General features: G+C 62.2%; 43 protein-coding genes and 2 pseudogenes. 27 read left to right on the forward strand and 18 right to left on the reverse strand.

The window, feature by feature from the left end; genetic code table 11:
- Together PV768_RS19025 and PV768_RS19030 are read left to right on the forward strand one after the other, a co-directional pair.
- A partial coding sequence (locus tag PV768_RS19025) for an IS3 family transposase (RefSeq protein WP_421093923.1) occupies positions 1-115 on the forward strand: 115 nt, incomplete at its 5' end.
- 767 nt (positions 116-882) lie between these two features.
- On the forward strand, positions 883-2,277 hold the full coding sequence (locus PV768_RS19030) for a sigma-54-dependent transcriptional regulator (RefSeq protein WP_421093889.1): 1,395 nt from the start codon (positions 883-885) through the stop codon (positions 2,275-2,277).
- Here PV768_RS19030 and PV768_RS19035 read toward each other — a convergent pair.
- The 8 genes from PV768_RS19035 to PV768_RS19070 form a co-directional block, all read right to left on the reverse strand.
- Positions 2,235-2,843 carry a hypothetical protein gene (locus PV768_RS19035; RefSeq protein WP_421093890.1) on the reverse strand — a complete coding sequence of 203 codons (609 nt, stop codon included), beginning with the start codon at positions 2,841-2,843 and terminating at the stop codon, positions 2,235-2,237. The genes PV768_RS19030 and PV768_RS19035 overlap by 43 nt on opposite strands.
- A complete protein-coding gene (locus PV768_RS19040; RefSeq protein WP_421093924.1) occupies positions 2,834-3,631 on the reverse strand; it encodes an amidohydrolase family protein in 798 nt (265 codons plus the stop codon). The genes PV768_RS19035 and PV768_RS19040 overlap by 10 nt, the downstream gene beginning before the upstream one ends.
- On the reverse strand, positions 3,631-4,698 hold the full coding sequence (locus PV768_RS19045; protein ID WP_421093891.1) for a hypothetical protein: 1,068 nt from the start codon (positions 4,696-4,698) through the stop codon (positions 3,631-3,633). The genes PV768_RS19040 and PV768_RS19045 overlap by 1 nt, the downstream gene beginning before the upstream one ends.
- 9 nt (positions 4,699-4,707) lie before the next feature.
- Positions 4,708-5,655 (reverse strand): hypothetical protein, encoded by a 948-nt coding sequence (locus PV768_RS19050; protein WP_421093892.1) that lies wholly within the window; start codon positions 5,653-5,655, stop codon positions 4,708-4,710.
- Positions 5,656-6,254: 599 nt separating this feature from the next.
- A complete protein-coding gene (locus tag PV768_RS19055; RefSeq protein WP_421093893.1) occupies positions 6,255-7,580 on the reverse strand; it encodes a hypothetical protein in 1,326 nt (441 codons plus the stop codon).
- 35 nt (positions 7,581-7,615) lie between these two features.
- Positions 7,616-8,377, reverse strand: coding sequence for a hypothetical protein (locus PV768_RS19060; protein ID WP_421093894.1), 762 nt, complete (start codon positions 8,375-8,377; stop codon positions 7,616-7,618).
- Positions 8,378-8,414: 37 nt separating this feature from the next.
- Positions 8,415-9,134 carry a hypothetical protein gene (locus PV768_RS19065; protein WP_421093895.1) on the reverse strand — a complete coding sequence of 240 codons (720 nt, stop codon included), beginning with the start codon at positions 9,132-9,134 and terminating at the stop codon, positions 8,415-8,417.
- Between the two features lie 201 nt (positions 9,135-9,335).
- A complete protein-coding gene (locus PV768_RS19070) occupies positions 9,336-10,613 on the reverse strand; it encodes a hypothetical protein (RefSeq protein WP_421093896.1) in 1,278 nt (425 codons plus the stop codon).
- 411 nt (positions 10,614-11,024) lie between these two features.
- On the opposite strand from PV768_RS19070, the gene PV768_RS19075 reads away from it, so the two are divergent.
- The 3 genes from PV768_RS19075 to PV768_RS19085 all read left to right on the forward strand — a co-directional run bounded on the left by PV768_RS19075 (position 11,025) and on the right by PV768_RS19085 (position 13,083).
- On the forward strand, positions 11,025-11,789 hold the full coding sequence (locus PV768_RS19075) for a hypothetical protein (RefSeq protein ID WP_421093897.1): 765 nt from the start codon (positions 11,025-11,027) through the stop codon (positions 11,787-11,789).
- A gap of 25 nt (positions 11,790-11,814) precedes the next feature.
- Positions 11,815-12,432, forward strand: coding sequence for a hypothetical protein (locus PV768_RS19080; RefSeq protein ID WP_421093898.1), 618 nt, complete (start codon positions 11,815-11,817; stop codon positions 12,430-12,432).
- Between the two features lie 78 nt (positions 12,433-12,510).
- Entirely contained in the window at positions 12,511-13,083 is a 573-nt protein-coding gene (locus tag PV768_RS19085) for a hypothetical protein (protein ID WP_421093899.1), read from the forward strand.
- A gap of 259 nt (positions 13,084-13,342) precedes the next feature.
- Here the strand turns inward: PV768_RS19085 and PV768_RS19090 are convergent, their stop codons facing one another.
- From PV768_RS19090 to PV768_RS19100, 3 genes are all read right to left on the reverse strand, one after another.
- Positions 13,343-13,972, reverse strand: a complete 630-nt coding sequence (locus PV768_RS19090) for a hypothetical protein (RefSeq protein WP_421093900.1) — start codon at positions 13,970-13,972, stop codon at positions 13,343-13,345.
- Between the two features lie 63 nt (positions 13,973-14,035).
- A complete protein-coding gene (locus PV768_RS19095; protein WP_421093901.1) occupies positions 14,036-14,611 on the reverse strand; it encodes an iron transporter in 576 nt (191 codons plus the stop codon).
- Between the two features lie 330 nt (positions 14,612-14,941).
- On the reverse strand, positions 14,942-15,961 hold the full coding sequence (locus tag PV768_RS19100) for a hypothetical protein (protein ID WP_421093902.1): 1,020 nt from the start codon (positions 15,959-15,961) through the stop codon (positions 14,942-14,944).
- A gap of 401 nt (positions 15,962-16,362) precedes the next feature.
- Here PV768_RS19100 and paaA point away from each other — a divergent pair, with 401 nt between their 5' ends.
- The 13 genes from paaA (at position 16,363) to galU (ending at position 27,423) form a co-directional block, all read left to right on the forward strand.
- Positions 16,363-17,367 carry a 1,2-phenylacetyl-CoA epoxidase subunit PaaA gene (gene paaA, locus PV768_RS19105; protein WP_421093903.1) on the forward strand — a complete coding sequence of 335 codons (1,005 nt, stop codon included), beginning with the start codon at positions 16,363-16,365 and terminating at the stop codon, positions 17,365-17,367.
- Positions 17,368-17,420: 53 nt separating this feature from the next.
- The gene (paaB, locus tag PV768_RS19110; RefSeq protein WP_421093925.1) at positions 17,421-17,801 is read left to right on the forward strand and encodes a 1,2-phenylacetyl-CoA epoxidase subunit PaaB; all 381 of its coding nucleotides are present in this window, start codon (positions 17,421-17,423) and stop codon (positions 17,799-17,801) included.
- Positions 17,798-18,691, forward strand: a complete 894-nt coding sequence (gene paaC / locus PV768_RS19115) for a 1,2-phenylacetyl-CoA epoxidase subunit PaaC (protein ID WP_421093904.1) — start codon at positions 17,798-17,800, stop codon at positions 18,689-18,691. The genes paaB and paaC overlap by 4 nt, the downstream gene beginning before the upstream one ends.
- An 11-nt stretch (positions 18,692-18,702) precedes the next feature.
- Positions 18,703-19,236, forward strand: coding sequence for a 1,2-phenylacetyl-CoA epoxidase subunit PaaD (paaD, locus tag PV768_RS19120; protein ID WP_421093926.1), 534 nt, complete (start codon positions 18,703-18,705; stop codon positions 19,234-19,236).
- A gap of 9 nt (positions 19,237-19,245) precedes the next feature.
- Positions 19,246-20,487, forward strand: a complete 1,242-nt coding sequence (gene paaE / locus PV768_RS19125; protein ID WP_157241412.1) for a 1,2-phenylacetyl-CoA epoxidase subunit PaaE — start codon at positions 19,246-19,248, stop codon at positions 20,485-20,487.
- 41 nt (positions 20,488-20,528) lie between these two features.
- Positions 20,529-21,308, forward strand: coding sequence for an enoyl-CoA hydratase/isomerase family protein (locus PV768_RS19130; protein WP_421093905.1), 780 nt, complete (start codon positions 20,529-20,531; stop codon positions 21,306-21,308).
- A 268-nt stretch (positions 21,309-21,576) separates the two neighbouring features.
- On the forward strand, positions 21,577-21,741 hold the full coding sequence (locus PV768_RS19135) for a hypothetical protein (RefSeq protein WP_421093906.1): 165 nt from the start codon (positions 21,577-21,579) through the stop codon (positions 21,739-21,741).
- A 200-nt stretch (positions 21,742-21,941) separates the two neighbouring features.
- Positions 21,942-22,508: a hypothetical protein gene (locus tag PV768_RS19140; protein ID WP_421093907.1), complete on the forward strand. Its 567-nt coding sequence runs from the start codon at positions 21,942-21,944 to the stop codon at positions 22,506-22,508.
- Positions 22,505-22,786 (forward strand): PqqD family protein, encoded by a 282-nt coding sequence (locus tag PV768_RS19145; protein WP_421093908.1) that lies wholly within the window; start codon positions 22,505-22,507, stop codon positions 22,784-22,786. Before PV768_RS19140 ends, PV768_RS19145 begins: the two co-directional genes overlap by 4 nt.
- A gap of 4 nt (positions 22,787-22,790) precedes the next feature.
- Entirely contained in the window at positions 22,791-24,008 is a 1,218-nt protein-coding gene (locus tag PV768_RS19150) for an ATP-binding protein (RefSeq protein ID WP_421093909.1), read from the forward strand.
- Between the two features lie 22 nt (positions 24,009-24,030).
- Complete coding sequence (locus PV768_RS19155) at positions 24,031-25,566, forward strand: polysaccharide biosynthesis tyrosine autokinase (RefSeq protein ID WP_421093910.1); 1,536 nt, start codon at positions 24,031-24,033, stop codon at positions 25,564-25,566.
- A 9-nt stretch (positions 25,567-25,575) separates the two neighbouring features.
- Positions 25,576-26,478: a nucleotidyltransferase family protein gene (locus PV768_RS19160; RefSeq protein ID WP_421093911.1), complete on the forward strand. Its 903-nt coding sequence runs from the start codon at positions 25,576-25,578 to the stop codon at positions 26,476-26,478.
- Positions 26,479-26,532: 54 nt separating this feature from the next.
- Positions 26,533-27,423: a UTP--glucose-1-phosphate uridylyltransferase GalU gene (gene galU, locus PV768_RS19165; protein WP_421093912.1), complete on the forward strand. Its 891-nt coding sequence runs from the start codon at positions 26,533-26,535 to the stop codon at positions 27,421-27,423.
- Between the two features lie 30 nt (positions 27,424-27,453).
- Here galU and PV768_RS19170 read toward each other — a convergent pair whose 3' ends face one another.
- The 5 genes from PV768_RS19170 to PV768_RS19190 all read right to left on the reverse strand — a co-directional run bounded on the left by PV768_RS19170 (position 27,454) and on the right by PV768_RS19190 (position 33,592).
- Positions 27,454-27,840 (reverse strand): VanZ family protein, encoded by a 387-nt coding sequence (locus PV768_RS19170; protein WP_421093913.1) that lies wholly within the window; start codon positions 27,838-27,840, stop codon positions 27,454-27,456.
- A gap of 329 nt (positions 27,841-28,169) precedes the next feature.
- Complete coding sequence (locus PV768_RS19175) at positions 28,170-28,763, reverse strand: LPXTG cell wall anchor domain-containing protein (RefSeq protein WP_421093914.1); 594 nt, start codon at positions 28,761-28,763, stop codon at positions 28,170-28,172.
- A 180-nt stretch (positions 28,764-28,943) separates the two neighbouring features.
- Positions 28,944-30,800, reverse strand: coding sequence for a DUF4012 domain-containing protein (locus tag PV768_RS19180; protein ID WP_421093915.1), 1,857 nt, complete (start codon positions 30,798-30,800; stop codon positions 28,944-28,946).
- Positions 30,801-32,114, reverse strand: a complete 1,314-nt coding sequence (locus PV768_RS19185; protein ID WP_421093916.1) for a UDP-glucose dehydrogenase family protein — start codon at positions 32,112-32,114, stop codon at positions 30,801-30,803.
- 41 nt (positions 32,115-32,155) lie between these two features.
- Positions 32,156-33,592: a sugar transferase gene (locus PV768_RS19190; RefSeq protein ID WP_421093917.1), complete on the reverse strand. Its 1,437-nt coding sequence runs from the start codon at positions 33,590-33,592 to the stop codon at positions 32,156-32,158.
- Positions 33,593-33,948: 356 nt separating this feature from the next.
- On the opposite strand from PV768_RS19190, the pseudogene PV768_RS19195 reads away from it, so the two are divergent.
- The 9 genes and pseudogenes from PV768_RS19195 to PV768_RS19235 all read left to right on the forward strand — a co-directional run.
- Positions 33,949-34,515, forward strand: a pseudogene (locus PV768_RS19195) (glycosyltransferase family 4 protein); the annotation flags it as partial.
- Positions 34,516-35,085, forward strand: coding sequence for a glycosyltransferase (locus tag PV768_RS19200; protein WP_421093927.1), 570 nt, complete (start codon positions 34,516-34,518; stop codon positions 35,083-35,085).
- Positions 35,085-36,260 (forward strand): glycosyltransferase family 4 protein, encoded by a 1,176-nt coding sequence (locus PV768_RS19205; protein WP_421093918.1) that lies wholly within the window; start codon positions 35,085-35,087, stop codon positions 36,258-36,260. Before PV768_RS19200 ends, PV768_RS19205 begins: the two co-directional genes overlap by 1 nt.
- A 67-nt stretch (positions 36,261-36,327) precedes the next feature.
- A complete protein-coding gene (locus tag PV768_RS19210; RefSeq protein ID WP_421093919.1) occupies positions 36,328-37,416 on the forward strand; it encodes a glycosyltransferase in 1,089 nt (362 codons plus the stop codon).
- Between the two features lie 326 nt (positions 37,417-37,742).
- Positions 37,743-37,922, forward strand: coding sequence for an acyltransferase (locus PV768_RS19215; protein WP_421093928.1), 180 nt, complete (start codon positions 37,743-37,745; stop codon positions 37,920-37,922).
- Entirely contained in the window at positions 37,922-39,118 is a 1,197-nt protein-coding gene (locus tag PV768_RS19220; RefSeq protein WP_421093920.1) for a hypothetical protein, read from the forward strand. The genes PV768_RS19215 and PV768_RS19220 overlap by 1 nt, the downstream gene beginning before the upstream one ends.
- Positions 39,115-40,455, forward strand: a complete 1,341-nt coding sequence (locus PV768_RS19225) for a hypothetical protein (RefSeq protein WP_421093921.1) — start codon at positions 39,115-39,117, stop codon at positions 40,453-40,455. Before PV768_RS19220 ends, PV768_RS19225 begins: the two co-directional genes overlap by 4 nt.
- 1,053 nt (positions 40,456-41,508) lie before the next feature.
- Positions 41,509-41,952 (forward strand): hypothetical protein, encoded by a 444-nt coding sequence (locus tag PV768_RS19230; RefSeq protein WP_115787482.1) that lies wholly within the window; start codon positions 41,509-41,511, stop codon positions 41,950-41,952.
- Positions 41,953-42,053: 101 nt separating this feature from the next.
- Positions 42,054-42,238 (forward strand): annotated as a pseudogene (locus PV768_RS19235) (IS5/IS1182 family transposase); the annotation flags it as partial.
- Between the two features lie 47 nt (positions 42,239-42,285).
- Here the strand turns inward: PV768_RS19235 and PV768_RS19240 are convergent.
- The gene (locus PV768_RS19240) at positions 42,286-42,408 is read right to left on the reverse strand and encodes a hypothetical protein (RefSeq protein ID WP_421093929.1); all 123 of its coding nucleotides are present in this window, start codon (positions 42,406-42,408) and stop codon (positions 42,286-42,288) included.
- 18 nt (positions 42,409-42,426) lie between these two features.
- Positions 42,427-42,686, reverse strand: a 260-nt coding sequence (locus tag PV768_RS19245; RefSeq protein WP_421093922.1) for an integrase core domain-containing protein, incomplete at its 5' end; no start/stop codon positions are given.

The following is a 42,686-nucleotide window of genomic DNA, read 5'->3' on the forward strand; positions in this document are numbered from 1 at the left end:
CGCCCTGGCAACCGCCGTCGAGGAATACATCCACTGGTACAACACCAAAAGAATCTCAACAAAGCTCAAGGGCCTGAGCCCGGTCCAATACCGTGCCCAGGCCCTCGCAGCTTAGGATCCTATTTGGCCAGTCCAACTTCCGGGGACCAGTTCAGAGGTGAAAGAGCGTTCGGGAAAAAGCCGCAGTAAGTGATCGAGCGTTTGGCGGCCAGCCGCACCTTCCTGCCCAGTTGCTTCGGGGAGACACCCTCCGAAAGCGGGACACGCCGTCGTTCGCGGCGCGTTGCACGGGGGCGGGGAGGGCGCCCGGGCAGGAACGCACGACGACGGCGCGCGGCTGCCGCGTCAGCCGGGCGGAGCGGTGACGTTTCACGCAGGGCCGCCGACTTGGTATTCTCTGAGAGGTCATGCAGCGGCCTCTCAGTGTTTCCCGGGGGTCCCGTCTGTGACCGCGCCGCCGTCCGCATGGCCACGACTGCCCTCCACCCCCCGCCAATAGGCACCTCGCCATCGTGCGCAGGTACGCCGGCGCCATGGGATCCACTGTGCAGAAAACATCGTTTTCGCGCCCCTGCAGGGACCCGCGGACCGGCGGGGATATGGCCTCGGAATCCTATTGGGGGTTGGGCCATATCCTTCGCCCCGCCGTACGAGTTTGGCATTTGATTTGAATAAACCCCGGACCTATGCTTTTTCCAGGCGCCCCGATGTATCCCCCAATAACATCGGGGCGCTTCCATGTCCGCAGGAATACCGGTTTCAGCTGGCTCATTCGCCGAGCTGCAGCGTGGACTGTAACGCCCCCGTAACGCGGCGGATGATCATATGTCTCGCGTCTTTGCATTCGTTCCTGGGGTGCCTCATGTGAAGGGGATCAGTGTTATGCCGTGGCTGATCGATCTCACAGGGCAGCAATTGTGGGCCCGGGAGGCGATCGCCGCGCTCAGCGCAGGAGGTGTGGCCCTGGCGGAATCCGATGCCGCGGGCGGCGGCTCAAGCGCCGGCATCATCTTTTCCGCATCGGATTCCCAGGACCTGAGGGCTGCACTCGGGGCAGCCGAGTATGGCCGGAGCCGGGTGATGGTCATCGGGCCTCCAGGCGGCAAGCTGAAGCCCTGGCCCGTGCTGGACGCCGGCGCAGCGGAATGCATTGCGTGGCAGGGGCAGGTACCGGCGGTATCGGCGTGGATGCAGCGGATCCAGGATGTTGAAGCGGTCCTCGATTCGGTTGCGGTCCGGGAAAAACTGACCGGCAACAGTCCCGCCTTCAGGTCCGCGCTCCGGGACCTCGTGGTGGCGGCGCGGTTCGGGCACGGCCCCATCCTGATACAGGGCGAAACGGGGACCGGCAAGGAGCTGGCGGCCAGGGTGGCCCATGCCGTCAGCCACCAGCGCGGCAACCTGGTGACCGTGGACTGCACCACCATTGTGCCCACCCTGATGGGGAGCGAGCTTTTCGGCCACGAGCGCGGGGCATTCACAGGTGCCGTGAGTGTCCGGACCGGAGCGTGCTCAGGGGCGGACCAGGGGTCCCTGTTCCTGGACGAGGTGGGGGAACTGCCGCTTGACCTGCAGCCCGAACTGCTCCGCGTGGTCCAGGAGGGCACCTATAAACGCGTCGGCGGCGACAAGTGGCTGCACAGCAAATTCAGGCTCATCTGTGCCACCAACCGGGACCTCAAGGGTGAGGTGGCGGCCGGCAGCTTCCGCGCCGACCTGTACCACCGGATCGCCGCCTCGATGGTCACCATGCCGCCGCTGCGGGAACGGGTGGAGGACATCCTGTCCCTCTTTGCCCGGTTCTGCCGGGAGGTCAGTGGTTCACCTGCGGATCCGGACGTGGACAGCTCGGTCCAGGACGTGCTGCTGCGCAGGGCCTACCCGGGCAACCTCCGCGACCTGCGCCAGCTGGCCTTCCGGATTGCCGCCCGCCACGTGGGTCCGGGCGCCATCACTCCGGGCGACCTGCCCCGGGAGGACCGGCCCGTCTCCACGCATCCCGCCCCGGCCGCGGGAACAGCGGCAGGTGGCGATCCCTTCAGGGCCGCGGTGGCCTCAGCCGTGGACCGCGGCCTGGGCCTGCGCGAAATCAAGGAACGCGCGGCGGAGGCGGCGGTGGAGGTGGCAGTGGAGCGGAGCGGCGGAAATGTGCACTCCGCTGCCGCCATGCTGGGCCTCACCGACCGGGCCATCCAGCAGCGGCAGGCCAGGAAAACCGGCCCGGACGGCGCGTGTCAGACCCCCGAGGACAGCTCGTCCGCCACCTCGCGCCAGTAACCGTCGCCCGTTTCCTCCGCCAGTTCACGGAACAGTTCTTCGAGCTCGCGCCACAGGACGTCCGGGCCTTTCCGTCCCAGCCGCTGGGGCCGTTGCCGGGGGCGCTTGTAGGCCTGGGCGAAGGCGTCCCGCACATACGATTCCACGGTGAGGCCGAACAGATCGGCCTTCTTGGGGTGGGGAAACGGGATCATCTTCGGCAGCTCCACTTTCGGGAGCTCGCGGCGGGACAGGATCAGGCGGTCAAGGCCGGGCAGGGAACTGCCCTTCACCAGTTCGCTGCCGTTCACCTGGTGGGCGAACACGCGCACGTGGGTGGGAGGGCCGGGCTTCGCGGACCAGGGTGAGTACGTGACCAGCCAGATCGAATTCCGTTCCGGCTCGCTTCCCTGCATCCAGGCCTGCCGGGGTGCACCGGCCCGGCTGCGCGCCGCTTTGCTTTGCTTTACGTAGTCGCGTAGCTGGTTCAGCCCCTTCCTGATGGCCGCAGGGTTGTCCGGCTTGATCTCGGCGAGGCCCGCATCGGTGATGGTTTCGGGTCCCTTACCCAACGTGGTCATGGCCATGCTTCAGTCCTCCTGGAATGCGTTGTGACATTACGGCGGGCGCCGGCGGCCTTCCGGGCCGGACCGGTCAGCCGCAGGATGTTGCCGGCCAGGACAAGGTCCCGGTCTTCGGGCATCAGGCCAAGCGCGAAGATCTTGGCGAGCTCCGGGGCCGGATGCAGGTACGGCCCGTCGCTGCCGTAGAGCACCTTGTGGGCGCCGGCGCGGGCAACGGCCTCCTCCAGCAGGTCGAAGTACCGCACCCCGGACGTGTCGGTAAAGACGTTGGGCAGCCGCACCAGCAGGCCGATCAGCCGCTTCTGGGCACGCCAGTCATCGGCGAAGGAGGACAGGTGCGGCACGATCCACGGCACATTGGGGTGCCGCCCGGCCAGGTAGGCCACCCGCTGCACGTCCCCGCCGGGGTCGAACAGGACGGGCAGGCGGTGGCGTTCTGCGGCATCGGCCACTTCGTCCGTGGCCATCGCGTCGGACCAGTGCACCTTGATCCCGCAGGCATGATGTCCGACGGCGGCAGCCACCACGGCGCCCACCCGTCCCCGGTCCCTGGCGGGGTTCACAAACACGTACCAGAGCCACTTGCCGGGATCGCGCCCGGCAAGCTCCGCGACGGCGCGGTTGGCCGCCGCATACGTCCGCACCGGCGCTGCCATCAGCACCGCCCCGGAAATCCCGGCGGCGGCGGCCCGGGCCTGCCACTGGGCGAAGGACGTTTCCGGGTCGGCAGGCCCCAGCGGAACGCCGGCGGTGCCTACGTGCACGTGCGAGTCGATGACCAGGTGCTGCATCACGCCGCCCGCCTGTCCCGGGTGACCTGGGCGAGGCCCCGGACCAGGCGGTCAAGGTCCGCCTGCGAGTGGTCCGCCCGTACCACCGCGGACAAGAGGGCGCCGGGCTGGCAGCGGGGCAGCTGCACCAGGGCCTGCACGCCCCGGGCTGCGAGGCCGTTCCGCCACCGCCGTGCCTGCAGGAGCGAATCCGTGCGGGTTCCCACGATGGGGAACGGCAGCCCCAACGGGGCCAGGCCCAGATCGTTCAAGGCCTGCCGCAGCCACAGCGTGAGCCGGAACAGGCGGGCACGCAGGCGGGGAATGCGGCTGTTGCCGAGGGCGCTGAGGCCCGCGCCGAGATCGGCTGCCGACGGCGGGCTGCTGTGCAGGCGGTTGCCGCCGAGCCGTGCCAGCCTGCTGATGGCCCCGCGCTCCCCGGTGATGACCGTGACCGGGGTCCCGTACGCCTTCGCCAGCGACGCAAGCCACACCACGCCGTCGTGCTTCAACCCGGCCCACCGCAGCGTCCCCGTTCCGTCCCCGAAGCTGCCCTCCGCGGACCGCCGCCCCAGGACGCCGAAACCCAGGGAATCGTCCACGATCACCTGGCCGCCGGTCTGCCCGGCAAGGGACTGCATCGCGGCGAGCGGGGCCGGCCGGCCGCACCCCTGGCACCAGCCGTCGGTCAGCACCCACGTCCTGGTACGGGGTACGACGGCGGGCGGCCGGAAGTGCGGGAAGGTCACCATCCGTACGCCGCGGGACTGGGCGGCCTTGCAGGCCCACTGGGAGAGAGGGTACGCACCTTCATCCACCAGGAGCAGGTCCCCCGGGCGGGGGAGTGCCTGCAGCACGTCCATCAGGCCGTGCAGGGCCGAGCGGGCCACCAGTCCGGACGCGGCCTGCTGCCGTTCGGCGATCTCCGACGCAAGCATTCCGGCTTCCGGCACTTCCCGCAGCGCCGCCGGGACGCCCGTGGTGAACTCTGTCCATGGGCGGAAGCCGGCGCTGGGGTGGTGCTGGCCCAGGAAGAGCGCGGACGTGAAGTCCGCCCCGCCGTCGGCCCTTCCGGATGCTGCGGACATCTCCGCGCCTCAGTACCGGACGAGCTTCTGGGCCAGCCGGCGCTGCAGCAACGTGGACGGCATGGTGGTGTCCACCCGCTCACTGAGGTCCACGCCGGTGACGGCACGGTAGGCGTGGATGTAGCGCTGGACGGACGGCTTCCACACGAGGGCCCAGTTCTCCGCGTCGTCGCCGTCCATGTCGGATTCGTTCCAGCGCCCGTGGCGGACGGACAGCAGGAGTTGCTCGCCGTGGAGAGCCAGGTCGTAAAAGTGCGTGATACTCGCGTCCGACCAGCCCTGGATCGACTTCATGGTGTCCACCCGGTCCATCCACGGTTCGTCGTAGGGGACCATCGTGCGGCCGCCCAGGAACTCGCGCATTTCCGGCTGTGCGAGCATCCACTGCACTTCGACGGTTTCGATGCGGGCCGTGACAGAAAGATCGGCAAACTGGTTGTTGGCCCCGTTCGCCAGGACCAGGTGAAGTTCCCGCAGGCTGCTGAGCAGGGGAAAGGCATCCGCGTCCACCGTCTTGTCGTTGTGCTCCTTGTAGAAGTGATGGCATTCGTTCAGAAGGCTGTGGAACGCCTGCAGGAACTGGGTCCTGCGCTCCACCAGCAGTTCAGCCGGCGGGATGGCGCGACCGATCAGCTGCAGACCGTACTGGTACTCGTACTCGGCAGCGCGGCGCCGCAGGGAGAGGCGGTCCTTTTCCGCTTCCGCGAGCCCCCACAGGAGTCCCCGCAGCGGCAGGAGCGGGCTGACCGCTAGCCGGGAGAGCGGATCCCCGGCCGGTACCGCACGGCGGTTCTGGAAGCGGGCCAGGATCCTGTTCAGGGACTGGAACAACATGCCTTCCTCCAGCCAGTACACGTAAATCAGCTCTGTAAACGGCACGAGCCGCAGGGGGTACTGGCTGCTTTCAGCGAATCCTGGCGGGAACGCTGCCGGCTGGTCGTCCCGCTCCTCGCTCACGTATGAGCCTCTGATCGCCGCCTCCTGGCCTTTCCCGATTTCCCAATCGCGCGGGCCGAACGTGTAGCCGAGGGCTGATTGGGTAACAAACTCCGTTGCCAGGTCGTGAAGTTTTTCGTAGGTCAACGATCCGTAGCCCGGAAAGTCCGTAAGACGCGCTGCATTGTGTCCGGCAAACCGTGTGAACCGCTCAAACCTGATGTTCTTTCCCACGCTCTGGATAAAGGTCCACAAATGCGCGTGCGTGCTGCTGGGTTTCGCGTTGGGTTCGAGGGCCACCTTGAGGATGGGGGCTTCGTCTGGAGGGTCGACCTTTATGACGTCAAGAGCCGTCCACCCCTTCCCTGGGGGTTTGACTTGAACCGTGTAGGTGCCCGGGCCAGGAAACCGTGCTGTAGGCCTGAAGGTAGTACCTGGTTCCATAGTGTGAGTCAGAGTCCCACCCGCTTCGCCGGCAAATGGGATCGGCTTGCCTGCGTCGTCCAGAATACGGAAATCATATTTGCCTGTATCTTTTTCCCAATCTTCGAGCTGGAAGCCGAAGGTTACTTCTTGACGCGCAAACACTGGCGATATCGGTTGTCGGGTGAATTCCATGGCTATCTCCTAATGGTTGGTGCTGTTGTGGTGAAGGTGTGCGGTGAATGTCCCCGGACAGGCGCCGGGGAGCCCAGGACGTCGAGGCTGCCCCGGACTGCCCAGGCGGTCAGCAGCGAGGACAGCCGGGAGCTTTCGTCCGCTGCCGTGATGCGTCCGGCCGCCTTGGCCTGGCCCAGGACGGCGAACACCAGGGCCGGCCGCTGCCGTGCCATGACGCCGAAGTCGTCGCCCCATGCCTGGTGGAGGCGGAGCAATTGCCCGGGCTGGCGCTCGCCGAGGGGGAAGATGGAGCCGAGTTCGCGGCCGTCTGCCAGCGGCACGGGGTGCGTCAGCAGCAGCTCAACGAGGTCCCCGATCCGGGCTTCGCAGTTCCGGATCCAGGCGGCGTGTTCGGCCGGCAGGCCGGCAAGCGGATACATCGCCTTCCAGACCCTGGTGAGTTCCTGCCACTGGGGGTGCGGGTAGAGGGCGTTTCCCATGGCGGCGGAAATCAGCACCCGCAGGTACGGCATGGGGTGCGGGTCGGTGCCGCTGGGGCGGAAAACGAAATAGCGCGGGAGGCTCACCACGGCCAGCAGCCCGATGGTCGAGGTGATGCCCACCGTGGCCACGGACCACAGGTCCGCCACCATCTCGCTGACCCACTGGGAGAACGCCTCCCATGCGCCGCCCGGGTTCCCGGTGGTGTGCCGCTCGATCTCGGCGCGCAGGGAGGGGACCAGTTCCAGCTGCGCCGCGCCCTGGTGCCCCACTTCATGGACCAGTGACGAGGCGATCCCGCTGCCGATCATCCGCTCCCGGGGAAGCCGGATGATGCCCACGGGATTTGGCTTGCCCCCGGGGAGCCGGGTTTTGGCCCGGCGGATCGCAGCACCCGCACCCCTGGCGAGGTAGACCACCAGCCTGGTGTCGCCGTCGTCGGACGTTTCAACCCGCAGCGCATCCTGCGCGAGGATGTCCAGCCCGGAGAGCCACACGCCGGTGGAGTGTTCGCTGCGCTGGGTCACCACTTCGGTGAAGAGATCGAACTGGGCCAGGACCACGTTGAACTGCAGGCGGATGAGGACGAACCGGTGCTGCTGCTCGGCGGCCGTGGCGAACTGTCCCTCGTCGTGCAGCCAGTCCAGGAAGGATGCCAGCTGCCGGCGGAGGTCGTTGCGCCCGGAGTGGAGGAACCGTTCGATCAGCAGCTGGGCGTCCCGGGGCAGGGCAGCGGCGAGGACCATCGTTTCGTGCATGACGAACGGCTTCACCTGGTCCAAGCGGGTCAGCAGGCCGGTTGCTTCGCTCTCGATCAGGCTGGTGCTGAGGGTCTTTGTGTCCATCCGGCTCGCCTCCCTTCTGCCCGTCGCCTGCGCCGTCACACGCCGAGGAGGATGACGCGTCCGTCACGGCGGATCCACCGGCCTTCATCGGCGCCGCCGTTTGAGTTGCCGTTCGAGCCGCCGTTCGACTGGCTGTCCCAGCCTTCGTCCGGGGCGCCCCACACGGCACCTGCATACTGGTCGCCGTAGATCCGGGTTCCGCCGCGGTAACTGCGCCGCGCGGCGCGGCGGGAACGCAGCAGGGACGGTGCGTACCGCCGGGCCGCGCTGGTGGCGGCGGCGCGGGCAGCGGCGGCCGGCGGCACGGACACAGGGGTGCGGGCGGCGTTGCGGTAGGAGGCCCGGGCAAACCGGACGTAGCGGCGGGCCGCTTCCTCCTCGGCCTCCGCTTCATCCATCGACTCGGCCTCCTCGGCCTCGAGCAGCCCGCCGGCCAGGGAGCCGAGCTTGCTTCCAATGGCAGTGCCGACGCCGGGAGCAACGAAGGAGCCGATCGCGCCTCCCACGATGGGCAGCGCCTTCTTGGCCACCGATTTCAGGGCACCGCCCAGGGCCTTGCCGATGGGTGATTTGACGAACTTGGAGGCGTTCCGCACCACGCTCCGGGCGAGCTTTCCCAGGAACTGGTCCAGCTCCTCCTCCGAACTGATGCTGAGCAGCTCCATGGCCAGCTCGGACTCCAGGTTTTCCTCGTTGTCCTGTTCGCCTTCATAGCCGCTGAAGCTGCCTTCGTCCTCTTCCTCCTGCGCCCAGGGGAAAGCCGATTCAGTCTCGCCTGCGTAGTAGTTGGTGCTCATGTCAATGTCCTTTGGCTCGGTTGTTCTGTGGGTGGGGTTATCTGGCGCCGATAATCACGATGTTGTTGCCCCGGCGGACCCAGCGGCCGCTGTTCGCAGGTTTCGCAGGGGAGCCGGCCTGGCCGGGGCGCTTCAGCAGCCCCGGAAGGTGCTGGCGGGCCGCGGCGGTTGCGGCCTTCTGCGCGGCGAGGGGGCCGGGGACGCTCTTGGGCATGGACGCTGCGCGCTGGGCCGTGGAGGTGGCGAAGCGGACAAACGCCCGGGCGGTCTCCAGGTCGCGGTCCTCCGGCGAGAGGCCCTCAAGCTGGAGCCCTGTTTCGAACCTGCTGCCGAGCCACTTGCCCACCTGCCGTCCGGCCTGTCCGCCGGCGCCGGGGACGATGTAGTTGCCCACGGCCTGGCCGAGCTGGGGAAGTGCTTTCCGCGCCGCTGACTTCAGGATGTTGCCCACGGCCCTGCCGGCGTCGGATCCGGCGAAGTCGCGGGCAGCGGAAACGGCCCGCCTGGCCAGGCTGCCAAGGAACTGGTCCAGCTCGCCTTCGTCGCTGACGGCCAGCAGTTCAGCGGCCAGGGACAGTTCATCCATCTCCTGGCTGTCGGTCTCGCCCCAGAATTCGCCGGCGCTGTCCTCACTGGACTCTTCCGCCTGGAACGGGGATTGTTCGCCTTCGAAGGAGAAGCCGGATTCTTCATCCATCACCTCGCCCCAGGTGCCTTCGTCCTGGCCTTCGAACAGGGCCCTGTCGATGTCGTGCATGAGTATTTCCTTCCCGGATGCTTGCAGGTGCCTTGGGGGACACCCTCGCGGAACACCGCATACCCCTCCTACTGCACAATTCGTGCCAACACGGACGGGTGCTTCGGGGAGGGGCGGATCGCTGGCAGTCGGCGCATCCGCGGCACCGCGGAGCCGAAGCCGGGTTCGCTCCCGCGAACGCAGGTTCGCGGCGGGCTCCGGTTACTGGAGGGAGTGGCGGTACTTGGTGACGGTCCGCCGGGCGATGCTGAAGCCCTGCTGGCTCAGCATTTCGCGGAGCATTTCATCGGACATGCGCTCCGGGCCGGCGTCGAGGAGCCCCTGCAGGGCAGCCCTGGGGGCCAGGCCCTTGCCGAACAGGCAGGAAAGATCGGCAACCGCGCCGGAGGGCAGCCGCAGCCGCTTCCCGCGGACAGCCCGGCTGACGGTGGAGGGGTGCACGCCGATTTCCTCCGCCACTGCGGTGCGGGTGAGCGGCCGGTGGTGCCCGTCGCCGTGGTCCAGGAAATCCTTTTGCCGGGCCACGGCGCATTCGGTGATGCGGAGCAGGACGCTGGCCCGGCGGTCAACCTGGTAGATGTGCCGCTGCGCCGCAAGTTCGTGCTCCGCCAGCCACTGCTTCGCCTCGGGAGCCCTTTTCACGCCGTCGGATAGCTCCACCAGCCTGAGACCGAACCAGGCGCTCGCGGGCACCTCCACCTCCAGGGACCCGTCGGGCCCGCGGTAGAGGAACACGTCGGCGGTGGGGGCGGCGTCTGTCCGGCCGGTCTCCGCGGCGGCGAACGGCCTCAGCCGTTCCTTGATGATGGCGAGTCCCTTCCGGACCTGCTCTTCCGGGATCTGCAGGGCGCGTCCGACGTCGGCAGTGCTTCCCGCGGCAAGGTCGCCAAGGTGGTCGCCGACCAGTCGGGGGAGCCAGGCCGGCGCCTCGCCCGCCTCCACCAGCGCCTCGGCCTGGGCGGCCAGCAGGGCGGTGACGCTCGCTGCCCCGATGCCGGGCGGCCCCACGGCGCGGAGGGCCCGGAGGGCTTCCTGGACCTGAACGGTCTCCAGCCCGTGCAACTCCGCGATCTCGTCCGGCTCCGCGTCCAGGGTGCCCCGCTGCGTCAGGTGTCCCATCACGTATTCGAGGGCACCGCGGGAGTCCGGCCGCACTTCCAGCCCGGCATCTGCTTCAAGGGTGCTGAACGGGTCAATGCCCGGCTCGGGCCCGTCCTGGTAGTGCAGGGTGGCTCCCTTGTCCCGGCAGCGGTAACAGGAGCCGGACTGGACATGGCGGCCGCAGCCGGGGCACGGATGGCCGTCCATCCGCTCCAGCATCGGGTTCTCGGCCAGGCAGTTCTCGGTGGCCTGCTGCACTTCCAAATGGGTCATTTCCAGCATGCCCAATGCTTTCAGCAGGCCGGGCAAGGCGCGCAGCTCAGTGGCGAGCCCCGCCCGCAGCTCCATGCCCTGGCCTGCCGGTCCCACAGTGACCATGGCTCAGGCTAGCCTCCGTGCACCGGGCAACGGAAGTTCCTACGGGAGCGTACGGAAGCACAGGTGCGGCCCTAGCGTGGGGTGACACCAACTCGGTCCAATGACCCGGCGTCCCTTCTTCGGTAACGCCGTAGTAACGACGTGTATGAGCAACTGAAGACGTGCTCAGCGAGAAGAAGATTTTGGAGACGACCAGTGAGTCCGGGCAAGATCCCTGGCAGCAAGCAAAGCCTTAGGCTCGGCCGGGGGCTTCGCATACGCACACCTGAATCAGGCCGGCTTCGTTCTACATCGCGGACGGCACCAACCACAAACGGTGCGGACCTGAGTCATTCCGTCCTGCAATGGTTCGCCATTATTGCACCCCTCACCACCGTTGCCACCGCTCTGTCATTCTGGTTCGGCTGGACCATGACTGCTACTCGCACCGCATATTTTGGCATTGACCAGAGTGTCCTCGAGTATTCAACCGTGGATTATTTGCTTAGAAGTGCGGACGCATTGATCGTTCCCGCGATAGTAATCCTGCTTATCTCGGTTCTGTGTGTAGGAGTTCATGCTCTTACAGTCAATGTCATTCGGCGGGCGATTGGTTTTGGATATGTTCAAATATGCGCTGGATTAGTACTACTGGTGGGAGCATTTGTCACCTCACTTGCAGTGTGGTCGATGTTCGATGAACTACCCTTTGGCACCTCCTTCCTTTTTGAACCCGCTGCCCTGGGTGGCGGAACCGCTGGCAGCGCATACGCTTTCTGGGTTCTTCGGCGAACAGCGCTGGGCGATCAAAGGCTGAGGCGCTTGCCGATGTGGGAGAAGCTTGGCTATGTGTCCGTTGTCCTGCTGGTGGTTGTGGCTTTGTTCTGGGCCTGTTCGTCATACGCCGGAGCGCTGGGTACGGGCAGGTCCAAGGAATATGCGCGGGATTTGGCTAAGCGTCCCTCAGTGACGGTCTACAGTGTCCAGTCCCTCGCGATGGGAAGCTCCGTCAAGGAAGAGCGCATTTTGGTTCCCGGGTCGAAGTACGGGTTCAAGTACACCGGGCTCAGGTTCGTGACGCTGAGTTCCGGGAAATACTTCCTGCTATCCGAAGGGTGGTCACGCACGGCCGGTGCCGCAATTGTTCTGGAAGAAAGTCCAGAATACCGTGTTGAATTCGAGCCGGGAGAAGGTTAATTAAATGGGACGTAGGACCACGTCTATGGCAATGTTGACGGCTATTCTCCCTATTGCACTGGGCGCCTGTGCGGGGAATCCTCCATCCGGCGGCAACGGCGTCAGTTCAGCTGCACCCGTTTCGGTGGTAAATCGCGTGAAAATTGGCGATGAGAACTGGCTGTTTCTACCTGGCGGTGACGGCAGCAGCGTCGAAGCTGGCACCATCGAGTCTTTTGAGGTCGTGAATGACACCGGCTCGGATATCGTGCCTGATGTTGGACTGAACAAGACCGCTTTCAAGATAGAAATCAATGGGTGCAGGACAATTCTCAAGCCAGGCCAGACTTGCACGGTGCGCGGTGAGTGGTTGGCTGAGGGTGCCAGGCAGACCACATTGGACGTGGCCGTTACGAAGCAGAATGTGCCGAATGCGACCACGAAGCGGATTTCAGTCCCACTTGCCGCAAGCTCGAGTGCTGACGCACCCGTTCAGGCCATTTCACCTACACCTGTCACCATCTCCACAGGCACACCGTCACCGCCTGAGACTTCAACTACTGCTACGTCAACACCTTCGACTTCGATGACTGATACACCAACATCTTCCGGTACGCCTGGTCAGGCACCCTCGGCGACTTTAAGCGGCTCGCAGCGACGGTGATTGGTCCGGCCCGTGTCTCATCTCATGCACCTTGCCATGTCAACGGGGTGCGTCAGTTTCCCAGGGAAGGGTCAGCGGATGGAATCTGTGGTTTCGGACGGGGCAGCCGCCTCTGGCGGTGACAAGACGCCCTCACCGCTGAACCACTTGCTCAACAGCAGTGGTTTCTGGGGAGCAGCGGGCGCTCTGTTAGGTGCGCTCGTTGGCGGTATCTTCACCTTCCTCGCGGCGGCGATGTCCACGTCAGCGGAAGCCGAGAGAAGCCGTCATGCTTTCTTTCTTGCAGAACGGGTGGCTGTGTATTCGGGCCTCCTGGGTGATGCGCAAGCCTTCCAGTTGTCGGCTACGCGATACAACAGCCTGGCGCAGCTCAATGCCCAGGACACGCCAGAGGCCAAAGCGGTCCTCGAAGAAGCCAAATCGGACTATGACAATGCAGTTGCCGCGTGCTGGAAGGTGCAAGTCATCGCCACGGCGCCCGTCCAAGAAGCCAAGCAATCCATCGCACGGGAGTTGGACGAAGCATGGAAATATCTGGGCGATAGCACCGACGAAGCGGCCTCGTATTTCGGTGGGATTGACGAGGACATGACAAACCACACCACACAGTTTGCGGAAGCCGCTGGCAAGGAACTTGAGGCTGGGCGCTGACGGGGCCAGCCCTTCCGGCCCGGGCCGGCCCGTATCAGCGGCCGCCCTGTTGGGACTGAGTATTCCAGGGAGGCGAGAGCTTGCGGCCCAGCGGACGTTCCTGCCCAGTTGCTGTCGGGCGAGGGCGGTCCAGAGGTGCGACGCGCCGTCGTCCTCGGCGCGCCGCACCCCGTGCCAGGAAGGTAACCGGGCAGGAACGCACGACGGCGGTGCGCACCGGTGCGGGGAAGTACCGGATTGGCCGGATTGATAGAGCAGGTCAGGCGCCGGTCCAGCGACGCAGCGTGCTGTTGATGAGGCCGATGAGCACTGCAGTCCACCAGCAGGTCTGGGAAACGGTCAGTGCGATCAGGAGCCGAAGCCGCAGCCTCTTTGTCAGCTCGCTGAAGCGTGTGCTCGGCGGGAGCGCAAGCAGCCGGTGCATGGCCGGTGCGATGCTGAGGCCGTTCAGCATCAGCACTAGGACGGCCACGAGTTTGACCACTGTGACCGTGTTGGTCAGGTCAGGGCTGATCAGGGCGCCGGAGACCAGCAGCAGGGCGAGGCCGCCCCAAATGAGCGGCTTTGCGGCGGCCTCCAGCTTCCCCGACTCGTGCATTTCCATCTTGCCGAGCAGCCACAGCAGTCCCAGCCAGTCGACCACCAGGATGGTGCCGAACGACAGCACCAGGGCGAGGATGTGAACGGCAAGGCCGATCCGGTGGAGTTCCGGCCCGCAGTCCACATAATGCCCCACGAGCACCGAAGCCAGCCATCCGGCCGTGCACAGCACCCCGAGGAAAACCAGTCGCTGCCTGTGGCGGCGTGACAACGGTGCCGGCGGGCGCGCCGGTCCTGTTTCCGGCGCGCCCGCCTCCGGCGTGCCCGGCCGGAGCGCCACGCCTGTCATCGCGGAACCCGGCTTCGCCGCCCGCCATAGCGCCGCGAAAGGGTGGAAAGTGACATGTGGAACCTAGCTCAGCTCGACGTCTTTGAACTCCACGGTGGTGCCCTCAACCAGGGGCGGCGTGTCGGACTCTTCGCCGTGGCGGTTGAACGCGGGGACGCCGAGGGTGGCGCGCACTGTATAGGTCCCTGCTTCCGGCACGGTGAAGTTGTTGGCGTAGTGATAGAAGGTGGAGTAGTAGAAATTCAGTTCCATCGACTGGACCACCTTGTCCTGGGCGTCTACCACCTCCAGCGTGATCGGCACGTCGGGGACGATCCTGCCGGTCGAGGCCTCAACAGGGATGATCTCGATGTGGTGGGTCTCGCCGGCTTCCGGCGCACGGAAATGCGTACCATGCTCGTCAAACCACGGCTCGGCCGCCTCGGTGATCAGATTGACGGTCCATTCCCCGGACTCGACGGTCTTGCCCTTTTCGGCAAGCTCATCGGCCAGTACCTGGTACTGCTCCTGAACGCCGGCGGGAACCGTGAACGCATCTTCCTTTGCGGCTTGGGTGTTGGCGGCGGCTTGGGTGCCGCAACCGGTCAGGGCGAGGAGGGCAAGGGGGGTGACCACTGCGGCCAGGGCATGACGAAGCAACGTAAGTCCTTTGGTTGGGGTGCCGTAACAAGTGCGGACGCTAATAAGCCCCGCATGGGGAGGGTAGGCAAGGGCAGCGGGCCTTGCCGCGTACGCCAAGGTTAGCCTTACCTAATTAGGAAGATTACCCGTCCCGGTGAATTATGCAAACTTTCCATGCGCTAATTCGGTTAAGTGTTACGGCGGGGTGCAGGAGCGTTGGGCGAAAGGCCGCATCAAGTGAGAGAGCGTTGCTTCCGCAGGCAGCGGGCCTTGCCTACTCGCCCGGCAAGGCCCGCTACTCCAGCACCTTCAGCTACCCGTCCCTGAACTGGGCGGACACGGGTGCCGTCAGTTGGCCACCGTGAAGGGAATCACCGTCACGCCGGAGTTGGTTGAACCCAGCGTGTTGTCGCGGCACGATGTGCGCAGGTGCAGCTTGTGCACGCCGTTGGCCAGGGTCCGGGTGTCAATGGACAGGGGAGCGGCCCCAAAAGGTTCGGGCCCGTAGGGGCCGGCGGCGTCCCGCAGCACGGTTCCGGGGCGTGCCGGAGAAGCATGGAAGTCCGGGTCGATCGCGATGAATGAGCGGGTGGCCGGGAGCGAGCCGTCAGGATGGGTGGTGAGCCCCACTACTGGCGTCCAGATGCCTGAAACCGGGCCGTCGGGAAGGGGGAGGCTGCGGACCGAGGCCTCGCAGTACTCGGCGTGCGTGTACCAGCCCTTGCCGCGCAGGAAGGCGTACCTCGAGACGTTCGACGTGGACTTTCCGTTTTGGATGCCCACCTGCCAGTTGAAGCTGGCGACCATTTGCTTGCCGTCCGGCTCCGGGACAAACGCGCGGAAGCGGACTTCCTGCAAGCCGGAATGGTTGAACGAAGAGATCGGCTGCGAGAACGTTAGCCACCGCTCACAGGTGCCGGAGCACACAAAATCGCCTTTGCCGTTGCTTGCAGGCCCCGGGCAGCTGAAGTTTGCTGCAGTGGCCCGCAGGTAGCATTTTTGGACGGTTGTTTCATTGTCTGAGGTTTTGAACACCATGGAGACGTAGTTCGCCTTGCCGGGGTTGTCGTGGAGAACCACCCTCACTTTGATGGTGAGGTTGCCCGAACTGATCGTTTCGCGCTCAGGTATGCACGCCCCCAGGTGTAGGTGGCCGGAGTTGGTGGTGGTGTTGTTCGCTTGATCCGCTTCCGGCACCCACCATGCCTGGGTGTCCACGAACTGCCGCGTTTCGGCGTAGCTCGTCCCGTCGGCTGCAGGTGCGCCTATGCAGGGCCCCGGCGCAGCCTGGGCAGTACTAGGAACCAGCGCTGGCATGCCAAGGCAGGCCAGCGCAACAGCACTCATCAATACCAGGAACCGTCTCATGATCATCCGTTCTTAGAAGTCGGCATCCGACGTCCGTGCAAACACCGGTTTCATGGAGGCCCGGCGTCGAGCGATGCAGGAAAACTGTGTGCGGGCTGGGAGCAGTCGGCGGCGCCCAAACGCCGACGTGAGGAGACCTTAGGCTGTCATTAGGCCCGGTAGGGCGTGGCCAGTATATGTGCGCGGTGTAGGCCGGGCGGGACATTTCGTAGACATTACAGACCGTGGCCGCGCACCTTTCGCAGGAGATTCGGGCGGTCCCCGTCAACGGCCGGGCATCCACCGGCACCATCACAAGGGTGGCGTCGGCGCTTGACGGGGTCCGGCGCTCCCGCATATCCTGAACGAACGGTCGGTAAATAATTCCGGCCGCCCCCGAAGGTCTTTGCATAGGAGCAACCATGGCAGCGCAGAACTTGCAGTCAGTGCCGGCTGAGCGAACGGCTGGAACCAGCGAAACGGCAGACGCGGCGGGCCAGGCCAACTTCGACCGCGTCATCGCCGAGGACTCGCGCATCGAGCCCCGGGACTGGATGCCTGCGGCCTACCGCAAGACCCTGCTGCGCCAGATCTCCCAGCACGCCCACTCCGAGATCATCGGCATGCAGCCGGAGGCCAACTGGATTTCCCGCGCCCCCAGCCTGAAGCGCAAGGCCATCCTCATGGCCAAGGTCCAGGACGAGGCCGGCCACGGGCTGTACCTCTACTCCGCCGCCGAGACCCTGGGCCAGAACCGGGACGAGATGACGGACGCGCTGATCGCCGGCAAGGCCCGCTACTCGAGCATCTTCAACTACCCGGCGCTGACCTGGGCGGACATGGGCGCCATCGGCTGGCTGGTGGACGGCGCCGCCATCTGCAACCAGGTCCCGCTGTGCCGTGCCTCCTACGGCCCCTACGGCCGCGCCATGGTGCGCATCTGCAAGGAAGAGTCCTTCCACCAGCGCCAGGGCTTCGAGATCCTGCTGGAACTCTCCAACGGCACCCCCGCGCAGAAGGAGATGGCCCAGGACGCCGTGAACCGCTGGTACGCCCCGGCCCTGATGATGTTCGGCCCGCCGGATGACGATTCGCCCAACTCCAAGCAGTCCATGGCCTGGAACATCAAGCGCTTCAGCAACGACGAACTCCGCAGCCGCTTCGTGGGCATGATGGTGGAGCAGGTCAGGGTCCTGGGCCTCACCCTCCCGGATGACCAGATCCGCTACAACGAGGACACGAAGAAGTGGGAGCACGGCCCGCTGGACTGGCACGAGTTCCACGAAGTGCTCGCCGGCCGCGGCCCCTGCAACTCCCAGCGGCTTGAGCGCCGCAGGCAGGCGCACGACGACGGCGCGTGGGTCCGCGAGGCAGCGGCCGCCTATGCAGCAAAGCAGCTTAACAAGCAGAAGGAATACGCAGCATGAGCCTCCATGTCGACACCCCAACCTCGCAAGCTCGGCCGGGGACCCCGGCCGCCATGGCTCCACACGGCAACCCCGAAGCCCCCGCCAGCTCGGCAACGGAAATCAACCGCGACGCCCCGAAGGCATCCCCCGCTCCGCAGGAGCACCACGACCGCTCCGCCTGGGGCCTCTGGGAGGTCTTCGTCCGGTCCAGCCGCGGCCTGAGCCACGTCCACGCCGGCTCCCTGCACGCACCGGATGCCGCCATGGCCCTGCGCAATGCCCGGGACCTCTACACCCGCCGCAACGAGGGCGTGTCCATCTGGGTTGTCCCCGCGGATGCCATCGCCGCCAGCGATCCGGACGCCAAGGGCTCGTTCTTCGAGTCGCCCCAGGGCAAGGACTACCGCCACGCCACGTACTACACCAAGAGCGAAGGGGTGAAGCACCTGTGAGCGGCCACGGCGACATTTCCACCGGCGTGGCCGGCGACAGCAACGCCTCCGCCACCCGCATCACCCCCGGCAACGCGCTCCGCCCGGAGGACATCGCGCTCGAGGTCCGCACCGGCCTGGCCAAGCCGTCCGAAGACACTGCCGAGTACGCGCTGCGCCTGGGCGACGACGCCCTGATCCTGGCCCAGCGCCTGGGCCACTGGATTTCCCGCGCACCCGAGCTGGAGGAGGACATCGCCCTGGGCAACATCGCCCTGGACCAGCTGGGCCACGCCCGCTCCTTCCTCAGCTACGCCGGCGGCGCCCTCACAAACGAGGACGGAACGCCCAAGTCCGAGGATGACCTCGCCTACTTCCGCCGCGAGCACGAGTTCCGCAGCGTCCAGCTGTTCGAGCAGCCCAACGGCGACTTCGCGGCCACCATCGCCCGCCAGTTCGTGGTGAGCTACTACCAGTTCCTCCTCTACGGCAAGCTGACCGAATCAAAGGACGCCACCCTGGCCGCCATCGCCGCGAAGGCCGTGAAGGAAGTGGACTACCACCGCGACCACGCCGCCCAGTGGATCCTGCGCCTGGCCGGCGGCACCGGGGAATCCCGCACCCGGATGATCCATGGCCTGCGCATCATGTGGCCCTACGTGGAGGAACTCTTCCGGGACGACGACCTGACGGGCCGCCTCACGGAGGCGGGCATCGCCGTCGCGCCTTCCTCGCTCAAGGAGGACTTTGACCGGCTCACCGGCGAAGTCCTGGCCGAGGCCGGTTTGGAGGTCCCGGACGTTCCCGCCGCACCCGGCGGCGGCCGGCAGGGCAGGCACTCCGAGTACCTCGGCTACATCCTGGCCGAGATGCAGGTGCTGGCCCGCGAACACCCCGGAGCAAGCTGGTGACCGTCATGGACATGTACATTTCCGACTTTGAGTCGAGGACCCGGACGCCGCGGCAGAAGGCCTGGGGCATCGCGGCCACCGTGGTGGACCCGGAAATCCCGGTGCTCAGCATCGAGGACCTGGGAATCCTGCGGAATGTCGCAGTGACGAAGGAACACGGGACTGACCACGTAAAGGTCACCATCACGCCCACCTATTCGGGCTGCCCGGCCATGGACGCCATCCGCGACGACCTGAAGACCGCGTTCGCCAAGGAAGGCTACGCGGACGTGGAGGTGGACCTGGTGCTCGCCCCGGCCTGGACCACGGACTGGATGACGGAGGCCGGCAAGCAGAAGCTGCGGGAATACGGCATCGCCCCGCCCACGGGCATGAGCCACGCGGCACGGCACGCCGGGCCCATCCGCCTGAAGATGGCCGTCAAGTGCCCGCAGTGCGCCAGCCTGAACACCAAAGAGCTCACCCGCTTCGGCTCCACCTCCTGCAAGGCGCTGTACGTCTGCCAGGACTGCAAGGAACCGTTCGACTACTTCAAAGTGCTGTAAGGAAGCCCCATGCCTGTTGTCCGCCAGACCGCCGCCGAAGAGGCGCAGGCCACCGGCCGCCGTCGTCCGTCCTTCCACACGCTCGCCGTGAAGGAGGTGCGCCGGCTCACCGAGGATGCCATCGAGGTCTCCTTCCACGTGCCTGCGGAGCTCGCCGGCCAGTTCGACTACCTGCCCGGCCAGTACGTGGCGCTGCGCACCACGCTGCCGGACGAGACCGGAGAGCCCAAGGAAATCCGCCGCAGCTACTCCATCTGCGCCGAGCCGCGCAGCTTCGAGGACGGCACCAGCGAGATCCGGGTGGCCATCAAGAAGGACCTGGGCGGGCTGTTCTCCACCTGGGCCAACGCCGAGCTGAAGGCCGGGGACACCCTGGACGTGATGAGCCCCATGGGCGCGTTCGTGTCCCGGCACGGCCGCGACGGCCAGGCCGTGGAGCAGAACCGGATGAACTCCATGAACAACCCGGAGGAGCTGGCGGGGGACGTCGCCTCCCAAGGGGAAGCCAACTTCGTGGCCATCGCCGCCGGTTCCGGCATCACCCCGGTGATCGCCATCGCCCGCACGCTGCTGGCCGCCAACCCGGAGTGCCGGTTCGACCTCATCTACGCCAACAAGGCCGCCATGGACGTGATGTTCCTGGAGGAGCTCGCGGACCTGAAGGACAAGTACCCGCAGCGGCTGGCCATCCACCATGTGCTGTCCCGCGAGCAGCGGATCGCCCCGCTGCTGTCCGGCCGGATCGATTCGGAGAAGCTCCGGCAGCTGCTGGGCACCGCCATCCACGCGGACGATGTGGACGAGTGGTTCCTGTGCGGGCCGTTCGAGCTGGTGCAGCTGTGCCGGGACACCCTGGCCGAGCGCGGCGTGAAGCCGGAGAACGTCAGGTTCGAGCTGTTCACGTCCGGCAAGCCGGACAAGCCGGAGGGCAACGCGGGCCGTCCCGTGCTGGTGGACGAGTCCAAGGAGACGTACAAGATCACGTTCAAGCTGGACGGCCTGCAGGGCGAGGTGGCCAGCCCCACCCACGCCCGCGAGTCCATCCTCAACGCCGCGCTGCGGGTCCGGCCGGACGTGCCGTTCGCGTGCGCCGGGGGAGTGTGCGGCACGTGCCGGGCCAAGGTGGTCACCGGCAGCGTCACCATGGACGAAAACTACGCGCTGGAGCAGGATGAGCTGGACAAGGGCTATGTGCTGACCTGCCAGAGCCACCCCACCAGCAAGGAAGTCACCGTCGACTTCGACGTCTGAGTCCCGGTCCCACCGTTGCCCGTCTGAACCATAGGAGCCCCATGATTTCCCTCTCCATCACCAACGGCGTTGCCGAGGTTGTGCTGGACGCCCCGTACAAGCTGAACTCGCTGGACGAGCAGGCGCTGGCGGAGCTGTCCCAGGCGTACGACGACGCTGCTGCCGCCGCCTCCCGCGGTGAGGTGCGGGCGCTGCTGCTGAGGGGAGAGGGCCGCGCCTTCTGCGCGGGCCGCGACATCCAGAACGTGACGCCGGAGAGCGACGACGCCGCCGCGTACCTGGGCGGGCTGGTGGAGCCTTTGCTGAAGAAGATGGCGTCCTTCCCGGCGCCCACGTTCGCGGCTGCCCACGGTGCCTGTTTGGGCGTGGGGCTGGGGCTGCTGCTGGCCACGGACGTGGTGTACGTGGCGGAGAACGCCAGGTTCGGCTCGCCGTTCGCCAAGCTGGGCGCCACGCTGGATTCCGGCGGGCACTGGTACTTCACCGAGCGGCTGGGCATGCACCGGACGCTGGACCTGATCTACACGGCGGACCTGATCTCCGGCGCCGAAGCCGTGGCGCAGGGGCTGTTCAGCCGGGCCATGCCGGCGGAGTCGTTGCTGGACAGCACCCGGGAGATCGTTGCCAAGGTGGCGCAGGGTGCCACCGGAGCTTTTGTTGCCAGCAAGGAGCTGGTGGCCCACATCCGGGACCAGCGGCTGGGCCTGTGGGAGGCCATGGCGGAGGAAAACACTGAGCAGGCACGGCTCTGCAAAACCGATGACTATGCCGAGGGGTTCCGGGCGTTCCAGGAGAAGCGCGAGCCGCAGTTTCGGGGTTAGGCGCCTGTGGAGCCCAGCCCGGTGGGGGCTTAGGTAGGGAGCGGTTCACTGCACTTGGGTAAGTACGGTTGCCCCGTTGTAAACGGGTATCGCCTACTCGTGTTACCTGCGCGGCCTGGTTGTTCAATGGAAGTGCCGGCGAGGCGAGGGCTTAGTGGCCACGGCTCCCACCGCAGCATTCGCCGGCACCACCCTCGCGGCGGTTGGATGAATGAGTCTCCTGGTGAACCGGGACGATTCAGGAACGGCGGGAACCATGCGAACCAGAATGTCTACCGGGGATGGAGTCAAACTCGCGGCCTGCCCCCACCAGTTTGTTGGCCGGTGCGATGACTGTTCCGCGTCGGCTGCGCTCAGGGAATCGGACCAGATGGTGACGGATGAAGGCGGAACCACGTTCGCGGCCGAGTCCGGGCCTTACCCGTCGGCATAGGAGCGACGCAGCCTCCTATCACCGCAGGTGAAACCGTTTTCCAAAAGAACTTTCCCTGATCTTGACCAAACCTTGAAGGTTGGTTGCACCAAATCTTTATTTGCGTTGGCGAGAGTTGTCGGAGCCGGGAAAGCCCGGCCACTGCACGCTCGCGGGCCTGAACGGCTGAGCGGCGGCTTCACACCGACACGGGAGCGCATTTGTCCGAGGTTCTGCACGCGAAGGTCACTGAGAGCGAAAAGCACGGCATCAGCCGGCGCAGGGTTGTTGCGGGCGTAGCCTGGTCCCTGCCGGTGATCGCAACCGCCATTGCCGCACCGGCGGCCGCGGCATCCGCAGTTCCCGCAACCGTGACGTGGGGGCTTATTGGCGCAGCGGCCGCCACGGGGAGCTCCGGCTCACTGACAGTCCAGGCGCCCACTACATTCGATATTCAGACCGGAACTGCGTTTACGGGATCGTCAGTCTCGTACACCGTCACAATTCTCGCCGATAGATCCGAGCAGAGTTCAAAGGTCGAAATCACTTCAGTGTCGCCTGGCACCGGCACGTCTTCGATCGGCCAGGGCGCCGACAAGGCCACGACCTTCGCGGGGACGTTGACCACCACGCCAGGCAGTCACTTGCTTCGTGTGGCCCTAGCCGGCTTCAAGTACACCAAACCAAACAAGGCCGGCGCATACACGTACACGGTCACGCTTACTGTCACAATCGGCGGGACCACCCTGACACCAGCAGTTTCGACGCTGGCAATCACCTTCCCATGATCTGGCATCACTCCTGCCTCGTGGCCCAAGTCCGCACCCACTCAGCCAGCCGGGTTGCCCTGCTCCACCTGGATGCAACACAGCCCGTGGTCCTGGAAGGCCCGGCGGCAGCGATCTGGGAACTGATCGACGGGCAACGGACCCAGCAGTCCATCCTGGCTGAGCTTGAGGCCAACTTTGAGGACCAGGCAGGCCAGATGCAGGCCCAGGTGGAAAGCTTCCTCGCCAGCCTCGAAGCCCAGCGCCTCATTGAGGCTGTCCGCGGCGATTCCCGGTGACGGCATGAGGTCCACGGGAACCCTGGAGAACACACGTTTGGCGTGGCAGCACCGCCTGCTCGAGGAATTGGCGAGAGGCAGCGATCTGCTGTGCCTGGAGGTCCTGGGAACGCAGTTCACGGTCTGTTGGGGCGCTGCGGTGACGTGGCAGCAGCGGGATGCCATGCGCTGGGCGTGGGCGCGGTGCGTTGACGGCGGCGGGCCCTTCCTCCCGCCGCTGCCGCCAGAGCCCACCATGGACCAGCCGTTCACGGCGTCCGTCACCTACCAGTCAAAGAAGTACGACGACGGTACGTTCCAGCTGCAGGCCGCCTCCTTCGAGGAGTTGGCCGAGCACCTCACGTCCCGGCTCACGGTGGCCGCCATCCTGGCCAACGCGGGCGGACTTACGATGCTGCACGCCTGCGGGGTGGCGGACCCTGCCACAGGGGCCGTTGTGGCGCTGGTGGCCAAGTCCGGAACGGGCAAGACCACCGCGGCTTCCCTGCTGGCAGAGGTCTATGGGTATGTCACGGACGAAACCGTAGCCATCCGCCCGGACGGCTCGGTGGTGCCCTACCCCAAGCCGCTGTCCGTGAAGCAAAGGCCAGGCACCCCCAAGCAGCAGGTGGGACCGGACGAGCTCGGACTCCTGCCGGCCCCTGCCAGGCCCTTCCTCCAGTCGATCGTGCTGTTGAACCGGGTCCCAGGCGGCCGCCCTGCGGCGCCGAAGCTCCAGAGGGTCCCGATGGCCGATGCCGTGCTCGCCCTGATCCCGGACTCGTCCTCGCAGGCCGAGATGGTGGAGCCGCTGCAGTCGCTGTGCCGCCTGATCGACCGCGTCGGGGGAGTCTGGCAGGTGACCTACACGGAAGCCGCGGACCTGCCTGCCGCCCTGGAGCCGCTGTTCCGGATGCAGCCAGGGGACACCAGCGCGTGGGAGGCCCCTGCGGCTGAAGCCGCCCGCTTCAGGCACATCCCAGAGGGCTACATCCGCCGCGCCGCGCCAAGGGACGCCGTGGCCATCGGCGGGGACCTGCTGGTGATGATGGAGAACCAGGTTGTGCGGCTCAGCGGCATCGGCCCGGCCATCTGGGCAGCGTCCGCCAGCCCAATACGTCCGGACCAGCTGGCCGAAGAAGTCGGCAAGGTGCACGGCACCCCGGAAGGCTACCGGGACGCCGTCGCCGCGGCCACCGAGCAGCTCATCGCAAAGTCAGTCCTGGCACAGGGCCGCAAGTAGATTTTTGAGTGGAAGGAACCACATGAGCACCACGGCCGCTCCCGCGGACGCGCCCGCCGGCATGGACCTGACGGACTACCTCCGGGTCCTTCGGGTCTACTGGAAGGCCATTGTCGCGTTCACCCTGCTGGCCACCCTGGCGGCGCTGGGCTGGACCGTCCTCCAGCCCAAGATCTACTCCTCCGATTCCAGCGGCATCGTGGTCACGCCGGGCTCGGACAACGTAAGCCTGTCACTGGCCGGCGACAGCCTGGCGAAGGCCAAGGTCAAGAACTACGAGTCCGTGGCAAAGTCGCGGCTGGTGGCGGACCGTGTCATCGCCTCGCTGGAGCTCAAGACCACCGCAGATGCGCTGCTCGGCAACATCACCGTGAAGGTCCCGCTGGATACTGCGGAGATCCGGGTGACCGCCCAGTCCACGGACCCGGCCACAGCGCAGCGCGTGGCTGATGCCTGGGTCAACGGCCTCGCCGCCCAAGTGGAGGCGATCGAAACGGCAGCCCCGGACGGCACGCAGGTGGCCCCCGCGGCGACGGCTGTGCGTGTGCTCCCGCTGGGCAAGGCGGTCCTCCCCGCCAGCCCCACCTCACCCAATACCAAGCTCAACCTGGCGCTGGGCGCGCTCGTCGGCCTGGCCCTAGGTGTGGCCTATGCGGTGGTCCGCCGGCACCTTGACCGCCGCATCCGCAAGGCTGCCGACGTCGAACGGCTCTTTGGTGTCCCCGTCGTGGGCACCCTGCCGGTGGACCACCGGCTGGACGGGAAGAGCACGGTCCTGGACGCCGGCACCGAGGCGCAGGTGCATGATGCCGGCGGAGCCATGGCTGAGGCCTTGCGGGAGCTGCGCACCAACCTCAGCTTCCTGGATGTGGACCAGCCGCCGCGGATCATCGTGGTCACCAGCTCCGTGCAGGCGGAAGGAAAGTCCACTGTCACGGCCAACCTGGCGGTCGCCATGGCGGCGGCGGGCGAGAACGTTATAGTGGTCGACGGCGACCTCCGCCGGCCCACGCTGGTGGACGTTTTCAACCTGGTTCCGGGCGCCGGGGTCACCGATGTCCTCACCGGTTCCGCCGAGCTGGCGGACGTCCTCCAGCCATGGGGTGCCCTCCCGAACCTCTCAGTCCTCGGCTCGGGGCGCATCCCGCCGAACCCCAGCGAGCTGCTGGGCTCCCGCGCCATGAGGAACATGCTGAACGCCCTTGCCGAAGACGCAGTCGTCCTGATCGACGCCCCGCCGCTGCTGCCTGTGACGGATGCCGCGGTGCTTTCGCGTGCAGCGGACGGCGCCATCGTGGTGGTGCGGACGGGCAGGACCACCCAGGAGCAGCTGGCACAGTCCCTGGGAAACCTGGACAAGGTCAGGGGCCGGATCCTGGGCGCGGTCCTCAACTATGTGCCCACCAAGGGAACCGACGCTTACTCCTACTACGGAACGTATACCTCCACGTCCAGCCCAGAGCCTGCGGCTGAACCCCAATGCCCTGTCACCGTGGCAGCCAGCGGATCCAAGAGCGCCCTTGAAGCCGCGCTCAGCGGCCGCAGAGTCCGGAACTAGGCAGTGCCCGTGGCGGACGACGGCAGTGTCACGCAGCTCAGCATCTCCGAGGGCGTGCTCCTGGGCCACGCCCTGGTAGCGCGGCTGGCGGACGGCCTGGGCATCCGGGCCTTCTTCATCAAGGGCCCGGCAAGCGTGCTTCAGGGCCTGCGCCAGCCCAAAACGTCAGCTGACGTGGACGTTTTCGGTGATCCCGCCCGTCTGGAGCAGCTGCTGCACGGCCTGCGGGAACGCGGTTGGCGGGAACGCCCTGTGGATCCGGACAGCAGGACGTTTCCCAAGCATTCCGTTACGCTGGACCACCCTGACTGGCCGTGCTGCATCGACGTCCACTTCCGCTTTCCGGGAATGGAACATCCGGCCGCCGCCTGCTTCGAGGTGATGTGGGCAAGCACCGAAGTTCTCGAGCTTGCCGGACAGTCGGTGCGCGTCCCGTCAAAGGGGCTGGGAATCCTGATCCTGGCACTGCACGCCCTACGGTCGCCCCACCTGCCTGCATGCCGGCAGGAGCTCGAATTCCTGTCGGACATCACCACACACCACTCCGACGCGTTAGCCATCCTGGAGGTTGCGACGGCAACTGGCTCTTTGGCGGCCATGCGCCCTTTTCTTGAGAACCTTCTGCCGCACTCCGCCGCGCCAGAATGGCCGGAACCTTCAGTGGAATGGCGCAACCGGCTGATGGCCAGGGAACCGGGGAGTGCCCGGCTCGTGGCAATCGTCCAGGCGCCGTGGCGGGAGAAGCCAGGGATGCTGTGGCGCGCTGTTTTCCCTCCGGACGAGGCCTTCTTGGCCGGGAACATCTACGCTGACACGTCCCTCCGGGGTCGGCTCGTGCACCACCGAGCCAGATGGGCAAGATTCCTCCGTTCAGCTCCGCGGCTCGTGCGCGATCTCCGCGGACTTCGGTAAGCCCTTTAGGCGGAGAAATTGCCTTTGTCTACCCCTGATTTGTAAGGTTCAGCTATGACTACGGGGAAAGCTATCACCAAAGCCGTCATTCCTGCTGCCGGATTGGGGACTCGCTTCCTGCCCGCCACTAAGGCAATGCCGAAGGAAATGCTGCCGGTCGTTGACCGGCCGGCCATCCAGTACGTCGTTGAGGAAGCCGTTAGGTCCGGCCTCACCGACCTGCTGATGATCACGGGGCGCAACAAGCGCTCCCTTGAGGACCACTTCGATCGCGAGCCGGGTTTGGAGCGTGCCCTGGAGCTTAAGGGGGACAAGGACCGTCTGGAGTCCGTGCAGTACGCTTCCGAGCTGGGACCTATCCACTACGTCCGCCAGGGTGAGGCCAAAGGCCTGGGCCACGCGGTGCTGTGCGCCAGCCAGCACGTGGGCAATGAGCCCTTTGCCGTCCTGCTCGGCGATGATCTCATTGACGAGGACGAGGACCTGCTGAGCACCATGATGGAGGTGCAGCAGAAGACCGGCGGTTCAGTGATCGCTCTGATCGAGGTGGACCCGTCCCAGATCAGCGCCTACGGCTGCGCGGACATCACAGCGGTGGACGGCGAGAATTACGTCCGCGTCAACAGCCTCGTTGAGAAGCCTGCCGTGGGCGAGGCGCCGTCCAACCTCGCGGTGATCGGGCGGTATGTGCTGCACCCGTCAGTGTTCGGCGTCCTGGAGAACACCGAGCCGGGCCGCGGCGGCGAGATCCAGCTGACCGATGCGCTCCAGACCTTGGCCGCCGGCGAGGGTGAAGGCTCCGGAGTCTATGGGGTCGTTTTCAAGGGCCGCCGCTACGACACCGGCGACAAGCTGAGCTACCTCAAAGCAGTCATCACCTTGGCTTCTGAACGCGTAGAGTTCGGCGAGGACCTGAAGACCTGGATGAAGGGCTTCGTGAACTAGCTTTACGCTTCAATGACTTCCAGAGGTCCGCTACCCAAGGGTGGCGGACCTCTGTCTTTTGAGCGCCCACCCGGTCAGGAGTGCCCCTATGACTGCTCCCGATGTGTTTGTCACGAGGTCTTGCGGGGTTGAAAAGCGGTTGTGAAGAAATAGCAACTGACCGAGCTCCATGCAACCGGAAATCAGCAGGCCAAATGCTCCAACCTGCCACCAGCATTTCTCAGGAAAGGCCAGCGAGCTTACTATTCCTAGCGGCACGAAGAGTCCTACATTTGCCGATGCCTCAACAAATTTGTAGTTGAACCAAGCTGGAATTCCGTTGCGATGAAGGAAATCCAGCGCAGCAGCCAGTTGACCTTGTACAGGCTGATCGACGGGGCTTGGCCAAAACGCAATGACGGACAGAGCAATGAGCATGGCTGCGAGGATGACCTGCCAAAGCCTTTGGTCGCGGAGGTTCCCCAAACTGGGCCTCAGGAGGTCCGTAGAAGGGCTAATGCTGTGGTCGCGGTGGCGGATGCCGCCAGAAGTAAAAGAAGGGCGTAGCGGAGCACCTGCAGGCGGGGGAGGGGTATGGAGAAGTCGTACTCTCTCGGTGTTCTGCGCCAATGTCTCCCCATAGCTCTCATTGATACCACAGCCCGGCCGCCGGGTTTCTCAGCCGGTTGCCATTTTAAAGAAAGAAGGTGGGTGTTCCCCATTTCTGGAGTACACCCACCTTCTTCGGTGGTTATTGTGTGCTGCGGTTAGGCAGCAGCCTCAGCCTTGGCACGGCGGCGAACAACAACAACGGAAGTTGCGCCGGCAGCCAGTGCTCCTGCACCGACGAGGGTCCAGAGGATCAGACCGGAGTCAGCGCCGGTGTTGGCCAGGCCGCTGCCCGTGTTAGCCAGCGGGGCGCCCCCCGTGTTGGCCAGAGAAGCAGCAACCTTAACCGTCACTGGACCAACGGTTACACCGGAGGTGTTGCCGGTTGCCGTGATGGAGTAGGTGCCGGCTTCGGTGATGGAAATGGGAAGCGAGAACCGACCCTGCGCGTCAGCCGTGGTGCTGAGAGTGCTTGGGGCAAAGTAAAGATTGATCTTCGCCGCTACAGCTGCACCACCGGCGATGCTTGCGCCGTCCGAGGCCGGAGCTTCGCCCGGCGTCACGGTGATGGTGAGGGTTTCACCCGCAAGGAAGCCTTGGCCGCTGAAGATGAAGTCTTCACCCGGGCCTACGACGCCGTCAGAAACGGCGGCCTGCGGCGGAAGGGCGGGGTAGGTGGCTGCCATCGAAGGAGCCGCCCCTACAAGTGCAATAGAACCGGCAAGCGCGAGTGCTGCGAGTGTTTTTTTCATGTGTCCCCCCGGAGACGTTTAAGTTTTTTGAATACCCGATATGGGGAGTGTTCCCCTCCGCACGAGACCCTGTGCAGAACTCCGGATAGCTATCCCAAGAAAGACGGTACCATCCTCGACCGGTTGTCACCAAGCTCAATCAAGTCGGTTTACTTAGTGTTAACGCGACCGCCGCCGCCCCTATGGACAGGGTGCGTTTTTCGTTGGGAGTATGACGTCCTTTACAGGCTGAACGGACGGTGTGACAACCAATTTAGGTTCCGTATGCTGGACGATTTTTCCGAAAGTGAAGTCGACAGTTTTACTTTCCCCTGGCGCAAGTTGCTGAGCGACAACACCGACCGGGCGGTTCGCATGCAGGTAGGGTGCAAACTGTTCCTTCTTGCCGTTGACAGATGCTGATTCGACATTTGCCTGCACGGGTCCGTAAGCAACGATATTTGTCTGCACGGTCCCTGGGCTGACGCCGAACACACCTCCTCCAGTAACGTAGGCAGAAAGGGAATCGGCTGCGTCAGCAGGTGCTGTGTTGCTACTTGTGATTCGAACAGTCGTCTGTTTGTAGCCGTCGGCAGGGCACTCCTTTACAAGCTGAACGGTGTGCTTAACGTAGTAGTCCATCTTGGCTCCCGTGCCGTCATTGAAATAGACCCCAAACTGAGCGGGGGACACGCTAGGTCCCGAGACAGAACCGCTCAGAGAGTACTTAGAAATGACGGCCTGTTCGGAGGATCTAGAAGACCAAACGATTACTCGTCCTTCCTCCGTCCCGCGGGTTATGCCGAGGATAAGTCCTTTGGCCCCGCCTTTTCCGCTGGAAAGGGCGGAAAAGACTTCCTTAGCCACGCTCGCGAAGTACGCGTCCTGCAGCTTTGGCTGCTTGATTTTGGCGTAAACGTCCGAAAGTAACGTGGGGACGACATTGCCGCCTGTCAGTTCCGTTGGAAGTCCAGATACTCTCACTGCAGTAAGTTCAGGACCGCTGAGCTCGACAGGTCCCGTTGACTCCAGGATGTAGCTTAGGGCAACTGGATCAATGGAGATGACCCCGTCGACCCGCTGGCCAGTCTTTTTCTCCCACATAGCCTGAGCAGTACTCGCGGCGGTGGGGAAGTCAGGGGTGAGATTCGTATCTTGCATGTATTTGCCGAGACGGGTCGAAAAGATCCTTTCTTGTTCGGCGTCTACTGATAGAGCGGGCGATACCACACCCAAGTCACTAGCGCTACTTTGAGCATCGAGGGAAAGCTTTCCTCGATCCAGGGTCAGAACAGCTAGAGCCCCGGGTATTCCTCCTGAAGCCCTGGCCTCTGCATTGTTTTGAATCATCAGCAGATACGTTCTTGGGCCATCGGCCCCCAGCATATTGGGGGCTACTTTGGCGGCATCCGCGGCCGAGTCGAGAGCTCCTGTTGCTTCCCTAAGCTCGTCACCTGCCTCAAGCAGGGGACGCGCTACTTGCGGCAAGAGTTGAGTGGTATCGATATCCTGCAGTCTTTCGGACGAAGCCCGGACGGTGTACGCAGCTGATTCTATAGTTGGAGCAGCAGCCTTTAGGGGTTCTAAAGTGCTGCCCTTACCAGTGGGAACTAGTGCCTGCCAGTCGAGAGACTCGTACACGTTGAGCAAAGGAATAAGACCAAGTCCTGCTACATCATCAGCTGATCTGGCTACCTCGGAAACTGCACTAAGATTTGGTCCGATCCACGGCAGACTAGACGCCAGGGTCCATAGGGGATCTTCGGCGGCACGCCTGGCAACCAATGTGTGATCGCGAAGCTCATTAGCTGTATTAGCGGCTGATTCTGCATCCGATGCCACGATCTCTTGCTTCAGCTGGGGTATAAGACGAGCCGCTGCCTCTAGCTCAGTCTTGATCGACGATGCCTTAAGCCCCACCCAAACCGTTCCACTGCCGATGAGTACAAGGAACACAATGATGGGGAGGCTGACTTTCAGCCGCTTTCGTGGGGAACGAAAAGTCGGGTGCGAGAGTTGGTTATTAGTGTCCTTTTCCCGCGGGTTGCCGGTTTCCATCTAAGGTCGTCCCAGTCCGCGGTACGTCCATCCTGCAGCCCGCCATTTATGATGCTCCAAGACGTTTCTGCCGTCCAACACTTTCGGTGAGGCCACCATGGCTGCAGTTTCATAGGGATCTAAATCGCGGTACTCCTGCCACTCTGTCAACAGCAGAAGGACATCAGCTCGATGAATAGCAGCGTCGGTGGATTCTTCGTAATGCAATTCCGGGAAGCGGCGAGCAGCATTCTGGAGTGCCTGAGGATCCGTTACGGTAACAACTGCTCCCTGCAGCTGCAGCTGCGCTGCGATACTCAATGCTGGAGAATCACGGACGTCGTCGCTCTCAGGTTTGAAGGCCGCGCCTAGCACGGTAACACGCTGGCCTAAAAGTGAACCTCCGCACAGCTCCCGTGTTAATTCGACAACGCGTATCCGCCGACGCATATTGATTGCATCTACTTCACGAAGGAACGTCAAAGCCTGGTCGGCGCCAAGTTCCCCTGCCCGCGCCATGAACGCACGGATATCCTTGGGGAGACAACCTCCACCGAATCCAATCCCTGCATTGAGAAACTTACGGCCAATCCTGTCGTCTAGGCCAATCGCGTCCGCTAGCACCGTCACATCAGCGCCAGCAGCATCACAGAGTTCTGCCATCGCGTTGATAAAAGAAATTTTTGTGGCCAAAAATGAATTGGCGGCCGTCTTGACTAATTCAGCAGTTGGCAGGTCAGCAACCAGCCGAGGAACGCCCGCCTCTAGGGGGGTGGCGTAAACTCGGTCTAGGATCTGAACGGCATCATGGTCCTCAGAACCTCCGGTTACTCCGTAGACCAGCCTATCGGGCTGAAGGGTGTCAGAAACAGCGTGTCCTTCTCGAAGGAATTCTGGGTTCCACAACAGGTGAGCCTCGGGTTGAGCATCTTTGACAATCGCTGCCAACCTTGCGGCGGTTCCCACTGGAACAGTCGACTTCCCAACTACGACATCCCCAGGGGAAAGATGGGGGAGAAGGCCGGCTGTGGCGGCGTCCACGTAGGTCATGTCAGCAGCATTCTCGCCCTTCTTCTGCGGAGTGCCCACGCAAATGAAGTGCACGGAGTTACCCACGGCGGCCGCCATGTCCGTCGTGAAGGAAAGCCGCCCAGTTGCTTGGACCTCGCGCAGCAAGTCCTCTAATCCGGGTTCAAAGAAGGGTGCGCGGGCTGCAGATAAATCTGCAATCTTTCTTTCATCTACATCGATTCCCACAACTTCATGTCCGAGTTTAGCCATGCAGGCGGCGTGGACCGCTCCCAAATAGCCGCAACCTATAACCGATATTCGCATTAGATTTCCCTTCCCGAGGCGGTCACTGGGCCGCCAGAGAATCAGTAGGCTCCAGCGCTTCGAAAGACAGCGCGGAAGGTCTTTATGAGGATGAGTAAGTCTCCGGCCAACGACCAGTTCTCAACGTAGTACAGGTCAAGACGTACGGAGTCCTGCCAAGACAGGTCTGAGCGCCCGCTTACTTGCCAAAGGCCGGTTAGGCCGGGCTTAACCAATAATCTGCGCCGGACGTCGTGCTCGTACTCTTCAACTTCGGATGGCAGAGGGGGCCGCGGGCCTACAAGGCTCATAGATCCAGAAAAAATGTTGAAAAGCTGAGGTAGTTCATCCAGGCTGAACTTACGCAAAAACTGGCCGACTCGCGTAACCCGCGGATCATTTTTCATCTTGAACAGCACGCCATTGCCGTCAGTACGGTGCCGAAGGTCTTTCAGCCGCTGCTCTGCGTCTGTAACCATAGACCGGAACTTGTACATGCGAAAAGGAATACCTTCAATCCCCACACGCTCCTGTTTGAAGAAAATTGGGCCTTTGTCGTCCAGTTTTATAAGTGCGGCGACAAATAACATGACCGGAGCAGACAAGACGATCAAGAGGCCCGACACGGTAACGTCAAATAGACGCTTCACCACTCGTTGGCCGCCCTCTAAGGTCGGTGTGGTGACATGAATCAACGGGAGGCCTGCCACCTGCTGGGTATGAATACGAGGGCCAGCGATATCAGTCAAAGCAGGCGCCATTATGAGACCGACATTATTAGCGGCAAGCTCCCATCCCAGATGTCGCAAGGTTTGAGGATGCAACTGCACGCCCGCTGTTACCGCTACGGCGTCCGCACCGCAACACCTGATCGCGGACATGATATTTGACACCTTGGCTTCGTGACCGAGAATTGGTAGCCCGGACTCTGGCTCAAAATCGGCGTCCGGACGCGAGCCAGGAGTGTAAGCGGCAACCGGGCGATAACCGGCTGCCTTCGCGCTGGTCAGAGAATCGTAAAGATGCGCCACGGCGCTTTGGCTTCCTAGTAGAAGCAAGCGCGACATGCTTTGGCCTTTGAGTCTGTCTATTCCTAAGTGCTGTCGTAACAGCCAGCGCCCGACAAGCAATCCAATCAGGCCAACGGGCAAAGCAACGCCTACGTATCCTCGTGCCGTATCAAATCGGCAAACATAGGAAATGATGGCCACAAGTCCGAATAACCATAGAGAAGCTGCCGCCACTCTCTTGTACTCGTCGGGCCCCGCGCCCAATATACGACTTTGCCGTGAGTTCCATGCGCCCAGCATCCCCCACCAAACGACCGATAAGGCGGCCGAAAGCCATAAATAAAGGGATTCGTGGTCTGAGTCGGTGGAACCAGGTTCCACTCCAAACCTGACCACGTAAGCGCCAGCTACTGCCCAGACAATGATGAAGGCGTCAACGATACTTAGCGTGCGAGCAGTTTTAGCACGCCAATTGGACACTGTCCCCATCCAATATCCCCATAGTGTAATAGCTAGAGCGAACCAGTCCGCTCAGAGACCGAACGACCGCGCGGAGGCGAGCCTGCGGCCCGAAGCAAGGAATGATTGGCAACAGTCGCGTCTCGACGATCAGTACGACTATAGCTGGCTCCGGGCCCTCTACTTGACTTTGTTGCGGCTCTGGGCAGCTGGTGGTCCTCGGATGGTCAGATGGGGATCGCGAGGTTCGGTTGTTAGCCCTTGCCACCGGTGCTCTATCATTTCACTCGGCGGGCGCTCCTTAGGGATCTCGTTAGCTTGACCTGCCGACCTCGTCAGCGCAGTCAAGCTTGACGGAGTGCTTATGAGCTTGTGCTACGCACAAAATGATTGTTTGCCCGATCAAATACTTGGGGGTTTTTTTGTCCGGACTTATAGTGCACGAATGGCTTGAAAGGCACGGTGGTGCAGAGTCCGTTGTTGAGCAGTTCAGCGAGCTCTATCCCGATGCTCCTATCTTCTGTCTCTGGGATGATTATCCTGAGCGGTTTGTGGGTCGAGAGGTCCGGCAGTCATGGCTTAGTTCCACGCCACTCCGCCGCTCAAAGCCGATGGCACTTCCCTTCATGCTTCCGACGTGGCGGCGGATTCCGGAAGCTGACGCCGAATGGATCTTGTGCAGTTCTCATCTGTTTGCCCATCACGCTCAACTTCACGGGCAAGACACCGCAGTGCCTAAGTATGTTTACGCTCATACTCCTGCGCGCTACATCTGGAACCCAGAACTTGATACACGCGGGAAGTCAGTTGCGATTCAGGCTGCCTCGCGCGTGCTTCAAAGGATCGATAGGACGCGGGCCGCGGAGGCTACATCAATCGCTGCCAATAGCAGCTTTGTTCGCGACAGAATACAGGCTACCTGGAATATGCCCGCGACGGTCATACACCCACCAGTGGACGTTCAGTACTTTTCTAATCACCGAAGTGCTACGGCTGCTCTCGATGATAACGAAAAGCGAATTCTGGAGAATCTTCCTGATCAATATCTGTTGGGTGCCTCGCGTTTTGTGCCATATAAAGGGTTGAACTTGGTCATCGATGCAGGTATTGCTGCTGATTTGCCGGTTGTTCTTGCAGGAGATGGACCAGAATTAAATTCTTTACGGCAGCAGGCTGATTCCGCACGGGTTCCTGTGCAGATCCTTCAGTCCCCGTCGAGACCACTGCTTCGTGCCTTGTATCAGCGGGCAATGGTTTTTATTTTTCCGCCAATAGAAGACTTTGGAATTATGCCCGTTGAGGCTATGGCCTCTGGTACCCCTGTTATTGCAAACCACGCTGGAGGTGCGGGTGAGAGTGTTGTCCACGGAGGATCCGGCATTCTTTTAGAGGACTTTAGTAGGTCTAGCCTCCACGCCAGCGTGTCTGCGGCAGCCAGTCTTAATCGAGATGCTCCGTCGGCGCGGGCACAGCTCTTCGATAAGTCCATATTCCGTAAGAACATTTCTGAATGGATGGGCTAATGAAGCAAAAAGCACCAGAATCTCAGTCCATCAAAGTCCTGCATCTCGACCATAGCCATGAGGCTGGGGGCGCAGAACTGGCTCTTGTGCGGCTCGTCACCGCGGCTTCCAACTGGAGCCCGAGCATTCTCCTTCCTCGATCAGAATCAACCGACGAGCGCGTGTTTGAAAAAGCCCCTAGGCACGTCACGCGGAGCAACGTCGGTCCGGCTCAAACCCCAGGTGCGGCCTCTCAGGGCTCCTTCGCACGATTCGTTCGCTTTGTATCACAGATCCTTGGTCAGGCTGTAGCTGTGCGGACCTCCAAGGAGTTCAGGAGCGCGGAAGTCGTTCACGCAAATACGTCGCGATCAGGCCTCTACGGTGCTCTTGCTTGTCTAGGAACGAACAAGAAGTTGGTACTGCAGTTGCGCGATCAGATTACAAGAGAAAGTCTTGGTCTATTGGGGCAGCAGGCGTTTGCTCGGATTGCGTTAAGACGTGCCAACGGCATTATATCGAATTCCAAGTCAACGCTAGAGACGGCGATGCTATTGCTGGGCCGGCGTGAAGTACCGACCGCAGTAATTCATAGTCCGATAGGCATCGACCGAACTGAGCAGGATGATCCTTCATTGGAGCCATCACCCCTTCGCATTGCTATGATTGCGCGGATTGATCCGTGGAAGGGCCAGTCGTTGCTTCTAGAAGCATTCGCATGTGCTTTTCCTGACGGTTCGGAAGAACTACTTTTTGCTGGGGGATCGCTTTTTGGGCGTGAGGAGTTCCTGTTGTCCCTTCGGCAAGAGGTGGTCTCTAGAGGGCTTGAGGACCGGGTTCATTTCCTAGGCCACGTTGACGACATATCCCAAGTTTTGTCTCGGGTGGATGTCTGCGTACAGGCGTCTACTCGACCGGAACCTCTTGGCCAGAATGTACTGCAGTACTTGGCGGCCGGTAAGGCGGTCGTGGCATCCAATGAGGGCGGACCAGCAGAATGGATCAGCAATGGTGTCAACGGTCTTCTGGTCGAAGCCAGAGACGCCAGGGCGTTAGCAGATGCGCTCCGGCGCTTGTCCTCTGACAGGGATCTTCTGCTCAAACTTCAGGCTGAGGCACCTCAGACGTCCGGTCTGTTGAGTGACAGCGAGGTCGCGAATGCCCACGGTCGCGTTTTTGCTGAGGTTTTGAAGTGAGTCCAAGTGCGAAAGTTACGTCTCTCGTAAATGTACTTGGGTTGGACGGCGATCAGAGGAAAACAATATGAGCACTGTCGGCATTTCAAAATGTAAAGATCGATCTTTGCTGATTTGGTCGTCACCATCCACAAAGGGTGCTGGTGCATACCAATTGTGGGAGAACTATGGGAGGCTTCTATCGCCGCATGTTCGGGAGTTAGTTCTGCTACGAGGCCACGATGAGTGGGATTCAGCCGTTAATCCTCAAATCAAACTCGGGCTACGATCCGTTTTTTGGTCGCTTACCGAACTGCGTTCCTTGGTGCGGGATAGACAGTGTGCAAATGTCGTCACTTCCATTTCTCAATCAGATATTATCTACGGCATTTTTGTCCGACCCATAACAAAAGCAAATTGGACGATATATGTACTTGGGCAACCGTATCCTGTTTACGGTCAGACCGGTAAGATCAAGCGACATATCTGGAAGTGGCTTTGGCTGTTCTCGGCTCGACGCGCGCATCGGATCATTGCGGTTAGTGACTATATTTCAGAGATTATTTCTCACGATCTAAAAGGGCGGGACATAGTCACAGTCTATCCTTCGCTTAAGGACAGCCATTTGTCCGAGTCGGTTTCTAGATTGCCATCCGAACAGTTGCGAGTGGGTTTCGTCGGGAGACTTTCTCCCGAGAAGGATCCCGTGCTATTTTGCTCAATTTTGGGCGGTCAGGACGAAGTGGATGCCAGAATCTTCGGCGACGGTCCGCTTCGTCCCCAGGTTGAAGGAGCTCTTAACGGGATTAAGTTGTTAGGATTCCGCCCGCAGAACGAAATTTATTCAGAAATCGACGTGATCATGATGACATCAAAGTCGGAGGGATTACCCATGGTGCTAGTCGAAGCAAGCTTGACGGGCGTCGTTCCGCTAGTCTGCGATGTAGGAGGCTGTGCCGAAGCGATTCACCCTGACAATCGGGATCTGCTGGTTGTGCCGCGAGAGGAACGGGATAACGTTGCGTTCTGGAGAGGTCGCCTCGTCAGTCTCCAAGACGCTGATCTTCGAACTGCCATTGCAGCCCGTCAAAGGGAATGGGCCGAACAGAAGTTTAATGCTGAAATTAATTCTGAATGCCTCGCAGCTCTTGTTACCTCAAGGGAGAATAACTTATGAATCGGCTGAAGACCCGTCTTCTGAGGACGATTGATGAGAGGGTTGTACGACACTTCCCAGGAAAATTCGCAAGGCAGATGAGGATCACTTTGCTGCGTATGGCGGGCGCGAAAGTTGGAAGGGGTGTAGTTGTAGCGCAAGGCGTGAGAATTGTCGGCGCCGAAGGATTGATTCTCGAAGATGGCGCCTCAGTTGCACGCGGTACCGTACTAGACGCTCGAGGTGGTCTCACGATAGAGCGGGGCGCCTTGATAGGATTTGAATCCATCGTGTTGACCTCTACTCACAATTCAGACCTAACAGACACGCCAATACACAGTCAGGGAATGTTTACAAACGCCGTTGTTATTGGTGCTTTCAGTTGGATTGGTACGCGGTGTGTCATACAGCCGGGTGTTTCGATAGGTTCAAACGTTGTGGTCGGTTCTTCCGCAGTCGTAACCAAGAACTTGCCGCAGAACGCGGTTTATGCCGGAGTTCCAGCGCGCTTCATCCGACGTCGCTGATGTGGGCCAAAGCAAGAAAACTAGCGGGTAGCCCCTATCTAGCCCAGCTCATCAGTTTGGGCGGCAGTGCGGCCCTGACGTTTTTTAGTGCGTTGATCCTTGCACCTTCGGAACGAGGCCTTGTGGCCATCTTCTTGGCAATTATCAGCGTCGGGAGCTACTTGGCATGCTTTGGCGTACAGTCGGAAATTTTGCAGTGTAGCGCGCGGGGGGATTCGATCTCCGCACGGCTGATAATCAGAGGCCATTTGCTACCGCAGGCTGCGTTTGCCGTGGTCGCGGCTGTGCTGCTTATCGCCGTTAAACCCTTTCCCGATTTTCCGGATGCTCTCGGCATTTTGAGCGCGCTAGGTATTTTTGGAGGTTCGCTTTTCAATAACCTCAGTTGGCGCCAGTACGGCAACGGTCAGTACTTCCTCAGCACTTCGCTTCGCGGATTGGTTCCATTAGTGACGCTTTTTGCGTCATTCATGCTCTACCTTTTTTCGTCACTTTCAGCGATCGCCGTTGCGTCCATCTATATAGCGTTGCAATTCATTTGCTGTATTTTTGTTGTTGATTTTTCCAAATTTGCTCATGGCGGCGTTACAGTGCGTGAAATGCTCCGCGTTTATAACCAATCTCTCTCCTTCTTTTTTTCACAAGCTCAATCGCTCGTGCTATCACGCACGCCGGTAATTGCTTCCGGAATCTGGTTGCCTCCTGCAATCACTGCGGCGATTTCTATCGCCTTGAGTTTGGCCGAGTTGCAGTCCAGCCTTCCGCAGATGCGCTCGGCTATTTCGTTTAAGGAAGCTAGTTCAGCACGCAGACCTCGGCTGACCAATAAACAGCTTCTGTCAGCGATAAAGGCGCTTTGGCCTGGGACCGTGCTTGTGATAATTATTTCCTTTATAGCGCGTGAGTTGCTAAGTGAGGCATATCGTGACCTTCCTCTTTTGGTCGGGCTCTTGTCTCTCGGAGTTGCGGTGCAGGCGCTCGCTGCTTCTGCCATAAATGTCTTGACTGCCCGGCGCTCTTTGGGTGTAGCCATCGGAATTCAGCTATTCGTTATCTGCGCCGCTTTCGCATCTTTAGCCAACTTTTCTGAGGGAAGGATATCTCTGGGTTTAGGTCTTTGGTCCGCTGGGGTGGCATTAGGCTGTCTTGGCGTAATCGCACTCGCCATGAAGCATAAGAGGGGTCGGCATCTATGAAGACTGGCGCAAAGCTTTCGCAGCTGGTGTTCTGCATCGCTGCAATCGCCCTCGTGATCAGCTGCGGTGCCGCCCCGGGTTTGACTAGGTATGTAGCGGGTCTTGAATCACTGCTAAATGTACTTCCTGACCTATGCATCGCGGTACTCGTAATCACATCGCTTTTTGGAAACAATCGACTGGCGCTTCGTAAATCGCCCGCCTGGTATGCGGCGTGGATGTTCTTGACCTGGGTCTTAGTTGCTTCGGTTCCTGCGGTTCTATCTATGGGTGATCAAGCCGTATACGGTTTGCGAGCGATGGTCTGGGGTCTCGCAATAGCTATGCTTTTGCAGACGACAGCCCTAACTTCTCGGGCCAAGGGAACAATTAGGCGTGTTGTGCTGGCTGTCCTACTTGCCAATATGCTGGTTGCACTCTGGCAGGCCGTGTTTGGTTTGAGTGCTATCGAGTTGCATGAACTGGCAGAGTCGGGGGCGAGTTATCAAGTGGATTCGCAGACTAGACTCCTGGGCTTGCAGGCCACAGGCCAGGAGCTATCGATGCTTGCTGGGAGTGCTTTCATGTGGGCCTGTGCGACTATGGTTACGAGGGGCTTCCGCGTAGCGGGCCCCTCAGTTTGGATGCTCGGCCTTTCTTCGGCTGTGGTCACGCTCGTAGTGTTACAGCGGAGTGCATTGGTTGGCGCCCTTTTTGCACTGGCGGTATTGATTTTTACTTTGGGCTCAGTGCGAGTCGCTAGCCGGCGTGGTTCGATTGCGCGAAGATTCACCGCCGTCATCGCCGTTTCAATGCTCAGTGTTGTTGCTTTGGCGGCTTTGGCGCCGGAGCGCGTCGACCTTGCGTTAGCAAGGTTTCAGACGCTTTTTGGGCTTTCCTCGGATTATTCATTCAATGTCCGGCAGGATACGACCCTGCCAGTGGCTCTCAAACTTATTGGTGAAGGACCGCTGGGTTACGGACTCGGAGCATCAGGGCCAGTCGCTGCGAAATTCGCCCCACAAGGTCCCCTTGCTGATTATCCACTCGGAGGCATAGCAGCCGATAATGGTTACCTTTTTGTGGCACTTCAGATTGGTCTTCCGGGGCTTGCCCTTTTTCTGCTGCTTCTTCTCACCTGGGCTATTTACGGGTCGTTTCTCCTGGTCCCCCCGCAAGAGCGTGCCTCAACCCGGGTGGTCGTCTGCTTTCTCGCAGCGATTATGCTTTCGGGTTCGTTTTGGGGGCTCACCGGTTCAATGGCAATCGTTGCTTTTCTTGCCAGCATGGGGAACGCCTACGCTGATGAGGATGCGGAGCAAACTCTTGAAAGACTACGTTTGCGCAAGAGTCATTGATCGGCTGGCGGCGCGGGGCTTGCAGTGGCTATTGGGTGCACGTCCACTCACGGAACCATGTGCATAGTTATCGCGGCGGCCCTCTTGGGGTCGAGGGCAACATTCAGAATCTTGCTGCCTTGAACCGCCACTTGGTGAGCAGGGGGCATTAAACGAGCCAGTTGCCGGGCCATTGACGTTTTGAGAGAGGTTCTGCCGGGGCTACGCACCTATTGGTTGGCGGTGAACCACGCTTTACTGTTCGATCATGACCGGCCTAGAGTAAACCGTTTGGCGCCGTTTGGGGCTGAAGATCGGCCAGGTGAGATTTTTTGTCGAAATTCCGTTTATTTCGTGGGCAGCCAGTCGACGTAGGTCTGTTTATGGCGGTAGTTGAAGACATATGAGGATAATGACTTCGGCATGGTGCCTGGCGGCCGGGAATGGACGACGACCAGTACCTGGTCGCCAAAATAGTCTCCCCAGCGGGCGGAAGGGGAGGGCCTAAGTCAGGATCAGCAAATCGTGCTCACCGAGTAATAGCACCGGTTAAACGTTGGGTTCGCGCTGTCTCGCTCGGAGGGGATGGAACCACCGTTGCGTTCACGACGATCGGTCCTTAGCGGCGCAGCCTGGGAAGTTCTGGGGTTGGCTGCCGTTCTGGCTGGCGGCACGGGGTGGGGCGGACGTTATCGTTCACGGTCGTGGATACGACCCGGTGATTGAGCTACATGGCCCTCAGTCACTACCGGTAGCAAGCTAGGCCCCGCCGGGGAGGATGTGCCCCGCACAGGACAATCTCGGACGCTCAGGTGAAGAACGCGCTGGCCTACCTGTACTGAGTCAGAACGTTGGTTACATCGTGAATGGGTGAACCGTCCCGGGAATCATGCCGCCTGTTTGTTGGCGGCGTCGTCGGGTAACGGGCCGGTTTTGTAGATCATAATATGTCTGCTCATATTCCTCTGGCGTCTGGTGATCCAGGGCGGAATGCAGGCGAAACGGATCTTCGGGACGTGTACGCCTCTTGCCAACCAGTCCGCGCCGAGCGCTACGCTAATCCAAAGGGGGGAAATGACGACGAAACCTAAGGACCGTAGCGGGGCGTGGGCCGACTTCGGCACCGGCGTCCTAGCTTGGATCAGCGGCGCAGCGGTGCTCGGCTTTGGCGCATGGTTGCTCTTCGGCCAGCCCGACCTGACTGGGGCGTCTAACGGAGATCGACAGACCCGCACTTCTCAGCGTCCCGTTCAGTATGTTGATGAGGACTACGAGCCCACCGACCAGGAGATCGAAGAGGCGGTACAAGAGTCGCGGGAGAAAGTCTTCGGCAAGGGGTGGTCATGTTTCTACGACCCGACCATGAACGAGAATTGGCACGACGACGTGCGCTGCACTAACGGAGCAAAATCATATCGCCCCATCCTTCTCGCCGACCGGGGGTTTGTGACCGAAGAAGACATGCGCGCGGCCGGTCAAGACTATGAGAACCACCTAAACTCCGGCGTCAAGCCCTAAGAGGTTCCGCCGGTAGGTGAGGTCGTGCTGGATTTAACGGCGCAGGCACAAGCTTTGATAAACACGTGTTTGTCTAGAACCAGTGTTGCCTCGGGATGCTTGTGCCTGTCGTCCCATCACCCGTCATGAATCCCCTCTGGGCCCAATTCGAGGCCCTGATTCCGCCCGTGATCGACACCCATCCTTGGGGTGCCACCGGCCCCGGGTGTCGGACCGGGTCGTGTTCGACAAGCTTGTCCAGGTCCTCGTGCTCGGGGTCATGTACGAGAAGATCGCCGATACGTCCTCCCAAACGAACGCTGTGTAAGGACGGGGGCTAAATCCGCACCGCGGTCAGTTGCCCCTGAAGATCAGCTGTTCTACCTGCTCGGGTTCAATGCTGAGGTCTTGTGCCCATTCGGTCATACAAGCCGTGTACTTGCGGTAGCTGCCGGCGCTGTGCCAGGTAAGCCACAGGGTGAACCGTCCCGGGCATCATTCCGCCTGTTTGTTGGCGGCGTCGTCGGGTAACGGGCCGGTTTGTAGATCATAATATGTCTGCTCATATTCCTCTGGCGTCTGGTGATCCAGGGCGGAATGCAGGCGTTCGTTGTTGTACCGGTGGACCCACTCGAAGACGATCTCCATCACGTCGGTTTCGGTCTTCAACGCCCCGCTTGTCAATGGCCATTTGTTTCTGCCCACGGGCGGCCAGTTAATCGGCCCGCTGGTGGCCAGTAAAACTGCCCGGTGAT

The organism is Pseudarthrobacter sp. CC4, from assembly GCF_048957775.1.
In the GTDB taxonomy this organism is placed as follows: domain Bacteria; phylum Actinomycetota; class Actinomycetes; order Actinomycetales; family Micrococcaceae; genus Arthrobacter.

Coding starts and splice junctions, on each gene's coding strand:
- PV768_RS19030 (WP_421093889.1), top strand. CDS start 883: ATGCCGTGGCTGATCGATCTCACAGGGCAGCAATTGTGGGCCCGGGAG.
- PV768_RS19035 (WP_421093890.1), bottom strand. CDS start 2,843: ATGGCCATGACCACGTTGGGTAAGGGACCCGAAACCATCACCGATGCG.
- PV768_RS19040 (WP_421093924.1), bottom strand. CDS start 3,631: ATGCAGCACCTGGTCATCGACTCGCACGTGCACGTAGGCACCGCCGGC.
- PV768_RS19045 (WP_421093891.1), bottom strand. CDS start 4,698: ATGTCCGCAGCATCCGGAAGGGCCGACGGCGGGGCGGACTTCACGTCC.
- PV768_RS19055 (WP_421093893.1), bottom strand. CDS start 7,580: ATGGACACAAAGACCCTCAGCACCAGCCTGATCGAGAGCGAAGCAACC.
- PV768_RS19060 (WP_421093894.1), bottom strand. CDS start 8,377: ATGAGCACCAACTACTACGCAGGCGAGACTGAATCGGCTTTCCCCTGG.
- PV768_RS19065 (WP_421093895.1), bottom strand. CDS start 9,134: ATGCACGACATCGACAGGGCCCTGTTCGAAGGCCAGGACGAAGGCACC.
- PV768_RS19070 (WP_421093896.1), bottom strand. CDS start 10,613: ATGGTCACTGTGGGACCGGCAGGCCAGGGCATGGAGCTGCGGGCGGGG.
- PV768_RS19075 (WP_421093897.1), top strand. CDS start 11,025: ATGACTGCTACTCGCACCGCATATTTTGGCATTGACCAGAGTGTCCTC.
- PV768_RS19080 (WP_421093898.1), top strand. CDS start 11,815: ATGGCAATGTTGACGGCTATTCTCCCTATTGCACTGGGCGCCTGTGCG.
- PV768_RS19085 (WP_421093899.1), top strand. CDS start 12,511: ATGGAATCTGTGGTTTCGGACGGGGCAGCCGCCTCTGGCGGTGACAAG.
- PV768_RS19090 (WP_421093900.1), bottom strand. CDS start 13,972: ATGACAGGCGTGGCGCTCCGGCCGGGCACGCCGGAGGCGGGCGCGCCG.
- PV768_RS19100 (WP_421093902.1), bottom strand. CDS start 15,961: ATGAGACGGTTCCTGGTATTGATGAGTGCTGTTGCGCTGGCCTGCCTT.
- paaA (WP_421093903.1), top strand. CDS start 16,363: ATGGCAGCGCAGAACTTGCAGTCAGTGCCGGCTGAGCGAACGGCTGGA.
- paaB (WP_421093925.1), top strand. CDS start 17,421: ATGGCTCCACACGGCAACCCCGAAGCCCCCGCCAGCTCGGCAACGGAA.
- paaD (WP_421093926.1), top strand. CDS start 18,703: ATGTACATTTCCGACTTTGAGTCGAGGACCCGGACGCCGCGGCAGAAG.
- paaE (WP_157241412.1), top strand. CDS start 19,246: ATGCCTGTTGTCCGCCAGACCGCCGCCGAAGAGGCGCAGGCCACCGGC.
- PV768_RS19130 (WP_421093905.1), top strand. CDS start 20,529: ATGATTTCCCTCTCCATCACCAACGGCGTTGCCGAGGTTGTGCTGGAC.
- PV768_RS19135 (WP_421093906.1), top strand. CDS start 21,577: ATGTCTACCGGGGATGGAGTCAAACTCGCGGCCTGCCCCCACCAGTTT.
- PV768_RS19145 (WP_421093908.1), top strand. CDS start 22,505: ATGATCTGGCATCACTCCTGCCTCGTGGCCCAAGTCCGCACCCACTCA.
- PV768_RS19150 (WP_421093909.1), top strand. CDS start 22,791: ATGAGGTCCACGGGAACCCTGGAGAACACACGTTTGGCGTGGCAGCAC.
- PV768_RS19155 (WP_421093910.1), top strand. CDS start 24,031: ATGAGCACCACGGCCGCTCCCGCGGACGCGCCCGCCGGCATGGACCTG.
- galU (WP_421093912.1), top strand. CDS start 26,533: ATGACTACGGGGAAAGCTATCACCAAAGCCGTCATTCCTGCTGCCGGA.
- PV768_RS19170 (WP_421093913.1), bottom strand. CDS start 27,840: ATGCTCATTGCTCTGTCCGTCATTGCGTTTTGGCCAAGCCCCGTCGAT.
- PV768_RS19175 (WP_421093914.1), bottom strand. CDS start 28,763: ATGAAAAAAACACTCGCAGCACTCGCGCTTGCCGGTTCTATTGCACTT.
- PV768_RS19180 (WP_421093915.1), bottom strand. CDS start 30,800: ATGGAAACCGGCAACCCGCGGGAAAAGGACACTAATAACCAACTCTCG.
- PV768_RS19185 (WP_421093916.1), bottom strand. CDS start 32,114: ATGCGAATATCGGTTATAGGTTGCGGCTATTTGGGAGCGGTCCACGCC.
- PV768_RS19190 (WP_421093917.1), bottom strand. CDS start 33,592: ATGGGGACAGTGTCCAATTGGCGTGCTAAAACTGCTCGCACGCTAAGT.
- PV768_RS19205 (WP_421093918.1), top strand. CDS start 35,085: ATGAAGCAAAAAGCACCAGAATCTCAGTCCATCAAAGTCCTGCATCTC.
- PV768_RS19210 (WP_421093919.1), top strand. CDS start 36,328: ATGAGCACTGTCGGCATTTCAAAATGTAAAGATCGATCTTTGCTGATT.
- PV768_RS19215 (WP_421093928.1), top strand. CDS start 37,743: ATGTTTACAAACGCCGTTGTTATTGGTGCTTTCAGTTGGATTGGTACG.
- PV768_RS19220 (WP_421093920.1), top strand. CDS start 37,922: ATGTGGGCCAAAGCAAGAAAACTAGCGGGTAGCCCCTATCTAGCCCAG.
- PV768_RS19225 (WP_421093921.1), top strand. CDS start 39,115: ATGAAGACTGGCGCAAAGCTTTCGCAGCTGGTGTTCTGCATCGCTGCA.
- PV768_RS19230 (WP_115787482.1), top strand. CDS start 41,509: ATGACGACGAAACCTAAGGACCGTAGCGGGGCGTGGGCCGACTTCGGC.